Origin of the sequence: Duganella sp. CF458, assembly GCF_900113115.1 — a bacterium.
GTDB lineage: Bacteria > Pseudomonadota > Gammaproteobacteria > Burkholderiales > Burkholderiaceae_D > Rugamonas.
Map to the genome: position 1 here is coordinate 114092 of NZ_FOOF01000010.1, position 57671 is coordinate 171762.

General features: G+C 62.3%; 49 protein-coding genes (1 of these 49 cut by a window edge). 14 read left to right on the forward strand and 35 right to left on the reverse strand.

Features of this window, described 5'->3' with window-relative positions:
- From BM269_RS16660 to BM269_RS16695, 8 genes are all read right to left on the reverse strand, one after another.
- On the reverse strand, positions 1–1481 hold the 5' portion of the coding sequence (locus BM269_RS16660) for a motility hub landmark protein FimV (protein ID WP_090439046.1). Its footprint begins 1456 nt before the window's first position; the window shows 1481 of its 2937 coding nt (coding positions 1–1481); it begins with the start codon at positions 1479–1481; the stop codon falls past the left edge of the window.
- 250 nt (positions 1482–1731) lie between these two features.
- Positions 1732–2859: an aspartate-semialdehyde dehydrogenase gene (gene asd / locus BM269_RS16665; protein ID WP_090439049.1), complete on the reverse strand. Its 1128-nt coding sequence runs from the start codon at positions 2857–2859 to the stop codon at positions 1732–1734.
- 26 nt (positions 2860–2885) lie between these two features.
- On the reverse strand, positions 2886–3953 hold the full coding sequence (leuB, locus tag BM269_RS16670) for a 3-isopropylmalate dehydrogenase (RefSeq protein WP_090439052.1): 1068 nt from the start codon (positions 3951–3953) through the stop codon (positions 2886–2888).
- Between the two features lie 15 nt (positions 3954–3968).
- The gene (leuD, locus tag BM269_RS16675; RefSeq protein ID WP_090439056.1) at positions 3969–4616 is read right to left on the reverse strand and encodes a 3-isopropylmalate dehydratase small subunit; all 648 of its coding nucleotides are present in this window, start codon (positions 4614–4616) and stop codon (positions 3969–3971) included.
- Positions 4617–4666: 50 nt separating this feature from the next.
- Positions 4667–4795 (reverse strand): entericidin A/B family lipoprotein, encoded by a 129-nt coding sequence (locus tag BM269_RS16680; protein WP_090439059.1) that lies wholly within the window; start codon positions 4793–4795, stop codon positions 4667–4669.
- Positions 4796–4818: 23 nt separating this feature from the next.
- A complete protein-coding gene (leuC, locus tag BM269_RS16685; protein ID WP_090439508.1) occupies positions 4819–6222 on the reverse strand; it encodes a 3-isopropylmalate dehydratase large subunit in 1404 nt (467 codons plus the stop codon).
- Positions 6223–6402: 180 nt separating this feature from the next.
- The gene (locus BM269_RS16690) at positions 6403–8271 is read right to left on the reverse strand and encodes a chemotaxis protein CheA (protein WP_090439062.1); all 1869 of its coding nucleotides are present in this window, start codon (positions 8269–8271) and stop codon (positions 6403–6405) included.
- On the reverse strand, positions 8271–9101 hold the full coding sequence (locus BM269_RS16695) for a protein phosphatase CheZ (RefSeq protein WP_090439065.1): 831 nt from the start codon (positions 9099–9101) through the stop codon (positions 8271–8273). The genes BM269_RS16690 and BM269_RS16695 overlap by 1 nt, the downstream gene beginning before the upstream one ends.
- A gap of 333 nt (positions 9102–9434) precedes the next feature.
- On the opposite strand from BM269_RS16695, the gene BM269_RS16700 reads away from it, so the two are divergent.
- The 6 genes from BM269_RS16700 to BM269_RS16725 all read left to right on the forward strand — a co-directional run bounded on the left by BM269_RS16700 (position 9435) and on the right by BM269_RS16725 (position 13553).
- Positions 9435–9902, forward strand: coding sequence for a universal stress protein (locus BM269_RS16700; protein WP_090439068.1), 468 nt, complete (start codon positions 9435–9437; stop codon positions 9900–9902).
- 77 nt (positions 9903–9979) lie between these two features.
- Positions 9980–10624 (forward strand): response regulator, encoded by a 645-nt coding sequence (locus BM269_RS16705; RefSeq protein WP_057259666.1) that lies wholly within the window; start codon positions 9980–9982, stop codon positions 10622–10624.
- Between the two features lie 136 nt (positions 10625–10760).
- Positions 10761–11573 carry a Crp/Fnr family transcriptional regulator gene (locus tag BM269_RS16710; protein WP_090439071.1) on the forward strand — a complete coding sequence of 271 codons (813 nt, stop codon included), beginning with the start codon at positions 10761–10763 and terminating at the stop codon, positions 11571–11573.
- Between the two features lie 129 nt (positions 11574–11702).
- Entirely contained in the window at positions 11703–11906 is a 204-nt protein-coding gene (gene hemP, locus BM269_RS29470; RefSeq protein ID WP_170860400.1) for a hemin uptake protein HemP, read from the forward strand.
- A 73-nt stretch (positions 11907–11979) separates the two neighbouring features.
- Positions 11980–12309: a hypothetical protein gene (locus BM269_RS16720; protein ID WP_090439073.1), complete on the forward strand. Its 330-nt coding sequence runs from the start codon at positions 11980–11982 to the stop codon at positions 12307–12309.
- An 8-nt stretch (positions 12310–12317) separates the two neighbouring features.
- The gene (locus tag BM269_RS16725) at positions 12318–13553 is read left to right on the forward strand and encodes a DUF2325 domain-containing protein (RefSeq protein ID WP_090439076.1); all 1236 of its coding nucleotides are present in this window, start codon (positions 12318–12320) and stop codon (positions 13551–13553) included.
- Positions 13554–13684: 131 nt separating this feature from the next.
- On the opposite strand, the gene BM269_RS16730 is transcribed toward BM269_RS16725, so the two are convergent.
- From BM269_RS16730 to BM269_RS16755, 6 genes are all read right to left on the reverse strand, one after another.
- Positions 13685–16453 (reverse strand): TonB-dependent receptor, encoded by a 2769-nt coding sequence (locus BM269_RS16730; RefSeq protein ID WP_090439079.1) that lies wholly within the window; start codon positions 16451–16453, stop codon positions 13685–13687.
- A 340-nt stretch (positions 16454–16793) separates the two neighbouring features.
- The gene (locus BM269_RS16735) at positions 16794–18161 is read right to left on the reverse strand and encodes a sulfite reductase subunit alpha (protein WP_090439082.1); all 1368 of its coding nucleotides are present in this window, start codon (positions 18159–18161) and stop codon (positions 16794–16796) included.
- The gene (locus BM269_RS16740) at positions 18158–19198 is read right to left on the reverse strand and encodes an FAD:protein FMN transferase (protein WP_090439085.1); all 1041 of its coding nucleotides are present in this window, start codon (positions 19196–19198) and stop codon (positions 18158–18160) included. The genes BM269_RS16735 and BM269_RS16740 overlap by 4 nt, the downstream gene beginning before the upstream one ends.
- Positions 19199–19202: 4 nt before the next feature.
- Positions 19203–20030 (reverse strand): DUF4198 domain-containing protein, encoded by an 828-nt coding sequence (locus BM269_RS16745; protein WP_090439088.1) that lies wholly within the window; start codon positions 20028–20030, stop codon positions 19203–19205.
- A 9-nt stretch (positions 20031–20039) separates the two neighbouring features.
- Entirely contained in the window at positions 20040–20555 is a 516-nt protein-coding gene (locus BM269_RS16750; RefSeq protein WP_090439091.1) for a DUF2271 domain-containing protein, read from the reverse strand.
- 10 nt (positions 20556–20565) lie between these two features.
- Complete coding sequence (locus BM269_RS16755; RefSeq protein ID WP_090439093.1) at positions 20566–21213, reverse strand: PepSY-associated TM helix domain-containing protein; 648 nt, start codon at positions 21211–21213, stop codon at positions 20566–20568.
- 172 nt (positions 21214–21385) lie between these two features.
- On the opposite strand from BM269_RS16755, the gene BM269_RS16760 reads away from it, so the two are divergent.
- Complete coding sequence (locus tag BM269_RS16760; RefSeq protein WP_229204683.1) at positions 21386–23632, forward strand: catecholate siderophore receptor Fiu; 2247 nt, start codon at positions 21386–21388, stop codon at positions 23630–23632.
- An 81-nt stretch (positions 23633–23713) separates the two neighbouring features.
- Here BM269_RS16760 and BM269_RS16765 read toward each other — a convergent pair whose 3' ends face one another.
- From BM269_RS16765 to BM269_RS16815, 10 genes are all read right to left on the reverse strand, one after another.
- On the reverse strand, positions 23714–24340 hold the full coding sequence (locus BM269_RS16765) for a hypothetical protein (protein WP_090439095.1): 627 nt from the start codon (positions 24338–24340) through the stop codon (positions 23714–23716).
- Positions 24341–24349: 9 nt separating this feature from the next.
- Positions 24350–26596 (reverse strand): RHS repeat-associated core domain-containing protein, encoded by a 2247-nt coding sequence (locus BM269_RS16770; RefSeq protein ID WP_090439098.1) that lies wholly within the window; start codon positions 26594–26596, stop codon positions 24350–24352.
- A gap of 21 nt (positions 26597–26617) precedes the next feature.
- Entirely contained in the window at positions 26618–30382 is a 3765-nt protein-coding gene (locus BM269_RS29675) for an RHS repeat domain-containing protein (protein WP_211482710.1), read from the reverse strand.
- 268 nt (positions 30383–30650) lie between these two features.
- Positions 30651–30887, reverse strand: coding sequence for a hypothetical protein (locus BM269_RS16785; protein WP_090439103.1), 237 nt, complete (start codon positions 30885–30887; stop codon positions 30651–30653).
- Between the two features lie 25 nt (positions 30888–30912).
- Positions 30913–31257: a KGG domain-containing protein gene (locus tag BM269_RS16790; RefSeq protein WP_090439106.1), complete on the reverse strand. Its 345-nt coding sequence runs from the start codon at positions 31255–31257 to the stop codon at positions 30913–30915.
- Positions 31258–31388: 131 nt separating this feature from the next.
- A complete protein-coding gene (gene pdeM / locus BM269_RS16795; protein WP_090439108.1) occupies positions 31389–32045 on the reverse strand; it encodes a ligase-associated DNA damage response endonuclease PdeM in 657 nt (218 codons plus the stop codon).
- Positions 32042–34582: a ligase-associated DNA damage response DEXH box helicase gene (locus BM269_RS16800; RefSeq protein WP_090439111.1), complete on the reverse strand. Its 2541-nt coding sequence runs from the start codon at positions 34580–34582 to the stop codon at positions 32042–32044. Before BM269_RS16800 ends, pdeM begins: the two co-directional genes overlap by 4 nt.
- Positions 34579–36210, reverse strand: coding sequence for an ATP-dependent DNA ligase (locus BM269_RS16805; RefSeq protein ID WP_090439114.1), 1632 nt, complete (start codon positions 36208–36210; stop codon positions 34579–34581). The genes BM269_RS16800 and BM269_RS16805 overlap by 4 nt, the downstream gene beginning before the upstream one ends.
- Positions 36203–37216, reverse strand: a complete 1014-nt coding sequence (locus tag BM269_RS16810; RefSeq protein WP_090439117.1) for a ligase-associated DNA damage response exonuclease — start codon at positions 37214–37216, stop codon at positions 36203–36205. Before BM269_RS16810 ends, BM269_RS16805 begins: the two co-directional genes overlap by 8 nt.
- Positions 37217–37218: 2 nt before the next feature.
- Positions 37219–38643 carry a RecQ family ATP-dependent DNA helicase gene (locus BM269_RS16815; protein ID WP_090439120.1) on the reverse strand — a complete coding sequence of 475 codons (1425 nt, stop codon included), beginning with the start codon at positions 38641–38643 and terminating at the stop codon, positions 37219–37221.
- Between the two features lie 64 nt (positions 38644–38707).
- On the opposite strand from BM269_RS16815, the gene BM269_RS16820 reads away from it, so the two are divergent.
- Positions 38708–39217 carry a GAF domain-containing protein gene (locus BM269_RS16820; protein WP_090439123.1) on the forward strand — a complete coding sequence of 170 codons (510 nt, stop codon included), beginning with the start codon at positions 38708–38710 and terminating at the stop codon, positions 39215–39217.
- A 92-nt stretch (positions 39218–39309) separates the two neighbouring features.
- Here the strand turns inward: BM269_RS16820 and BM269_RS16825 are convergent, their stop codons facing one another.
- Positions 39310–40074 carry a sulfite exporter TauE/SafE family protein gene (locus BM269_RS16825; RefSeq protein ID WP_090439126.1) on the reverse strand — a complete coding sequence of 255 codons (765 nt, stop codon included), beginning with the start codon at positions 40072–40074 and terminating at the stop codon, positions 39310–39312.
- Positions 40075–40162: 88 nt separating this feature from the next.
- Between BM269_RS16825 and BM269_RS16830 the strand changes: the two genes are divergently transcribed.
- The gene (locus BM269_RS16830; RefSeq protein WP_090439129.1) at positions 40163–41062 is read left to right on the forward strand and encodes a LysR family transcriptional regulator; all 900 of its coding nucleotides are present in this window, start codon (positions 40163–40165) and stop codon (positions 41060–41062) included.
- Here BM269_RS16830 and BM269_RS16835 read toward each other — a convergent pair.
- Both BM269_RS16835 and BM269_RS16840 read right to left on the reverse strand, forming a co-directional pair.
- Positions 41051–41887: an HDOD domain-containing protein gene (locus tag BM269_RS16835; protein WP_090439132.1), complete on the reverse strand. Its 837-nt coding sequence runs from the start codon at positions 41885–41887 to the stop codon at positions 41051–41053. The two genes, BM269_RS16830 and BM269_RS16835, sit on opposite strands and share 12 nt — an antisense overlap.
- Positions 41888–41895: 8 nt before the next feature.
- The gene (locus BM269_RS16840) at positions 41896–43917 is read right to left on the reverse strand and encodes a methyl-accepting chemotaxis protein (protein ID WP_090439135.1); all 2022 of its coding nucleotides are present in this window, start codon (positions 43915–43917) and stop codon (positions 41896–41898) included.
- Between the two features lie 222 nt (positions 43918–44139).
- On the opposite strand from BM269_RS16840, the gene BM269_RS16845 reads away from it, so the two are divergent.
- Positions 44140–44877 carry a substrate-binding periplasmic protein gene (locus BM269_RS16845; protein ID WP_090439141.1) on the forward strand — a complete coding sequence of 246 codons (738 nt, stop codon included), beginning with the start codon at positions 44140–44142 and terminating at the stop codon, positions 44875–44877.
- Here the strand turns inward: BM269_RS16845 and BM269_RS16850 are convergent.
- The gene (locus tag BM269_RS16850; RefSeq protein ID WP_090439144.1) at positions 44871–47078 is read right to left on the reverse strand and encodes a TonB-dependent receptor; all 2208 of its coding nucleotides are present in this window, start codon (positions 47076–47078) and stop codon (positions 44871–44873) included. The two genes, BM269_RS16845 and BM269_RS16850, sit on opposite strands and share 7 nt — an antisense overlap.
- Positions 47079–47334: 256 nt before the next feature.
- On the opposite strand from BM269_RS16850, the gene BM269_RS16855 reads away from it, so the two are divergent.
- Positions 47335–47751, forward strand: a complete 417-nt coding sequence (locus tag BM269_RS16855) for an ester cyclase (RefSeq protein WP_170860401.1) — start codon at positions 47335–47337, stop codon at positions 47749–47751.
- 8 nt (positions 47752–47759) lie between these two features.
- Positions 47760–48344, forward strand: a complete 585-nt coding sequence (locus BM269_RS16860) for a Crp/Fnr family transcriptional regulator (protein ID WP_090439150.1) — start codon at positions 47760–47762, stop codon at positions 48342–48344.
- A 12-nt stretch (positions 48345–48356) separates the two neighbouring features.
- Here BM269_RS16860 and BM269_RS16865 read toward each other — a convergent pair whose 3' ends face one another.
- The 7 genes from BM269_RS16865 to BM269_RS16895 are packed head-to-tail and all read right to left on the reverse strand — an operon-like array spanning position 48357 to position 55786.
- Positions 48357–48935, reverse strand: coding sequence for an energy transducer TonB (locus BM269_RS16865; RefSeq protein WP_090439153.1), 579 nt, complete (start codon positions 48933–48935; stop codon positions 48357–48359).
- Position 48936: 1 nt separating this feature from the next.
- Positions 48937–52611 (reverse strand): pilus assembly protein, encoded by a 3675-nt coding sequence (locus tag BM269_RS16870; RefSeq protein WP_170860402.1) that lies wholly within the window; start codon positions 52609–52611, stop codon positions 48937–48939.
- A gap of 17 nt (positions 52612–52628) precedes the next feature.
- Positions 52629–53258: a pilus assembly PilX family protein gene (locus BM269_RS16875; RefSeq protein ID WP_139232763.1), complete on the reverse strand. Its 630-nt coding sequence runs from the start codon at positions 53256–53258 to the stop codon at positions 52629–52631.
- The gene (locus BM269_RS16880; RefSeq protein ID WP_090439162.1) at positions 53255–54361 is read right to left on the reverse strand and encodes a PilW family protein; all 1107 of its coding nucleotides are present in this window, start codon (positions 54359–54361) and stop codon (positions 53255–53257) included. The genes BM269_RS16875 and BM269_RS16880 overlap by 4 nt, the downstream gene beginning before the upstream one ends.
- A gap of 8 nt (positions 54362–54369) precedes the next feature.
- Complete coding sequence (locus BM269_RS16885) at positions 54370–54738, reverse strand: type IV pilus modification PilV family protein (protein WP_090439164.1); 369 nt, start codon at positions 54736–54738, stop codon at positions 54370–54372.
- Between the two features lie 11 nt (positions 54739–54749).
- Positions 54750–55340, reverse strand: a complete 591-nt coding sequence (locus tag BM269_RS16890) for a GspH/FimT family pseudopilin (protein ID WP_090439167.1) — start codon at positions 55338–55340, stop codon at positions 54750–54752.
- On the reverse strand, positions 55340–55786 hold the full coding sequence (locus BM269_RS16895) for a type IV pilin protein (protein WP_304443170.1): 447 nt from the start codon (positions 55784–55786) through the stop codon (positions 55340–55342). Before BM269_RS16895 ends, BM269_RS16890 begins: the two co-directional genes overlap by 1 nt.
- Positions 55787–56190: 404 nt before the next feature.
- Here BM269_RS16895 and BM269_RS30165 point away from each other — a divergent pair, with 404 nt between their 5' ends.
- Together BM269_RS30165 and BM269_RS29095 are read left to right on the forward strand one after the other, a co-directional pair.
- Complete coding sequence (locus BM269_RS30165) at positions 56191–56241, forward strand: hypothetical protein (RefSeq protein ID WP_373994398.1); 51 nt, start codon at positions 56191–56193, stop codon at positions 56239–56241.
- On the forward strand, positions 56238–56987 hold the full coding sequence (locus BM269_RS29095) for a trypsin-like peptidase domain-containing protein (RefSeq protein ID WP_373994399.1): 750 nt from the start codon (positions 56238–56240) through the stop codon (positions 56985–56987). Before BM269_RS30165 ends, BM269_RS29095 begins: the two co-directional genes overlap by 4 nt.
- Positions 56988–57671: the final 684 nt, after the last annotated feature.

Here is a 57671-nt window from a genome sequence, read left to right on the forward strand (position 1 = left end):
ATGATCATGTCGACCAGGCCCGGCTCGACTTTCGGCGGCGGCGTCACCACGGTGCGCTTTGGCTTGCTTGGCTTTTCCGGCGCAGCTTCCACTGGTGCCGCGGCGTCCGGCGCCACCGGCGCTGGCGCGGCGACCACCGGCTCGGTCGCGGCAGGCGCTGCAACCGGTGCGGCGGCCGGTGCCGGCGCTGCTGCCGGCGCCGGCGCAGCCGCCGGCTCGGACAGCTTGACGACCGGGCTGGCGGCCGGTGCCGCCGCAGCTGCAGCAGGGGCCGAAGCGCCAGCCTTGGCTTGCGCCGAGGCGCCGGCCTTGTTCTTCACTTCCATCAGCTTTTCAAGGCTGTTGACGTTCTTTTCCAGCTCCTTGACCCGGTTGCTGGCGTCGGCCATCTGGCGATCCTTGGCGATCTTGTCTTCCACGGTGCCGGTCTTGCCTGGCTTGCTGGAAGCTTCGCCTGCCTTGGACAGTTTCAGCTGGTCTTTCGATTCGGTGACCGCAGTCGGGCGTTCCTTGACTTGGGCGGTGATCTTGCCGGTCTGGCTTTGCTGGGATTCGGCTTCCTTGGACGGGGTCGCCGCAGCCACCTGGCCTGCCAGCTTGGAACGGTAGGCGTTGAAGTCGGCAGCATGGGCCACCACCACGCCATGGGCTTCGCCCTGGCCGGTGCCCTTGACGGTGCCGGCATCCGGCACGGTCAGGATGGTGCCGGACTTCAGGCGGTTCATGTTGGCGCCGTTGAACGCGTCCGGATTGGCGCGGTACAGGGCCACCAGCATCATGTCCAGCGACACGTCGGCCGGCTTCAGGCGGCCGGCGATGCGGCCCAGCGTATCGCCCTTCTTGACTTGATAGCTGTCGGCGCCGTCATGCGCGCCAGCAGCGGCGCGCGGTGCGGCTTGCGCCGCCGGTGCACGCGACGGCTCGGCAGGTGCCGATGGTGCCGCGGCAGGCGCGGCAGCCGGCGCCGCAGCGGCAGGAGCGGCAGCCGGCGTCGACGTGGCGGCAGGACGCGTATTGCGCGACGCGGCTACTTTCGCCGAATTGGTGGTGCGCAGGTCGGCCGGATCGAGCAGGAAGGTGTACTCGCGTACCAGGCGTCCATTGGTCCAGGTCAATTCCAGCAGCATGTCAACGAAAGGCTCGTTGATCGGCTGGGACGAAGTAATGCGGATAAATTGGCGCGAGCCACGGGCTTCGACCTCGAAACGCAGGCTGAGCAATGCCGAATTGAAGTCGATATTGGCGGCACGGAAGGCATCCGGCGAGGCCAGTTTGGCCACCAGTTCGGATGCTTCTTCAGGGGTTACGGCAGTCAATTCGATTTCGGCGCGCAGCGGCTGTCCCAGCGAGGAGAGCACAGTGAGCTTGCCAAGGCCTGCTGCGTTGACGGAAATAGGTGCGAGCACGGCACCGCTGAACAGGGCAGCGGTCAGTGTCTTCAACGCGAACGAAGCGACCTTGGAAGGTTTTTGTACGGGCATAGTGAGCGGCGAAAAATGGTTAACGTGGAAAGAAAGTTACTTTTCCAGAGGTCTCAACATAACATCATGCTTAGAAGCATGCAAGCATTCTCCCACTAATCGCCCCCTTCGCGCCAGTATTCTGTTTCGTTCATGCCGAAAATATTCTTTGATTCAAAGAAAAAAGCCGAATTCCCTTTGAAATCCGGCTTTTAGAAAATACTTCTTAACTTGTTTATTATTCAGCAGTCATTATCTGATCAATAACAATTTATTTATCCAGCACGATGCGCAGCATGCGGCGCAGCGGCTCGGCCGCGCCCCACAGCAGCTGGTCGCCCACGGTGAAGGCCGACAGGTAGTCGCCGCCCATCGCCATCTTGCGCACGCGGCCGACCGGGATCGCCAGGCTGCCGGTGACCGCGGCCGGGGTCAGTTCCTTGACCGACGCTTCGCGCGTGTTCGGCACGAACTTCACCCACTGGTTGTCCTTGGCGATGATGTCGTTGATCTCATCCAGCGGCACGTCCTTGCGCAGCTTGATGGTCAGCGCCTGGCTGTGGCAGCGCATGGCGCCGATGCGCACGCACAGGCCGTCGACGTGGATCGGCGACAGCTCGAAACCTGCGCCGCGGCCCAGGATCTTGTTGGTCTCGGCGCCGCCCTTCCACTCTTCCTTCGACTGGCCGTTGCCCAGGTCCTTGTCGATCCAGGGAATCAGGTTGCCGCCCAGCGGCACGCCGAACTGCTTGGTCTCCTCCGGCGCCAGGCCGTGCTGGGTGGCCAGCACCTGCTTGTCGATTTCCAGGATGGCGGACGCTGGGTTGTCCAGCAGGTGCTTGACCGAGGCGTTGATGGTGCCGTACTGGGTCAGCAGCTCGCGCATGTGCTGCGCGCCGCCGCCCGACGCCGCCTGGTAGGTCATGGACGTCATCCACTCCACCAGGTCTTGCTTGAACAGGCCGCCCAGCCCCATCAGCATGCAGGACACGGTGCAGTTACCGCCGATGAAGTTTTTCACGCCCTTGGACATGGCGTCCTTGATCACGTTCAGGTTGACCGGATCGAGCACGATCACCGCGTCCTTGTCCATGCGCAGGGTCGACGCGGCGTCGATCCAGTAGCCGTTCCAGCCGGCGGCGCGCAGCTTCGGGAACACATCGGTGGTGTAGTCGCCGCCCTGGCAGGAGATGATGATCTCGCAGCGTTTCAGTTCGTCGATGTTGGTGGCGTCTTTCAGGGTGGTCTCGTTCTTCGCCATCTTCGGCGCAGCGCCGCCGGTGTTCGAAGTGGAGAAGAATACCGGCTCGATATGGGCGAAATCGCCCTCTTCCTGCATGCGCTGCATCAGGACCGAACCGACCATGCCGCGCCAACCAACAAGACCTACGAGTTTCATTTTGCTTTCCTTTGGGAGTGAATTCTTTAAAGTGCCGCGACGACTGCGTCGCCCATCTGGGCGGTGCCCACCTTGGTGGTGCCTTCCTGGTAGATGTCCGGCGTGCGCAGGCCCTGTGCCAGGACCTTCTTGACCGCGCTTTCGATACGGTCGGCCTGCTCCGCGCGGTTCAGCGAATAGCGCAGCATCATGGCGGCCGACAGGATCGTGGCCAGCGGATTGGCAATGCCCTTGCCCGCGATGTCCGGAGCCGAGCCGTGCGAGGGTTCGTACAAGCCCTTGTTGTTGGCATCCAGCGAAGCGGAAGGCAGCATGCCGATCGAGCCGGTCAGCATGGCCGCGGCGTCGGACAGGATGTCGCCGAACATATTGCCGGTCACGATCACGTCGAACTTCTTGGGGGCGCGCACCAGTTGCATGGCGGCGTTGTCGACGTACATATGGTCCAGCGCCACGTCCGGGTATTCCCGGTGTACGTCGGTCACGATGTCCTTCCAGAACTGGAAGGTTTCCAGCACGTTGGCCTTGTCGACGGAAGTCAGGCGCTTGCCGCGCTTTTGCGCCGCCTGGAATGCTACGTGGGCGATGCGGCGGATCTCGCCTTCCGCATAGCGCATGGTGTCGAAGCCTTCGCGCTGGCCCTTGAACGGACCATCGGGGCATTCGCGCACGCCGCGCGGCTGGCCGAAGTAGATGTCGCCGGTCAGTTCGCGCACGATCAGGATGTCCAGGCCCGATACCACTTCCGGCTTCAGCGTCGAGGCGCCGGCCAGTTCGGGGTACAGGATGGCCGGACGCAGGTTGCCGAACAGGCCCAGGTTCTTGCGCAGGCCGAGGATGGCCTGCTCCGGGCGCAGCGGACGCTCCAGCGTGTCGTACTTCCAGTCGCCCACTGCGCCGAACAGCACGGCGTCGGCCGCCTTGGCCAGCGCCAGGGTTTCTTCCGGCAGCGGATGGCCCTTGGCCTCGTATCCGGCGCCGCCGACCGGCGCGGTTTCCATCTCAAATGTTTCGCCGAGCGCGTTCAGGACCTTGACGGCCTGGCTGACGATTTCCGGGCCGATGCCATCGCCCGGCAGGATTGCAATTTTCATTATTCGATCTATCTGTTAAATGACGTTGGCCAGCCATGGCTGGTTGGCGAGGCGGCGCTCTTCGAACGCTTTGATCTGGTCGGCATGGCGCAGGGTCAAGCCGATATCGTCGAGACCATTCATCAGGCAGTATTTGCGGAAGGCGTCGATCTCGAAGGGATAGGAGACGGAGCCGTTGCTGGTGCCGACGCGCTGCTGTTCAAGGTCCACCACCAGGCGGTAACCCGGGAAGGCCTTGACTTCGTTGAACAGATGATCGATCTGCGCTTCAGTGAGGACGACCGGCAGCAGGCCGTTCTTGAAGCAGTTGTTGAAGAAGATGTCCGCAAAGCTTGGCGCCAGCACGGCGCGGAAGCCGTACTGGTCGAGCGCCCACGGCGCGTGTTCGCGCGACGAGCCGCAGCCGAAATTCTTGCGCGTCAGCAGAATCGAGGCGCCCTGGTAGCGCGGCTGGTTCAGCACGAAGTCCGGATTCAGCGGGCGCTGGCTGTTGTCCATGCCCGGTTCGCCGTGGTCCAGGTAGCGCCACTCGTCAAACAGGTTGGGGCCGAAGCCGGTACGGTGGATGGACTTCAGGAATTGTTTCGGAATGATCGCGTCGGTATCGACGTTGGCGCGGTCAAGCGGTGCGACTAAACCTTCATAGACGGTAAATTTTTCCATGATTCTCAACGGGTGGCGACGGCGGACCGTCGCGGTCCGCCGGTCAGCGGTTATTTACTGCCGGCGCCTTCCATTTTCTGGCCGACTTTCTGGACATCCTTGCCGAAGCCTGCGACGGTATTGCAACCGGTCAGGGCAAATGCGGCGATAGCGATGGCGATGGCAAATAGCTTTTTCATGATGTGTCTCTGGCAGATAGTGGTTAGCGGATGGATCGAACATCCACAAAATGGCCGGCGATACCGGCTGCCGCCGCCATGGCGGGAGACACCAGGTGGGTGCGTCCGCCCTGGCCTTGACGGCCTTCGAAATTACGGTTGGAAGTCGAGGCGCAGCGCTCGCCCGGATCGAGGCGGTCGGCGTTCATGGCCAGGCACATCGAGCAGCCCGGCTCGCGCCACTCAAAACCGGCGGCCTTGAAGATCGCATCCAATCCCTCGCGCTCGGCCTGCTCTTTCACCAGGCCGGAACCCGGCACCACCATTGCCAGCTTCACGTTCGAAGCGCGCTGCTTGCCGCGCACCACGGCAGCGGCGGCGCGCAAGTCTTCGATGCGCGAGTTGGTGCAGGAACCGATGAACACCTTGTCGATGCGGATGTCCTCGATGCGGGTGTTCGGCGCCAGGTTCATGTACACCAGGGCTTTTTCCATGGCGTCGCGCTTGACCGGGTCTTTCTCCTGGTCCGGGTCGGGTACGCGGCCGTCGATCGAAGTGACCTGCTCGGGCGAAGTGCCCCAGGTGACTTGGGGCTGGATCTGCGCCGCGTCCAGCGTGACGACGAAGTCGAACCTGGCGCCCGGATCGGAATGCAGGGTGCGCCAATAGCCCACGGCCTGCTCCCACTGCGGGCCCGCCGGCGAATACGGGCGGCCCTTGACGTAGTTGATGGTGGTGTCGTCCACCGCGATCATGCCGGCGCGGGCGCCCGCTTCGATCGCCATATTGCAGACCGTCATGCGCCCTTCCATCGACAGCGAGCGGATCGCCGAACCGGCGAACTCGATCGCGTAGCCGGTGCCGCCGGCGGTGCCGATCCTGCCGATCACGGCCAGCACGATGTCCTTGGCGGTCACGCCGGCCGGCAGCACGCCGTCCACCTGCACCAGCATGGCCTTGGATTTCTTGGCCAACAGGGTCTGGGTCGCCAGCACGTGCTCCACTTCCGAGGTGCCGATGCCGTGCGCCAGCGCGCCGAACGCGCCGTGGGTTGACGTATGCGAGTCGCCGCACACCACGGTCATGCCGGGCAGGGTCGCGCCCTGCTCCGGGCCGATCACGTGCACGATGCCCTGGCGCTTGTCGTTCATGTTGAAGTAGGTCATGCCGACCGACTTGGTGTTCTGGTCCAGGGTTTCCACCTGCAGACGCGAAGTCGGGTCCGCGATGCCGTGCGAACGGTCCGTGGTCGGAACGTTATGGTCGGCCACGGCCAGGTTGGCCGACAGGCGCCATGGCTGGCGGCCGGCGCTGCGCAGGCCGTCGAATGCCTGCGGGCTGGTCACTTCGTGTACCAGGTGGCGGTCGATGTACAGGAGGGCGGTGCCGTCTTCCTCGGTGCGTACTACGTGGGATTCCCAGAGTTTGTCGTAAAGCGTTTTCATGATGCTGCCTGATGTCGTGATCCGTTTGATTATGCCATATTTTGTGCAATGCAAAACCTAGCCGTTTTCCGCCTCGTGAGCAATTTCGCGTAGTTTTTGGCGTATGGCGCCGAATAAAAAAAGCCTGCAGCCCCTTTGTGGGAGGCTGCAGGCTGGTGTTTTCTGTATTTTTTGGAGGAGGCTTTAAGCCGCCATCCTTACACTTCCCCTGCAACCGTCCATCAGGAACGATAGGCCGACTACTAGGACCAGGTCGCCCTCGGCGGAACGTGCGGTGCCGGTAATGCCGTCCACCGACAACGCGGTCATCGGCTTGATCACCAGGTCGGCCGTGCCGTCCACCGCCGAAACGGCCAGGATGTAAGGCTGCGGCGAGTTCACCACGATGCCCACGCGCTCCGAGCACGGCTCGTAACCCAGCGCATCGGCCAGCGAACGCACCGGCAGCGGACGGCCCTGGTCCTTCAGGACCGGCGCGCCGCCCACTTCCATGAACACTTCCGGCAACTCGACCACGCGCTCGACCACCGCCATCGGCAGCGCCAGCAGCGCACCCGAGGTGGACACCAGCATGGTCGGCACGATCGACAGCTCGATCGGCAAGCGGATGGCGAACTTGGTGCCCTTGCCCAGTTGCGATTCGATGTGGATCGCACCGCGGTTCTTCTCCACGGCAGTCTTCACCACGTCCATGCCGACGCCGCGGCCGGACACGGAGGACGCCACTTCCTTGGTCGAGAAGCCCGGCAGGAACACCAGCTGGTAGCACTCGTCGTCGGTCAGGTTGGCGCTGGGCGAGATCAGGCCTTTCTCGCCCGCCTTGCGTTTCAGCGCCGCCGGGTCCATGCCCTTGCCGTCGTCCTGCAGCACGATCATGACGGAGTTGGCCTCCTGCCACGCCTTCAGGGAGATGTAGGCTTTCGGCGGCTTGCCGATCGCCATGCGCGCTTCCGGGCCTTCCACGCCGTGGTCCAACGCGTTGCGCAGCATGTGCACCAGCGGGTCGTACAGGCTGTCCACCACCACGCGGTCGACTTCGGTTTCCGCGCCCTCGATGGTCAGTTCGACTTCCTTGCCCAGGTCTTTCGCCAGTTCGCGCACCAGGCGCGGGAACTTCTGGAACAGGCGGCCGACCGGCTGCATGCGCGTCGCCAGGGTGGCGCGCTGCAGCTCGGTGGAGTAACGCGAGGCGCGCTCCAGGGTTTCGGTCAGGGCCGACATCAGCGACGCGGCCTGGCCTTCGAACTTGAATTGCTGCAGGCGCTCCAGCAGCACGGCGGCCTGGTTGGCGGCCTGCACCGATTCGCCGGCCACCTCCAGCAGCGCATCGAGCTTGACGGCGTCGATACGGATCGATTCTTCCTTGGCCGGCGCGGAGGACGGCTTGGCTTCCGCGGCCGGACGCTCTTTCGCTTCGGGCGCGGGAGCATGCACCGCTGCCGGCGTGCCTTCTGCCGCCACATGGGCGGCAGCCACGCCTTCGGCGCGCGCATCCACGGCAGGGCGCGCATAGGTCCCAGGCGGCACCACGGCTTCGTACATGCCCTCCCAGTCCAGGCCAGCGGCCGACGGCGCGGCGCTGGATGGCGCAGGCGCAGCAGCGGCCGGTGCCGCAGCGGGCGCCGGCGCGGCAGGCGCCGGCTTGGCGGCCGGCTTGCTGGAGGTGGTCTTGCCTTCGATGGCTTCCTTCAGGATGGCTTCCAGGTCGGCCGGCATCGGCGCCAGCGCGTCGGGCGCGGTGCCGTTATTCAATTCGGACAACTGGTCGGCCACGAAGCCGGACGCCTGCAGCGCCGCTTCGATCGACAGCGGGGTGACCGGCGCGGCGCCGGTGCGCAGGGCATCGAACAGGTTCTCGGTCAGGTGGCAGGCCGAGACCATGGCGCCCAGGTTCATGAAGCCCGCGCCACCCTTGATGGTGTGGAACGAGCGGAAAACTGCGTTCAGCGTTTCCTTGTTGTCGGGGTCACGTTCGAGGCGCAGCAAGTGCTCTTCGACGTTGACGGCCAAATCCATGGCCTCGACAACGAACTCCTTGAGCATATCGTCCATTAGAACCCCAGGTCGGCAAGCAGGTCATCGACGCTGTCCTGATTCAGGGCTTCCGATGGAACGGACGGACCCGACATCAGCGACACCTCTTTTTGCGCAATCTTCTCGCGCACCTCAGCCGGCGCATTGTCTTTCAACAGTTGCGCCAATTCGGTTTCGACCTTCTTGGTGATGGCCACCACCTTCTTGATCAGCTGGCCGGTGATGTCCTGGAAGTCCTGGGCCATCATGATTTCCAGCAGGCGGGCTTTTTCCGCTTCCGTTGCTTGCGCTACCTTGGTGGCGAAGGCGCGCGAGTCGCCCGCCAGGGCCTTGAAATCGTCAATGCTGAGCTTGCCTGCGAACAGGTCCGCCCAGCGCTCTTCCATGTCCTTGGCTTGCTTGGACAACACTTCCTGCGCCGGCATGCCGTCGTCCAGGGTATTCAAGACCTTGTTGGCAGCCTGCTCGGTCAGCGACGCGACGTATTCGAGGCGGTCTTGCGCATCCACGATCTGGGTCGACGCTTCGGTCAGCGCCTTGTCGTAACCCAGCTCGCGCAGCGAGTCGTGCAGCAGGCGCACAATCCCGCCCAGGCGCTCGAACATGCCCTCGGCATGCTCGCCGCCCTCGGCAGGCGCGTCGCCCGGGGCCGTGGCCGGGGCCGGGGCTGGGGCTGGGGCCGGCGCCTGGCTCGACGCGGCTACCGACTCGAACAGACTCTCCAGGTCATCGGAATCGCCGGACTCGGATGCCGCAGCGGCCGGCGCTGGAGCAGGTGCAGGCGCATTCGCCCGTTGCGCAGATACTTCCTCAAATAATGCATCGAAATCATCAGCGGCGTCGGTCATAATTCCTGCTTCTCCATAATTTTCAAGCTGCCAAAAAGTGTCAAATTTGACGCTCGGCAATAAACAAGGCACTCACGCGAGTGTAACAGGGGCACCCCACTCAGTTCAATCTCTTAGGTGAAGCCGAATCGCCCCCCAAGTGTACTGTTGTATTTGCGGATCGTGTGAAATACGCACTGCAAGCCCCTGAAATGACGGGAATTTGCGCCATCTGCGATGCCCGCGTGACAGTTTCTTGATAATTATCAACTCTTTACAGCAGAACAATACTGATAAACAGGGCTACAATGAAGGCAGGAACTGGCTCTTTTAATAGTTAAAGGAGGCTGAGATATGTATCGGAAAATCCTGATTACGACGGACGGCTCGGCCGTTTCCAGCAAGACCGCCTGCGCCGGGGTCGATTTCGCCCAGCAGCTTGGCGCGGAAGTGCTGGCCCTGTTCGTGGCGCCGGACTACCAGTACCCGATTTACGTGGAGATCATCCCGCCCAGCTATCCCAGCGAGGAAGAGTACCGGGCGGCAATGCAGCGCGCCGGCAACGAGCATGTTCAGTCTATCCTTGCGTCCTGCGCGCAAAAAGGCGTGCGGGCCGAAGGCATGACCGCCTTCGCCGAGAGCGCGGCACTGAAGATCGTCGACGTCGCCAGCCAATACGGCTGCGACCTGATCTTCATCGGTTCGCATGGCCGCAGCGGCTGGGGTCACCTGCTGCTGGGCAGCGTGACCAACAAAGTGCTGTCGCATACCAAGATCCCGGTGCTGGTGCACCGCCTGATCAAAGACCCGCGCCCGGCCTGAATAGCCTGGCGTTACCACGCGCTCCGGCCTGCCGGGCCGGAGTGTGAAGAGAAGTATTGCTAACTTTTTGAGGAACTATGATTCGTATTGTCATTGCCGACGACCACACCATCATGCGCGAAGGGCTCAAGCGCATTCTTGACGGGGCTCCCGACATCGACATCGTAGGCGAAGCCATCGACGGCTTCGAAGTCCTCAACCACATCCGCCAGGGCGGCTTCGACCTGTTGCTGCTCGATCTGTCCATGCCGGGGCGCAGCGGCGTCGACCTGATCCGCCAGATCCGCAGCGAATCGCCCAAGCTCGCCATCCTGATCCTCACCATGCACGAGGAAGAGCAGTACGCGGTGCGCGCCATCCGCGCCGGCGCCCAGGGCTACCTGACCAAGGAAAGCGCCGGCACCCAGCTGGTGGGCGCGATCCGCAAGGTCGCCTCCGGCCGCCCCTATATCTCCACCGAAGTGGCCGAGCAACTGGCCTTGAATATCATGCAGCCAGCCGAAACGCTGTTGCACAAACAGCTCTCGGACCGCGAATTCGAGGTGTTTTCGCTGCTGGTGTCGGGAAAATCCATCACCGAAATCGCCAACGGGCTGCATTTGAGCGTGAAAACCGTCAGCACCCACAAGACCCGCATCATGCAAAAGATGGGCATGGCGTCGCTCTCGGAAATGGTCCAGTACGCAGTGGCGCACAAGCTGCTGACGCCATTCAAGGCCTGATCGACAAGGTTGATTTTAGGATAATTCCTACATTGCCCGTCTACCCTCCTACGGGCATATTCAGCAACGACTGATATTTTTCCCCCATTCACGTTGGCATACTGAAACCATTCCGTTTGGGAACCAGGAGATCAGCATGCTCTCAACGCAACCCGTGTCCCATGAGGCCGGCCGCCAGCGGCAAGGCCGTTTGTGGTCCAACCTGAAAGAAGTGTGCGAACTGCTGCACTTGCCGCCGGTATCGCTCAGTTCCGAAGAGCTGCTGTTCCAGCATGTGCAGTTCAAGACCGGCCAGCGGGTGCATACGATTGGCCAGCCGTTCGACATGCTGTATGTGGTGAACTCCGGTTTCATGAAAACGGTGTTGATTGACGAGTTCGGCAACGAGCAGGTGCTGGCCTTCCCGATGAAGGGCGACCTGATGGGCGTGGACGGCATCCACAGCAAGAGCTACGCCTCGGAGGCGGTGGCGCTGTCGGACTGCGACCTGATCCTGTTGCCGTTCAAGAAGTTGACCACGCTGGGCCGTACCCACGTGGAGTTGGAGAACCTGATGTACGGCGTGATGAGCCGCGAACTGGTGCGCGAACAAGCCATGATCGGCATGCTCGGTGCCCTGAGCGCGGAGGCGCGGGTGGCGCGCTTCCTGGTCACGCTGTCGGAAAAGTTTGCGCAGATGGGCTATTCGAGCAAGCTGTTCAACTTGCGCATGACGCGCCACGAGATCGGCAGCTACCTCGGATTGACGCTGGAAACGGTCAGCCGCACCCTGTCAGCCTTCAATGAGATCGGGCTGATCAGCGTGGACCAGCGCACCATCGGCATCAAAGACGTCGACGCATTGAAATCGCTGCGTCGCCTGCCGCCATCGCGCACGCGCAGCAAGCTGCCGTCGCGCGCCAAAGCCGCCGCCAGCGAAGCTGCCGTGCCGCTCCTGGCGACTTTGTAAAGAGTACTACTCACCCAGCTTTGGCCCGCTTCGGCGGGCCTCTTTTTTTCTTCGATAATTTATTTGACAAGCATTCGCGAGCTGCGCATAATGCAAATGCGAATCATTCTTATCTAAGGAAAAACAACAATGCAAACTTCCGCCGCCATCGACGCCCCCAAACCCAAGGCTGCTGCCGCCCCGGCCACGCAGCAGCCGACCCCGCCCCAAGCGCTGCGCCGCTATACCACCAGTGGCCTGATGGAAGACCAGCGCGAAATCGAGATTGAACATGCCGGCCGCATTTACCGTCTTCGCATCACGCAGTTGAACAAGCTGATCCTGACTGCCTGAGGCTTACCCGCCCCAATCGCCAGCCAGCCGTCACACACGGCAGCCAGCCACCCCTGAACTTTTGGAGTGAATCATGGCTATCGACCGCAACGACCCGATCTTCACGCACAGCGCCGCTGCCCGCCAGCCGGAACTGATGCTGTCCGCCGTGCTGCACCTGATGTCGCACTACACCGCCAATGCCGCCGACAACGGCGGCTGCGTCAAGCTGGCATCGGTCATCGAACGCCACCTGAAAGCGCTGTCGGTACTGCCGGACCTGTCGCCCGTGCTGCGCGCGACCTGCCAACAACTGTGCGAACAGTGGGGCACCGTCGTCGAGCAAGCCCGTCCTCCGCAGGAACGCGCCAGCTTCCTGGCGCGCCTGATCGGCCGTCCCCGCCCTGCCCCGCTGGCAGCCTGAGGCCGGCCATGTGCGACAAGCACGATCGCCCTGCCAGCCCACCCGCGCCTGCCGAACCGGCGCGCCGCCGCCGCATCTGGGACCTGCCCCACACCTGCCACTGCCCCCTGGTCGGGGTCGGCCTGCCGCTTGGCGTGCTGCGCAAGATCGTCACCAAGGCGGTGGGCGGCAAGGTGCTGGCCGACGATTATGAAGTGCACGTCGGCGCCGTCAGCGAATGCGGCAGCCGCAACCGCCTGTCGGAAGCGGTGCAAAAGGAGCTGGAACGCCGCTACGCCGTGGTGATCCAGCGCTTCCGCCCCGCCCGCGACGCCACGGCACTGCAAGCGCTGTGGCAAGCCGCCGTCGCCAGCGGCGACGTGCCAGGACCCTTCTGGGCCGGCCTGAGCCACCCGCACTGCACGCTCGAACTGCAGGAGCGCATGTGCCGCGACCTGCACATGATCCAGCACCAGGCCGGTGCCGCCACGCGCGCCGACATCGGCCGCCTGCAGGCACTCGAGCAAGCCAACGCCACGCTGGAACGCGAACTGGCGCGCCAGCAGCAGCGCAGCGCCGCCTGGCAAACCGAACGCCACGCCGAACAGGAAGCCCATGCCGCCGCGCTGATGCAGTTGCGCGCGCAACTGGTGGGACGCGACAGCGTGCTCGCCTCGCAGCGCCAGCAGCTGGAAGAATTACACGCCACCATCCCCGGCCTCGCCACGCGCGAACGCCTGGCACGCCAGTTGGCCGACAGCGAGCGGCGCGTGCACCAGCTGCGCAGCGAAGCCGCCGCCGCCCGCGCCGAAGCCAGCGCGCTGGAGCGCCAGCTCAGCGACGCCCGCGCCGCCCTGGCCGCAGCCACGGCGCAACCATCGCCCGCCATGCCGGCAGCCGCCACCGCCGCAACGGGCGGGCCGGCTGCCCGTGCGGGCACCATGGCGCAACGCATCACGCTGCACGGCCTGCTGGCCGAACGCGTGCTGTGCGTGGGCGGGCGCGCCGGCAACGTCGCCGGCTACCGCAGCGTGATCGAAGAAGCCGGTGCCGAATTCCTGCACCACGACGGCGGCCTGGAAGACAACGTCGCCCGCCTCGAAACCAGCATGGCCGCAGCCGACCTGGTGATCTGCCAGACCGCCTGCATCAGCCACAGCGCCTACTGGCGCGTGAAAGACTTCTGCAAGCGCCACCAGAAACGCTGCATCTTCGTCGACAACCCCAGCGTCACCACCCTGCAACGCGCGTTGGAACCACAATAAAAGTCGGGGTCAGCTCTGGCAACAGGACATTTTGCTAGCAAAATGTCCTGTTGCCAGAGCTGACCCCGACTTTCAAAAAGAAACGCCCCGGCGCTTGCGCGCTTGGGGCGTTTTGCCATGACGGTGCTAGCTTAGAAAGCGTAGGCGCCGGTCAGGTAGAAGGTGCGGCCCATCGGGTCAGCGTAGCGTGGGTCGAAGCCAACTTGGTGGCCCGAGGAGTTACGCAGGGACAGTGGTGGGTTGCGGTCGGCCAGGTTCTTGATACCGGCGCGCAGGTTCAGCTGCTTGTTGACAGCCCACTTGCCTTGCCAGTCGAAGGTCAGGTGCGACGGCACGTGAATGCGTACGTCTTCGGAGGCGTTGCTACCCAGGTTCCACACGGTGGTCTTGGCATCGGTGTAGCCGTTGCGATAGTTGGCGATGATCGAGTTGCTGAACGCGCCGGTTTCCAGGGTGTTGGTCCAACGTACAACGTTGCGGAACGACACGGCATTATTGATGCCGAAGAAGTTCATGCTGTTGGTCCACTGGTCGTCGGTGCCTGGCTTGGTGTAGTCAGACTTGATCAGGTAGGTGCCAGCCAGCGTCGACGAGAAGCGGCCGAAGCTGAAGTTGTGGCGACCGGTCATGTCCCAGTCGATACCTTGGTTGTGGGTCTTGCCGATGTTGATCGACAGGCGCTGGAAGGCGTAGAACGTCTTGCCGCTGCCAGGTTCGGTGAAGGTGGTGAACAGCTGCGGGTAGTCGTTGCCACCGTTGGCAAATGCCAGTTGCTCGGAAACCGACGAAACCGCGTCGCGAATCTTCACGTCCCACAGGTCGGCACCAGCGGAGAACCAGTTAGCTGGTTCGACACGGAAACCGATGGTGAACTGCTTCGATTTCTCTGGTTTCAGGTTCACGTTGCCACCCGACATAACCGGGTATTGCTCCAGCGCACCCGGCTTGCACAGGGCGCTGTTGCCTTGCACGTTCGGGCAAGCATACTTGGAAGCGGTCACGCCGGCTGGTACCAGCGGCTGGCCGATGTTCAGCATATCAGGTGCCTTGAAGCCGGTACCGTAAGAGGCGCGCACCACCGTGATGGAGTTTGGCTGCCAACGGGTGCTCAGCTTGTAGGTAACAGCCGATTCCTTCTTGCCCATCTCGGCACCGGTGACGCCATTGTCGATGGCGGTGTACGCGTCGTAACGGACGGCGCCGGTTACTTCAAAGGACTTCACCACTGGTACCAGCAACTCGGTGAACAGGCCGTAAGTCTTGCGCGTCATGTCGTAAGTCGCAGGGCTGCTCAGGTTGTAGACCATGCCATTCTTGGCAGCGTCGCTCGGGGTCTGCTCGTAGTGGTAGCGACGGAGGTCACCACCCAGTGCGATCGAGGTGGCACCGCCGCCCAGGCCCAGGTCGAACAGCTCGCGCGATGCGCGGCCATCAATACCGGTCATGGTGGTCGATGCATTGCGGATTGCGCCGCGGAAGGTCGAGCCATCGATCAACTGACGGGTTGCAGGGCTTACCGCGCCCAGTGGTGCGAACGGATCGAACGAACCGTTGGCAATCATGCTGCGGAACTCTTTGTTCAGCTGGTAGCCACCAACATAGCGCTCTTCGTACTTGTTGCGCGACCAGGTCAGGCCGCTGCTGAAGTTCCACGCGCCGACGTCGCCTTCCAGACCGGTCACGAAGTGCTGGGTGTCGGTCACGGTCTGGCTGTCGCGGGTGCCCCAGTCGAAGCTGCGGTAGGTCGCGTTCACTGGCGAGACGCCTGGCTTGGTCACCGCCAGGTTGGCTTGCTGGGCTGGGGTCAGGTATGGCTGAACGTAGTTGGTGTAGAACGCCGAATTGACTGGCACCGAAATCGGCATGGCGTTCGGCGCGATACGTGCGGTCAGGTCGAAGCGGCCAATCACGGTTTCAGCGAACAGGTTGACGTTGTCGGTCAGCTTGAAGGTGGCGTTACCGAAGAAGGTGTCGCGCTTGCTTTGCGGGACGATTTCAACGGTCGAGCCGGAGTCGAAGCCGCAAGTCTGCTGGTTGGTTGGCACCACCACGTTCATTGGCGCGCACTTGCCATTCTTCAGCAGATATGGGTTGAAGGTGGTGTTGGTCTTGTCGTTGAAGTCAACGGTGACGTTGCCCGGCACGGCGGAAGTGCTGGTGCGATCCATGACGTAGTTGTTGCCGTTGAAGCTGAACGGAACGAACGAAGTCTTGGCGAAGTCACGCTCGGTGGCGCGCAGCTGGGTACGCTCGTCGTGGCGGTAGGTACCCATCAGGGCCAGGCGGCCGCCCAGCAGGTCGTTGTTGCCGAAGGTGATCGACGCATCGGTCTGGCGGCCGGAGCTGCTATCGAACGGCTGGGAGAAGTTGGCTTCCAGGTTCACGCCATTGAAGTTCTTCTTCATGATGAAGTTGATCACGCCGGCGATCGCGTCGGAACCGTACAGTGCGGATGCGCCGTCGGTCAGGATCTCAACGCGCTCGATCGCGCTCATCGGGATGGCGTTCAGGTTGACGGTCGAGCCGTCGTTTTGCGGGGCAATGCGGCGGCCGTTCAGCAGCACCAGGGTGTAGCTTTCACCGATGTCGTGGATGGAAGCGGATACGCGGCCACCAGAGTTGGAGCCGGCAGCGGTGGCTTCGACGGTGAAGCCTTGCATTGCTGGCAGGGCCTGGATCAGTTCGGCAACGGTGTTGGCACCGGTTTTCTTGATCGTCTCGGCGGACAGGCGCTGCACCGGCAGTGCGCCTTCGACGGCGATACGCTTGATCGCGGAACCGGTGATTTCAACGCGCTGCATTGGCGCTTCTTGCGCGGCTGCGTTGCCTGCGGCGATCAGGGCCAGGGCGGACATCGCCAGGCGCACGGAACGCGCACCGATCTTTTCTTGGAATGCCATTTCTTTACTCCTTCGGGTTTCTGAAAACGTTCGAATGAGCAAAGTTTCTTTTTTGCATTTTGCTCACCGACCGCGGATTATGGGGGGAGCAAACAAGCAATTTAATGCCCTGCTATTACATTTCTGAAAGTTACATGGAAAATTCGCAAGATGGTGAAAGAATCGGAATTAAATTTGCCAAAAAACTGAGCATTTGTCGTTTTTGAGCAACATTGCAACAGACTTATTCATTACACATCTGTTTATACCGACCAGAACTTGCTAATCACATCAAAGATATGCTTGTAATAAATTGTATTCAGTCTTGATGGAAGTGTATCAATACTTGACTGTAGGAAAATCAATAGACATCACGCCGATACCGGCCCGAACCCGACAGTTCCGCCATTTCCTCTTGAGTGAAGAGTTCTCTCAGTGTCCGGTCGACACCGGCCGCCATGCCTTCCAGGCTACCGCACACATAGATGGCCGCACCCTCGCCTAGCCACGCGCGCAGGGTTTCAGCGTGGCGCAACAGCAGATCCTGCACATATTGCTTGCCATCCGGGCCGCGCGACCATGCCAGGTCCAGGCGCGGCAGCATGCCTGCGCGCTGCCAGGCTTCCAGTTCGTCGCGGTAGAACGCGTCATGTGCCGGATCGCGTTCGCCGAACAGCAGCCAGTTGCGCGGCTGGCCGGCGGCGGCGCGCGCCTTCAGGTGGCCGCGCAGGCCGGCGATGCCGCTGCCGTTGCCGATCAGGATCAGGGGGCGCGCGGCATTTTCCTCCAGGCGGAAGCGGCGGTGTGCGCGCAGGCGCAGGCGCAGCACCGCGCCCTCGGCGGCCTGCTGCGTGAGCCAACCGGAGGCCAGGCCGTGGCTGCCGTCGCCGTGGCGGTGCAGGCGTACCAGCAGGTGCACCCGCCCATCGGCCGGGATCGAGGCGATCGAATACTCGCGCGGCCGCTCCGGATCGGCCGGGGCCGCCACCTGCACCAGGTCGCCCGATTGCCAGTCCGGCAGGGCCATGCCAGCCATCGGCTCCAGCTCGAGGTGGTAGATCGGCGCCCCGGCGCTGCCGGGATTGAGCTGGCGCCGCGCGGCCAGGCGCCACTCGGCGAACGCCGGCGCGTCCCAGTCCGGCGCGTCGCTGGTGCCGGCCAGGTGGCTCAGTTGCCGGCGCCAGGCCGCGATGGCTGGCGGCGCGCTGCGGTCGACTTCAACGCGCGGAAACAGCGCTTGCGCGCCGCGCGCCGCCAGCCAGGCATCAAGGGTGCGGCCGAAGCCGCAAAAGCTGGCGTAGGCGCTGTCGCCCAGCGCCAGCACGGCGTAATGCAAACGGTCCAGCGCCAGGTCGCTGCGCGCCATCAGGCGCTGCGCAAAACGCGCTGCCGCATCGGGCGGGTCGCCTTCGCCGTAAGTCGAAGCCAGGAACAGGACGCGTTCGGCCGCTTGCAGCGTGGCTGCATCAAGTTGGTCAAACTCGCACAGGTGGTTGGCGATGCCGGCCACACGCAGCGTTTCGCTGGTCTGGCGCGCAAGCAGTTCGGCATTGCCGGTCTGGCTGGCGTAGGCCACCAGCCAGGGCGAATCGCCGGCCGCGGCGCGCGCGGCCTGCGCCGCGGCACGGGCACGCCTTGCACGCAGCCAGGGCAGCAGGCATACCACGCCATAGCCGGCGATCATGGCGGCCGTCAGGCCAAGGCGGGTCGGGTCATTCGTGAGGATCATTCTTCTTCAAGCATTTTCTGAAAACGGCTGCTAAGGATTTCGCGCAGTCCATTCCCTTCGCGCCGCAGGAAGCGCGCGGCCAGGCGCTTGCGTTCGGCCAGCGCCAGCCCCTGCTCCGGACCCAGCACCGTCAGCGCGGTCGACCAGGCGTCGGCCGCCATGGCGCGTTCGTGCACCACCGTGACCGATGCCAGCGCGTTAGCGACCGGCATGCCGCTGCGAGGATCGATGGTGTGCGGGCGCCGCGTGGCGTCCTGCATGAAATATTTGCGGTAGTCGCCGGAGGTGGCGACAGCCAGCCCGTGCAGCGCGACCGCGATTTCGCCCGTGCCGGCAGCGGCTGGCGCCAGCGGTTCTTCCAGCGCCACCCACCAGGGTTGGCCATCGGGCTTGAAGCCCGCGCCGCGCAGCTCGCCTCCGACTTCGACCAGGTAATGCCGGCAACCCTGCCCTTCCAGGTATTGCGCCAGCTTGTCCACGCTGAAGCCCTTGGCCACGGCCGACAGGTCGAGCTGTACGCCGCCGGGCTGGAAGGCGCGCCGGCGTGGGATATCCAGTGCCACCACGCGCCCCGCCATGCCGGCGCGCACGGTCGCCACATCGCGCGCGGCAGGCGCCACAAAGCCGGCTTCATCATGCCGGCCGGTCGGGCCGAAGCCCCACAGGTTGACCAGCACGCCGGCACAGGGATCGCAGGCGCCGCCCGTCTCGCGCGCCACCTCGAGCGCGTAATGCAGGACCTCGAAAAAATCGGCCGGCAAGGCATGCCAGGTACAGGCGCCGGCGCGGTTGAAGCGGCCCAGGTCCGAGGCCGGCTCCCAATGGCTCATCTGCGCCACCACCCGGTCCAGCTGCTCCTGCAAGCCGGCCTGCAGGCTGGCCGCCCGCAGCGGCGCGCCGGCGGCCATCGCACCGGGCGCCAACGCGACGCGTGCCGACCATGTGGTGCCCATGCTGGCGCCGCCGAAATCGACGATGCCGGCCCCCGCCGGCGCTGGCTCGGCGGAGATGGTTGGCGGCAGCAGTACCCGGCGCACCTGCTTACTGCGGCAGTACTTCCACCGTCGCCGCGTACGTCACGCGGCGTGGCGGCATCTGGCGTGGGCCCGGCGGCTGGCCCGCTTGCGGCGCGGCGGCCGCCGGCCAGCTGCTGGAGACCAGGTACATGCCCGCCTCGGGAATCTTGAAGCTGATCTCGCCCTTGGCATCGGTCGACATGCGGATCTCGCCCAGCGTGCCGCGATAGCGCACGCCGCCCGGAATCAGGCTGAAGGCCTGGTTGGCGGCCGGTTTGCCGTCCAGCAGGAACTTCCACTTCGCGTCCTCGCCAGCACGCATATCGTTCGGGTGCGTCAGCGGCACCAGTTCCAGGCCAACGCCGGTCGGCTTGAACACCGCTTCGTCGGTCTTGTTGGCGCTGACGAAGGTCTCCAGGCGGCTGGCGGTGCGCGACACGTTCAGTTCTTCCGCATTGGCCGGCACGTTGGCCGCCAGCTCCGCCTCGGAACCGCGCCAGCGCTTCGCCTCGCCATTGACCTTCCAGCTTGCCATCACCGACTGGCTCACCAGCGCGATCTTGTAGGTGCCCGGCTTGGCCATCTTCACATCGAAGGTCGAACGCAGGCGGCCCGTCAGGGCGTTCAGCATGTCGACCTTGGCGCCATCCGGGCCGGTGATGGCAATCGCATCGAGCTTCAGCGGCTGGTGGTCGATATCGAACAGGCCTTCCGAAATGGCCGCGTCCACGGTCACCCAAGGCTCCTTGGCATCGACCAGCGAAGACGAAGGCAGCAGCCACGGCTTGTGCGCCTGGGCGCTGAAGGCAGCGCCGGCCAGTGCCAGCGCGATCAGGGTTTTGCTCAACTTCATGGCAGATCCTTATGGTTTGACTTGCACGGTCACGTCGCCCAGTTCTTCCTTGCCCTTGGCAGAGAAGGACTGCGCCGATTTCGGTGGCCATGCCACCGGCACTTTCACCAGCTCGCGGCCGCCCGCTTCGCGCGCCGCTTCCAGCACCAGCTGGTAATTGCCGGCCGGCAGCTTGTTCAAGGCTTCTTTGGCGACCGGGAAGCTCAGCGAAACTTCGCCCGGGGCGCGGGTGGCGCCGCTCACGCCATCCATCGGCATCGCCACGTCGCGGCCGGCCTTGCGCCACCACTGGCGCATGTCCTTCAGCCATTTGGTACCGGCGTTGTCCTTCTTCTTCACGTCGTACAGCACCGCCAGGTTGGTCACCACCTTCTGGTCCGCATTCTCCAGCCAGGCCGCCACGTAGGGGCGATGGTATTCGGCCACGTTCAGTTGCGGGATGTCGAATTTCAGCGTCAGGTCGGCCGCCATCGCGGACGCGCTCACCAGCGGCAAGCCGACGGCGATGGAATAACGAAGTTTCATACAAAAGTCCTTAATGAATGTAGAGCAAAGCGATAACACATGGAATAACGACACCCAAGCCCACCATCGGCCAGGTGAACGGCCGCTTGGCCGCGTGGAATTTCAGGATCAGCAAACCGGTGATGCAGAACACCAGGCAGGCTGCCGCAAAAATATCGATGAACCAATTCCAGGCCGCGCCGGTATTGCGGCCCTTGTGCACGTCATTCAGCCAGGAGATCCAGCCGCGGTCGGTGTTCTCGAATTCCGCCGCGCCGTCTTCCAGGCCGATGCGCACCCAGGCGTCACCGCCGGCCTTGGGCAGCGGCAGGTAGACCTCGTCGACCGACCACTCGGCGTCGCGCCCGCCGGCCTTGACCGACCAGGTCTCGCGCAGCCAGCGCTCGCCCGCTTCCGGCAGCGGCGCTTTTTCGCCATCGTGCTGTTCGGCGAAGGCGTGCAATTCGCCCACCAGGGCCGCCGGCGCCCTGGCCTGCTGGCGCACCACGGACGGCTTGGCCTCGATCTGGCCGGCGTGGTTCAGGGTGATGCCGGTAATCGCGAACAGGAACATGCCGAGCAGGCACATGGCCGAACTGACCCAATGCCATTCGTGCAGGAGCTTCAGCCAAACGGCGCGTTCCGCCTGGCGCTTTGCCTCAATTTCGGGACTGCTCAAGTGATTGCTCTCGATAAGTGAATTTCATGATGATAATGCAGAGGGCTTGCTAATGCAATTGAGAATCGTTATCATTTACATTGCTTTACATACCCGCACCAGCCAGCGATCTCCAGTTTGACGGATGTAGCCAGCCATAAAAACACCGAACCGCATCAATCTGGAGAGAATTTTGACCATCCGTAGCCGTAAGCACACGCTGGCCGCCCAGCCGCTGCTGAACCAATCCCTGCTCGCCATGGCCGCCATCGGCCTGCCACTGTCTGTCCAGGCGCAAGCCCAGGAAAAGACCATGACCGAGGTCAAGGTCGAAGCAGCCGCCGAATCGTACAAGGCCGACCGCGCTTCCTCGCCGAAGCTGACCGCCCCACTACTCGATACCCCGCAGACCATCACCGTCATCAAGAAGGAACTGCTGCAGGAACAGGGCGCCACCTCCGTCATGGAAGCGTTGCAGAACACCCCGGGCATCACCCTGCAACTGGGCGAAAACGGCAACACCAGCGCTGGCGACACCTTCCAGATGCGCGGCTTCTCGGCCCAGTCCTCGGTCTTCATCGACGGCATCCGCGACCTGGGCGCCGTGACCCGCGACGCGTTCAACCTGGAGCAAGTGGAAGTGGTGAAGGGCCCGGCGGGCGCCGACATCGGCCGCGGCGCAGCTGCCGGCTATATCAACCTGGTCACCAAGCTGCCGACCCGCGAAAATGCCACCGGCGGTTCGCTGGCCTACACCCAGGGCGGCGTCAAGCGCCTGACGGCCGACGTGCAGCGTGCCTTTGGCAGCAGCGGCGCCTTCCGCCTGAATGCACTGGCTTCGGATGGTTCCATCAAAGGCAGCCGCGCGCTGGACCGCGAAAGCCGCGGCATCGCCCCGTCCGTCGCCTGGGGCCTGGGCACGCCTACCCGCCTGTACCTGTTCTCGCAGCATATTCGCCAGGACAACGTGCCGGACGGCGCCATCCCTAGCGTGGGCGAGAAGGGCTTCTACAACGCGACTTACGCGCACTTGGCCAACGCCCCGCGCGTCGACCGCAACAACTGGTACGGCCTGAACGGCGACTACGAAAAAGTCGACGCCGACATGGTGACCGCCAAGATCGAACACGAGCTGGCGCCGAAAACCACCTTGACCAACACCACCCGCTACGGCAAGTCGAAGATGGACCGCATCCTGACCGGTGTGAATGCCGTTACCGCTGCCAACGCCAGCAATCCAGCCAGCTGGACCGTTGCCCGCACGCGCCAAAGCGTGTTGCAGGAAAATACCATCCTGGCCAACACCACCAACATCGTGTCCGAGTTCGAGGCCTTCGGCCTGCAGCACACCATCTCGACCGGCCTGGAACTGCTGAACGAAGAACAGTTCACCCCAACCCGTACCGGCCTCGGTACCGTAGCGGCGGCCAACCTGTACCACCCGAACCCGAACGATGCGCTGACCGGCTTCAACCCGGTGCGCAACGGCGCCTTCACCAAAGGCCAGACCACCACGATCGGCGCATACCTGTTCGACACCATCAAGCTGAACGAGCAATGGCAGGTGAACGGCGGCCTGCGCTACGAGCGTTACGACACAGAAACCAATAGTGCAACCGTGACCGCGCCAAGCACGGTGCCAGTCGGCAGCCATGTCGAGAAGTCCGGCAACCTGACCAGCTTCAAGACCGGCGTGGTGTACAAGCCGACCGCCGACGGCAGCATTTACCTGGCATACGCCAATTCCAAGACCCCGCCGGGCAGCGCCAACCACTCGCTGGCAGCGCAGACCGCGAACAACGCCAACAATCCATCGCTCAAGCCGCAGAAAACCACCAATGTGGAATTCGGCACCAAGTGGGACGTGATCCAGAAGCAGCTGGCCCTGACCGCCGCCCTGTACCGCACCACCAACAAGGATGAAATCCCGCAGCTGATCGATGCCGTGACCAATACCTGGTCGCAGTTGGGCGAACGCCAGGTGCAAGGCGTGGAACTGGGTGCGGTGGGCCAGATCACCAAGGCCTGGAGCGTGACTGCCGGCGTGGCGACGATGGACACCGAGATCAAGGAAGGCACCACCGGCAACAACGCCGCCGGTGCCGCCACCCGCTGGTCGCCGAAAGTGACTGCTACCCTGTGGACCAACTACAAGCTGAACGACAAGTTCAGCTTCGGCGGCGGCGCGCGCTACATCGGTACGCAGAAGCGCCTGGTTGATCCGGCCGGCAATGCAGCGACCACCAACATGCCGTCGATGCCTTCCTACACCGTGGTCGATGCCATGGCGGCCTACCAGCTGTCGAAGAACGTAGCACTGCAACTGAACGTCTACAACCTGTTCGACAAATACTACCTGAGCACGCTGAACAACGGCGGCTCCCGCCTGGTACTGGGCGCACCGCGCTACGCCAAGGTGACCGCAAACTTCCAGTTCTAAGCTGGACTGAAGCTCAATAAAAATGGCGGGCTGCATAGCCCGCCTTTTTTTGCTCCGACGTGCAACTACCGGTGCCGGGAACTACTTGGACTGCAGAGCGTTTCGAACGCAGGGTTCAGCTTGCCGCTCGAAATTGGTCCACTCGGCAGCTTCCTCGGTGTCGCCATTGGACTGGTACAACGCCAACTGTTTCGCCGAAAATTCGTGGAACTCCCTGATTTTCCCGCTTACCAATAGGGTTAGGGCATATTTTTCTGGATAGCCGCCCAATTGTCCGACGCTTCGGAAGAGCGCCTGCTCCAATACAGTCAAGTCCGCAAGGCGCCGCATATAGACTTCGCCATCGCCCTCGATATACGAGATCATCCTGCGAATTTCCGCATTCATCTCCGAGGGCTCCGTTATGACGATTTGTCGTTCCTCAGGCAAGATGGTCCCGAGGGGGACGCTATACGTCGCCAAACGTCCGATCTGATATTTCCGTCCCCTTATCTCGTCAAGACAACGCATGACAGGGGTACAGTGAATCCCGATATTGGGATTCACTCGCACAAACTCACTGTGCTTGGACACGTTAAACCCAACCCATCCATGTGTCATTTCGTCGATGCGCATGAACGCTACGGAGCCGGCAGTCTTATAGCCGGCTTTCTTGAGTTCGTTGGCACAACACTGTTCCACTTCTTTGACGCTGATTTCTGCAAGCATATATCGCCCTTACCTACTGTACCGATCAACCTTGAACGACTCAATCTTCACTTTTTCGCCGGGAGTCAAGCCGGCAGCTTCCGCCTTCTTGCCTACCGGCGTTACCGCTCGCCCGGCTTTAATATCGGCTTTCAATTGCGCTTGACCAGGACTGAGCGCCGCATTGCCCGCTTTACTTTCCACGATACCAAGCTTGTCATCGATTTTTGTCAGAAAATCAGGCTTGGCACGTTGGCCCGTGCTCGTGATGAAAGTGACCTGCTCGCCGATGATATTGTCGCCCAGTTTCCCGCGGGTCGCGGCTTCGCCGGCTTTCCCCGCAACCTTGTTCGCGGCCAAAATATCCTTGGCCTTGTCGATCCCTTTTGCAGCTTGCGCCCCGTACTCCAAGGCTCGGTGCGCCTTCATCGCCTGACCAACGCCAGGAACCGGACTGAGAACGCCAACGCTGCTCATGGCCACATCCGCCACTGCGGCCCCGACGCCCACGCCAGTATACATCGCCATACCAAGCTTGCCTAAGTCCCAGGCAAGGAACACCACGTCGACCGGGCTGTGGCCGTCGGGGTCGACGAACTTATACGGATTGTTATTGGCATATGCGTAGCGGTTAATGCTATGCACATTCTCGGGATCGGGAGACTTCGGATCGATACCCGTGAAGCGACCGAGCAGAGGATCGTAGTAACGCGCGCCCATATACGACAAACCGGTGTTGTCGTCGAATGGTTTGCCATGGAAGCCAATCTTGTTGGTGGCCGAGGCTGCTTGGCGATGGACCTTGTCGCCGTATGGCTGATAGGTCTCCTTCCATAACAAGTTGCCGCTTGCATCGGTAGCGGCCATCGGGCTGCCGGATACATCGTTGTGATAATAGGTGACAACGTCGGTGGCCTGCGCCACCGTACTCATGGTTTCCGTCACGGACTTGCTGCCGCCAGCACCAGTCGCAGTCCAGGTGCAGGTAGATGGATAGCCAACCCAGGCAGTACTTGCCGTTTCATTGACCGAGCCACTGACAGCACGGTTCACGGTGCCGGCATAGCCGGTGCCCGACGCAGTGCAGCTCATCGAAACGGCCGTTGCGTTCGTGCTGCTCCAGCTGAGCGTATAGGCCTTGCCTGCCACCATTGGGCTAGGGTTCCGGCTGACGCTGATGGTAGGCGCACTGGCCGGCTGCGCCACAGTGGTGACGGTTTCGACCACCGACTTGCTACCACCGGCACCGGTGGCGGTCCAGGTACAGGTAGATGGATAGCCAACCCATGCCGCGCTGGCGGTTTCAGTGACCGAGCCATTGACGGGACGGTTGACCGTGGCCGTATAACCCGTTCCCGCAGCCGTGCATTGCATCGACAACGAGGTCGCGTTCGTGCTGTTCCAGCTTAAGGTATAGGACTGCCCAGCCGTCAGTTGGCTAGGGTTGCGGCTGACCGTCAAGGTGGGAGCGCCAGCTGCCTGCGTCACGGTTACGACAACATTGGTCGACGTGGCCCCGAACCAGGTGACGAATTCGCGCACCATGCGCCACTGGAAATTGTAGGTCCCAGCGGTGGCCGGCGCTTTGACAGGCACGTTGAAAATATAGGAGTCGCCCGGTGGCACGTTGGAGCCGACAATTACCCGGCTCAGTCCCCAAGTACTGCTGTCTTGCGGGTTTTGGCTGCCCAACAGGTAATCGGTTCCGGCAAGCCAAGTGGTGTTGCCGGTATTTTTCATTACCACCTTGGCCGAATAGGTCTGCCCGGTGGTCAGGGAACTTGGCATCAGCTGGGAGACAAACGCCGCATCGTTGCGCGGGGTGACCGGCACCACAGAGACCGCAACGTTGGGCGCAGTGGCACCGAACCATTCGACACCTTCGCGCAGCATGCGCCACTGGAAGTTGTAAGTTCCAACGGACGCCGGTGCCTTGACCGTGAAGTTGAACGTATGCTGCTGCCCGGGCGCCACAGCAACCGTCGGCGCCACCCGCCCAAAGCCCCATTGCGCGTTGTCCTGAGGATTTTGGGAGCCGAGGTTATAACCTGCGGCGGCGGTCCAGGAACTCGTGCCGTTGTTCTGCATGGTGACCGATACCGCGTAACTCTGTCCCGCCTCCATGACCGTCGGAACCGCTTGCGCGAGATACTGCGCATTATTGGTCTGAGCGGAGGCCTGGGCCAGCAAACCCCAGCCGAACAGCATTATCAACAACGCGTGCAGCCAGCCACGAAGGCGCGCCGCTTGGAAGAAAATTGAAGCCATCTGTTTCATTGGAATCCTATCGAGCGACTGTTATTGTTGCGACGCACGCTGTGCGACACGCTTGCCACCAAGGTAGAAATACTCGACCAGCGAGTTCGATTTCGATGGTGTGAACTCAATGAGTTGAAGTCCGTTGGTACCGTACATTTCGTAGGACTTGGCTCCGCCTTTGAAGACCGACGAACGGTTATTTCCGGCGTCGTAGGTGTACTCCACCTTCAGGCTGGCATTGGTGCAGTTCACGCAGCGCAGGTTCGGCACGCCGTCATAGGTGTAGGCATTGCCGGAACCTGTGGCCACGTTGCCATTGGCATCGTAGGTGTACGAGGTGGCGCGGCCACCCGAGATACTGGATAGGCGGTTGCTCGCATAGTTGTAATACAGACTCCAGGCGCCCAGGACCTGACTCTTGATGTTGCCCGCACCGTCATAGGCGATCGTGCCGTTGCCCCATGGTCCGTTGGCGCCGCTCAATCGGTTCAAATCGTCATAGCTCAAGGTGCGGCTGAAGCTGCTATCGACGGTGTCGCTGATGGCGGTCAGATTGCCCACGCCATCGTACCCATAGCTGCTGTTGACGTAGGTGCTGGCGCCGTTCTTGGCGGTCGTGAACTGGCTCGGCCACAGGCGCTCGTTCTGCCCGTAGGTGGAGCTGGTGCCATTGGCATAGCTGATTTGTCGCACCTGGCCGGACGGCCAATAGCTAACACTATTCACGTAGCCGCTGACGGTGGTGGGCCGCCCCAGCGCATCCGGTGCGAAACTGACGACGCGGTTTGAGCGTGGGTAGGTAATACTGCTCAACTGGTCGTTCGCATTGTAACCGTAGCCTGCCGTGAAACTGTGGCCATCGATGGCCAAGGTCTCACTCGTCAGGTTGCCATTGGCGTCGTACGTGTAGCTGCGGTTGCCCCCGCTCGAGGTGCTGGTCAACAATTTGTTCAGCTTGTTGTACGTGTTGGTGACCGATGGCGTCGACCCGGGATACGTCGCGTTGATCAAACGGTTTTGGCCATCATAGGTGAAGGTGCTTGCCTCCGCCGCGCCTACTTTGCGCGAAGTCATGTTCCCTGCGGCGTCACGGCCAAATGTCGTTGTCCCCGTCTCGGGGTCCGTCATGCTGGTCAGGAAATTATTGGCGTTGTAACCATAACCGCGCGTCACGCCACCTTGGCTCAACGAAGTGAGCATATCGCCTTCGTTACGCTCGATGGTGATGTTGGCGGCCGCATCATGAGCGGCAACGCTCATCAGATGTAGTTCCTTCGGGTCGCCATAGGAACGATAGGTATACAACGTTGTCTTGCCACGCTCGTCGGTGACGGCTTTACTTGCCGCGCCATATGCGACCGATTGCACGCTGCCATCGCTATTCAGCACCCGGACGGTCCGCCCCAGAATGTCGTAATCGAAACTCGTGCCGGTACTGGATCCAGGGTTCGATTCAAAGGTCTTGAGGCCCCTGTGATCATGGTTCATGCTTGTCGCGATACCACCAAGCGTGATGGAAGAGGGGCGACCGAAACCGTCGTACTGCGTCGCCTCGACCAGTCCACCTCGGGTCGCCGTCTTGCTGCTTGGCGTGTAACTGATACGCTTCGGATCTCCCTGCGGGTATGTAATCGAGGCGATCCGGTTGAGGGCGTCGTATGTAAAGCTGGTCGTCTTACCCTCGCCATTCGTCTCAGAGGAGACGTTGCCATTGTCGTCGACCACGCGTGCGATGGTTACGCCTTCTGGTTGAGACTCATTCTGGGCAATACCGCGCTTGTAGTTGGAATAGTGATGGACCAGGTTTCGTGGCAGCGTCTTGCTCGCCACGTTCCCTTGGCTGTCATACGTAAAGGACGTGACAACACCATCGTCCGTATGCGTCAGGACGTTACCCCTCGCATCGTAGGTATAGTTGATGATGTTGCGCGGCCCCGCGATCGTCTTTGGCAAGCCGATCAGCCACTTGCTCGTATCGTGATGGTAGTGCAAGGTGGTAGTTCGGCTACTTCCATTTGGGCCACTTTCCGTTGTCGAATTCGGCATCCCGAAAGAGTCGAAATTGAAGTACGTCTGCACATGCGTAGCGCCGTCTTGCACAATCGTTCGCTTTGCCAGCACCGGCATCCGCGTTTCGTGCGGATCCGCTACCAATACCTGCGACGTATATACAGAAGGCCAGAAGCTACTTAACTGAACTGAACTCCACTCGTTCGTCTCGCTGTATGCGTTGCCGATCGTCTTCTCAACCAGGAGTCCAGCTTTCCACGCGCCACGATTCGTGAAGCTCCAATCAGTGTTGGCGTACTGTTGCTGCCAATCGTTGCCAGCGAAATACCATGGACCGATATGCTTATACGTCTCGATGCCATCCGGCGTGGTCACCGTCGTCTTATCGAGTTGTCCGATATCCTTTGCCGGCTCGTAGCTGTAGGTCCACTCCTCGCCAGACGATAGGCTGCGCCGCTTGATTCTGGCACTTTGTCCTTTATGAGCGCCCCAGTAATCCGAAGAGTTCATCATCTCATTGAGGATGACGTAGTCGTAATAGTATTCCCAAAGCCATGGGGAATTTTCGACTACCGGCGAATACTCATACTCGTAGCTTACCGTTCCACCAGTCGGAAACTTCATCGACTTCATCAGGGTCGCACCGGGGTCCACAAAATCCCGGCGCCAGTAGTCATATTCCCATTTGGACCCGTCAGGCAGCACCACCTCTTTTAAATCAAAGACGTAGGTGTCGTAGTTGGTATGTTGATTGCCTGCGGTCGGGGAAGTCGGTTCTTCGCTTGGTTGAATGACGTATTGCCAAGTCCTGCCGCCGTTGTCTTTTATCTCCCGCAGATGTCGTGCCCCTCCAGGTCCCTGGGCATATGCATTGCCACTAGGAGTGGAATAGGCAAAATCAAGGAAGTGGCTTCCATCTCCGGCAACGACTTTGCTTGGGAAATACGTATCTGCATACTCGATCCTGGCGAAGTTGTTGTTCTTATCGATTATTTTGGTAGTCTGGGCCAGGCGAGCTAACGAACCCCAGGAATAATCCCCGCCGTCAGAGGAGGGAATCCATGGGCTGACCTGCCCTAGTTCATACTTGGTTCCGTTGGGACCGTTCAGCACATACATTTGGTTTTGGCAGGTCAACTTCCATCCGCTGGCGCTGCGCGCTTCGCCTTGCGCCGTGGGGACGAGTGGTTCGAGCTGCCCATCAATATGCTCGATGGTGTAGCTCGTTACGCTGTACTTGTAATCGGGAGGAGGAGGAGCGTAAAAAGGGCCGTATGGACTGCCATTTACGGCCTGCCCGTCAGGACGCCAATTGACACGCAGGCCATAGCGAAACCAGTCGCTGCCGGTGCAAAGCTTTTCTTCGACCCGCTCGCCACCATACGGAATGTTGGAAGACATATTGACCTTCGGGGCCACCGAAAACGACCATCCGCCCGCCATGCCCATTTCGGCATAAGGATGAGGCTTAGACCCCATGAGCCCGTACGCCACGTGATCGACCAAGCCCCTGAACGACATCACCGGGCTATAGTTGCGCATCACTACCAGATCCAGACCGCCGTTACCTCGCAGGCGTACATCTTCGACGCTCATTTTGAGCGAGCCCGAGAAAGTATCGATTCGATCCAGGCCTAAGGCATTCCGATGGAGCTCTGGACGGAACTCATCCTTCGTAACGGAATATGATTGGCCCGTGCTGGTGGTGAAAGCAAACGCATTGCCGGCGATTAGGCACAATACGGCTAATGACAGCTGGGTTCGCTTGAACCTGCCGCTTTTCAAAGATGACATTCGAGTGACCTCATGAATGGTTGGGAATCCCAATTCGAGGTCGGCGGCTGAAGCTACTCAATAATTGGCGGTATGACGATTGCGTGATGAATGCCGAGGCAAGAAGCGCTGAGGCGGGCAACCTTGCAATAATTGTAACTGCTTCTCATTTCGAAAAGCAACTAACTTATTAGAAATGACATACGGTAGCGAGCAGGAAGAATGGCGCGCGCAAAAAAATACCACGGGCGAACCCGTGGTATTTTTTTGCGCACTTGGCGCAGGTCTTTCAAACGCCGGAACTTGCATCCGGCCCTGGCGCACCGCCTTCGGTGCCCAAACCGCTACCGCCCTGCCGCGAACCGCTTTCCGTAGCGCTTTGCCGGTTGCCCGGCAAAGGTCGGTCGGCGCGGCGGATCTGGCCTTCCGGAACCGCAGTGTTCGCGATCTCCGGATGCTCTGTATCGACCAGCACAAAGTTTTGCTGGTTCTCCGTATCCTTACTGGGTTTGTCAGGCCTTCCCATGCGGGCCTCCTTGCTTCATTGAGACTTAGTACTTGTCACCACCTTGCTTGTTGCCCTGGTAGTCTTGCTGGTAGTCCTTGCCAAACTCTGGCTGGTCCTGGCTGGGTTGCTGCTCGGTACGGCTGGCATTGCCGCGCGAACCGCTCTGGCGGTTGCCATCGTTCTTGTGGCTCATGCTGCCGGCACGGCGCGCTTCCTCGGAAGTGAATTCGTGCGCAGTGCCCTTCTGGTGGGCAGCGCGTCCGCCTTCGGAAGCTATTTCCCGCTGGCGCTGTGGGTCCATGGAGGCAAAGCCACGTGCACTTTGCTTGCTGCCGGCGGGACTATCCTGCCGGTTGCCGCGTTTGTCGCCTGGATTATTCGAAGCCATGATTCGTCCCCCTGCTCGGTTCGGTGGAAAAGACCCCCGCCCCCTTTAGCGTAGGCGCGGGAGAACTCATGTTAGTGCAAGCACTGTACAGGTAATATAGGACGTTCAGCGCGACAAATGTAGGATATTGCCTACCTTTTTTCAATCAGGAAAACTGATTCGTCCGCCACCACGTAGACCTTGTCGCTGGCTTGTGGAACTAAAGAGTGCCCGCCAGTAAAGGCTCCAAAAGCCGGCAGGATGGCACGGGTAGTCCCGAGCAGAAAGCAAGGCAGGCGCAGCGACTCACGCGCAGTGCGGAGGTGAAACACGGGATGGACGTGGCCGGCGATCACATAGCCTTGGCAAGCCACGTCCGGATGGTGGCACAAGGCGAAAGGGCCGCAGGCAAAGGGCTCGTCGGCCATCGCCACGTGCAATAGCTCCGACGGGTCGCCGGCATGCCGGTCATGGTTGCCGCGTACCAGCACCAGCTCTAGCCCAGGATGCCGGCTGCGCCAGTCCAGCATGGCTTGCAACGTGGCCGGCGCCTGCGCCGCTTTCGCATGCAGGAAGTCGCCGAGGAACACGATGCGCTGCGTGTCACGGGTCGATAACAACATTTCGAGCGCAGCAAGGTTTTCGCTGGTGGTCCCGCGTGGCACCGGCACGCCCAGCGCACGGAAGCTGGCGGCTTTGCCGAAGTGGATGTCGGCCACCATCAGGGTCTTGGCCGCCGGCCAGTACAAGGCCTTTTGCGGTAAAAGCAGCACGCGCTCGCCCGCCAGTTCTGTGGCGATCGCGCTCACGGCCCTGCCGCTTTCTCAAGCTCGTGCAACATGCGGGCGACCCTGTCCGACAGCCTTTCGGTCGTCAGCTTTTCGCGGAAACGTTCGACCATCAGCGCGAAGCCGAACGGCGTGGCGCGGCGCACTTCGTGAAAGCTGGCCTGCCGCCGCTGCAAGTCGTTCAGCGTGCTGCGCAAACGCCCCAGTTCAAGCTCCTGCTCCAGCACCTCGCGCTGGGCTTGCGTCAACAGCAGGTTGCCGGCATCGTGCTTGCGGAAGACTTCAAAAAACAATGAAGAAGATGCCTGCAGCTGGCGATTGCTTTTCGGCTGACCCGGATAGCCCTGGAAGATCAGGCCCGCGATGCGCGCGATCTCGCGAAAACGGCGTTGCGACAGTTCGCCGGCATTCAGGCTGGCCAACACGTCGTCCAGCAAATGCGCGGTGCTGAAAGCCCCGCCATCGCCCAGGGCTTCGCGCCAGGGCATCGCCTCCGGCGCCAGCAATTCGAAACCGTAGTCGTTGACGGCAATCGAAAACGTAGTGGGCCGCGCGCGCGCAATCCGGTAGGCCAGCAGCGACGCCAGTCCAATGTGCACCGCACGCCCGGCAAAAGGGTAGACGAACAAATGGTGCCCTTCCCTGCTTTCCATCGCTTCGATCACGGTGGTATCCGGCGTTGGCAGCGCAGACCAGCGCTGCTGAATTTCGAGCAGCGGCCGGATGGCCTGCATTTCCGGGCCGCCGTAGCTTCCTTCGGTGGCGCGCCGCAACTGCTCCAACGCGTCCTGCGCCAGCTCGGACGACAGCGGCATCTTGCCGCCCTGCCAGCGCGGCACCGCTCCCTTGGCGCCAGTGGCACGGCGCACAAAGGCTGTCATTTCATGCATGCGTACGAATTCGAGGATGCGGCCGCCGAACAGGAAGTGGTCGCCCTTGGCCAGCCGTGCGACAAAGCCTTCTTCCACGCTGCCAAGGGCTGCGCCGTTCATGTACTTCACCTGCACCGTCGCTTCCGAAACGATGGTGCCGATGCCCATGCGGTGGCGGCGCGCGATGGCGGCATCCGGCACGCGATAGACGCCTTGCTCGTCCGGCAGCACACGGCGGTACTCCGGATAGGCCGACAGGCTTTGCCCGCCGCGCGCGACGAAGTCCAGTGCCCACTGCCACTCTTCCTTGCTGAGCGCCCGGTACGACCAGGCCGTACGCACTTCGGCCAGCAGTTCCTCGCTGCGAAAGCCGCCGCCCAGCGCCATCGTGACCAGGTGCTGCACCAGCACGTCGAGCGGTTTTTCCGGCGGCAGCCGCGGTTCGATATGGCGTTCGCGCACGCCCTCGATGGCGCCAGCCGCTTCCAGCAGTTCCAGGCTATGGGTCGGCACCAGCGTGATGCGCGAGGTGCGACCGGGAGCGTGTCCCGAGCGGCCGGCACGTTGCAGCAGGCGCGCGATGCCTTTGGCGCTGCCGATCTGCAGCACCCGTTCGACCGGCAGGAAGTCGACGCCCAAGTCCAGGCTCGATGTGCACACCACCGCCTTCAGCTTGCCCTGCTTAATGCCTTGCTCGACCCATTCGCGCACCTCCTTGTCGAGCGAGCCATGGTGCAAGGCGATCAGGCCGGCCCATTCCGGCCGCGCGCCAAGCAGGTTCTGGTACCACAGTTCGGCCTGGGAGCGCGTGTTGCAGAACACCAGGGTGCTGGCGTGCTGCGCTATCTCGTTCGCCACCGGTTCCAGCATCTGGATGCCGAGGTGGCCGGCCCAGGGAAAGCGGGATGGGTGCGCGGGAATCAAGGTGTCGACCTGCAGCGCCTTGCGCAGCTGGCCTTCGACGATGATTCCCTGCGGCGCCAGCACATCGCGCGCCTGCTGCAGGTTGCCGAGCGTGGCGGACAAGCCCCACACGACCAGGCCCGGCTGCCAATTGCGCAGCCGGGCCAGCGCGAGCTGGGTTTGCACGCCACGCTTATTGCCCATCAGCTCATGCCATTCGTCGACCACCAGCATGTCCAGTTGCGCGAACAGCTCCTTCGCTTCCGGGCGGCTTAGCAGGACCGTGAGGCTTTCCGGCGTGGTCACCAGCGCATGCGGCAGGATGCGTGCCTGCCGGGCCCGCGTTGCGCTGTCGGTGTCGCCGGTGCGTGCTTCGATTTGCCACGCGGGCAGCAGCTCGGCTGCGGAGTACTGCAAGGCGCGCAAGGTGTCGGCGGCCAGTGCCCGCATCGGTGTGATCCAGAGCACGCGCACGCCCGGTTTGCGGCTGGCCGTCGCGCGCTGCAACGTGGCGAGCCAGACAGCCAGCGTCTTGCCGGAGCCGGTGGTTGCGTGCAGCAGGCCGGACTCGCCGCGCCCGGCGGCATCCCAGACTTCGCGCTGAAAAGGGAAGATCGACCAGCCGCGTGCTGCGAACCAGGCTGCCACCGCTTCACGCGAAGGCCCTGCGGCCGAGCCGGCGGCAGGCGCCCGCACCGGAACCGGCTCCGGTGCCGGCGCAGGTACCGTTGCAGGCGGCCGGCGCGGCGGCAGCGGTCGTGGGCGGGGGAAGGCAGGACTCATGGCGGCGCCTGTGCCAGCAAGCCGCGCAATGTATCAAGCGTGTCGGCATCTTCCACCGCCTTGTCGTCGCGGCGCCGCAGGATGCGCGGAAAGCGCACGGCGATGCCGGACTTGTGGCGCGGCGACAGCGCTATGCCTTCAAAGCCGATCTCGAACACCATGGTCGGCTTCACGCTGCGCACCGGACCGAAACGCTCGACGGTGGTACGGCGCACCGCGTTATCCACCTGCGCGATTTCCGCATCCGTCAAGCCGGAATAGGCCTTGGCAAACGGCACCAGCTTGCGCTCGCCATCCGCGTCGTCCCACACTGCAAAGGTGTAGTCGGTGTACTGCGACGCCCGCCGTCCATGTCCTGCCTGCGCGTAGACCAGCACCGCATCGACGCTGAAGGGATCGATTTTCCACTTCCACCAAGTGCCGACGTCCTTGGTGCGCCCGACGCCGTATTGCGCCCCGCGCGCCTTGAGCATCATGCCCTCGACGCCGCGCGCGCGCGACTCTGTGCGGAACTGCGCCAGCTGGGCCCAGTCGCCCGCCAACACCAGCGGCGACAGGCGCAATTGCGGTTGCCCCGCCTGCGCCACCAACTGTTCCAGCAAGGCACGCCGTTCATGCTGCGGCAATTGGCGCAGATCGACGCCATCGAGCTCCAGCAAGTCATACGCGACCAGTACCGCCGGCAGCTCGGCCAGCAATTTCGCACTCAGCAGCTTGCGGCCAATGCGCTTTTGCAGGGCCGCGAACGGTGCGGGGGTGTCGCCTTGTGGCCAGACCAGGATCTCGCCATCGATCACCGTTCCCTCCGGCAGGCGGATGGCGGCCAGTTCGGGAAATCGTTCGGTAATCAGATCCTCGCCGCGCGACCACAGGAAACTCAGTCCGCCCCGCGCGACCAGCTGCGCACGCATGCCATCGTATTTCCACTCGACCTGCCATTCGGCCAAATCGCCCAAGCTGGCGGGATCGGCCTGCAAGGCATGCGCCAGGAAGAATGGATATGGTTGCCCGCCGCGCTCCGCATGCTCGGTTGCCGACGGCGCCGCAATCAATTGCAGGAAGCCTTGCGCCGTTGGCTGGACCCTGCCATCCGTCCAGCCCATCAGCCGCTGCGCAACGAGCTTGCTGTCCACCGCTGCAATTGCGCTGAGTGCGCGCGTGACCAGCAGGCGCGATACGCCAACGCGAAAACCGCCGCCAATCAGCTTCACCAGCAGGAAGCGTTCGCGCGTCTCCAATTCGTCCCAATAGCGCAACAAGGCCGCCCGCACCGCGTCGGGTTCGACACCACGCAAGGGGGCGATGCGCTGTTCGATCCACTCCGCCAAGCCAACGTCGCTCTGCTGCTTCGGCGCCGGCAGGATGTGGGCTATGGTTTCGGCCAGGTCGCCGACCGCGTTGTAGCATTCGTCGAACAGCCATTCATCCAGTGCCGCGTATTCCGTCGCGTACTGGCGCAGCAGCTTGACCGGCACGGCTTGCCGCGGCTTGCCCCCGGCGAGGAAATACACGGCCCATGCCGCATTTTCCGGCGCGGCCTTGCTGAAATAGGCTTGCAGCGCATCCAGCTTGCGCTTGGTGGACGTGGTTTCGTCCAGTTCGGCGTACAGCCGGGCAAACTCACGCATCGGCCACCTCCCCAGCCTCCCCAGCTTCCTCATCGCCATATTCCGTGTCGAAGCCCCTGGCGTCGTAGCCGTTCTGGCACAGCCAGCGCACCATGACGGGAATCGAGCCGTGCGTCACGATCACGCGCTGGGCCCCGGTCGCGCAAATGGCTTGCATCAGGCCGGGCCAGTCGGCATGGTCGGACAGGACGAAGCCACGGTCCACGGCGCGCCGCCGGCGCGCCCCGCGCAACTGCATCCAGCCGCTGGCAAAGGCGTCGCTGAACTCGCCGAAGCGGCGTATCCATGGCGAACCTGCAGCCGACGGCGGCGCCAGTACCAGCGCCTGGCGCAACGCCGCCTTGTCGACCTCGCCCACCATCACGGTCGGCGGCAACGCAACGCCGGCCTCGCGGTAGATCCGGTTCAGCGGCTCCACCGCGCCGTGGCAGACGATGGGGCCGAGCGACGCATCGAGCCCGCTCAGGATTCGTTGCGCTTTGCCGAAGGCGTAGCACAGCATGACGCTGCAACGCCCCTGCTGCGCATTGCGCCGCCACCAGGCATTCATGTCGTCGAAAATGCTTTGCTGCGCCTGCCAGCGGTAGATCGGCAAGCCGAACGTGGACTCGGTAATAAAGCAATGGCAGCGCACAGGCTCGAATGGCGTGCAGGTTGCATCGGGCTCCACCTTGTAATCGCCGGAAGCCACCCACACCTCGCCCTGGTATTCCATGCGCACCTGCGCCGAGCCCAGGACATGCCCGGCGGGGTGCAGTGAAATGCGCACGCCATGGTGTTCCAGCGTCTCGCCGTATGCCAGGCCCTGCAGATTGATGTCGCCCAGGCGGGTGCGCAGGATGCCCATGCCTGGCGTGGCGCAAAGGTAGTGCGCGTGGCCCGGCCGTGCATGGTCTGCGTGGCCGTGCGTGATCACGGCGCGGTCCACCGGCCGCCAGGGATCGATGTAAAAGCCGCCTGGGACGCAGTACAGCCCCTCCTTGCGCACGACTACCATGTCCGCCATCGTCACTCTCCTGCATTGATTGTCGGCGGCGACCTGCAGTTGTCGCAAGTACCGCAGCGTTCGATGCCGGCGGACCGGTCGCCGAAGTAGTCGAGCAGGAGCTTCCAGCGGCAATACCCGCTCTGGGCATACGACACCATGTGCGCCAATGCCTCGCGGTCATGCTCCTGCTTTTCGCGATAGCGTTCCGCCAGGCGTTCGAGGTCGATCGGACGTGGCGCATCGCCGGCCAGGCGGTATTGCAGCTTACGGTCCTGCTTCAGCCAACCGCCCTCCTTCAACAGCTTGAGCGCGACCTGGCTGCGATTGTCGCGTGGCCGCTCGCCGCCGGCCGCCGCATCATAGGCGGCGCGCAGCAAGGCCGCGTCGGGATAGCTGCGCGCCAGGAAGAACTGCTGCACGCGCTTATCCTGGTGGAAGTACAACAGTGTGCAATCCGCTGCATCGCTGTCGCGCCCCGCCCGTCCCGCCTCCTGGTAGTAGGCTTCCAGGCTGGCCGGCACCTGCAAATGGATCACGAAGCGGATATCGGGCTTGTCGATGCCCATGCCGAAGGCATTGGTCGCCACCATGACGCGACGCGCGCCGGCCATGAACATCTCCTGGTTCTGGTGGCGCTCGCCGGCGTGAAGTTTGCCATGGTAGAGCGCCACGCTTTCGCCGGCCTCTTCGAGCGCCGCCAGCATGTCCTGCGCGGCCTTGACGGTCGCCGTGTAGACGATGCCGCTGCCGCTTGCTTCCCGCACCAGCCGCAGCGCTTCAGCCGCCCGCTCATCGGCATTGGTCACCTGGCGCACGGCCAGGTGCAGGTTGTGACGGTAGATGCCGGTGTTCACCACCCGCATCGTCGGCGCGCCGAGCTGGCGGCGGATATCGTCCACCACTTCATCGGTGGCGGTGGCAGTCAACGCCAATACCGGTGGTCGGCCCAGCGCATCGAGCGCCGCGCCGATATCGAGGTATGCCGGACGGAAGTCGTGTCCCCAGCGCGAGATGCAATGGGCTTCGTCCACCACCACCAGCCCGATGTCAGCCTTGTGCAGCAAGGACATGAACTCCGGCGTGGCCAGCCGCTCCGGCGTGCAGAACACGATGCGGCCTTGATTATTTCGCAAGCCTTGCAGCGCCTCATGCTGCTGTTCGGCCGGCACTTTGCTGTTGAGCTGCGCTGCGTCGATACCAATATCGTCGAGCTTCTCGGCCTGGTCCTTCATCAGCGAGATCAGGGGCGACACCACCACCGTGCTGCCCTTCAGGATCGAGGCCGGAATCTGGTAGCACAGCGACTTGCCGCTGCCGGTTGGCATGATGGCAAGCGTGTCGTGTCCCGCCAGCACGCTGTCGATCACTTGTTGCTGGCCCGCGCGCAGGCGCTCGACGCCGAACACGTCGCGCAGCAGCCGATGGATTTGAGGATGAGTAGCCATGGCCGCAAGTTAGCGCGATTGCTGGTAACATGTCGGCGTCCTAAGTAACATACCGAGCGGCAAAATGTCTTTCTGTCTCAGCGAAACCACCTACAGCACCGATACTCCCGAAGCCAAGCGCGCCATGTATGAAGACTTGCGCTTGCAACTGGGCGGACTGGTGCACGGCGAACATGATTGGATCGCCAACACGGCCAATGCCAGCGCGCTGGTCTTCAACAGCATGCCGGGCCTGAACTGGGCCGGCTTTTATTTCATGCAAGGCCCGGATGAACTGGTGCTCGGCCCCTTCCAGGGTAAGCCGGCCTGCATCCGCATCAAGAAGGGCCGCGGCGTCTGCGGCAGCACGGTTGAAAAGCGCGCGACCAGCGTGGTGGAAGACGTGCATGCCTTCCCTGGCCACATCGCTTGCGATGCAGCCTCGCGCTCGGAACTGGTGGTGCCGGTCTTCGATAAGGATGGCGCAGTCATCGGCGTGTTCGACCTCGACAGCCCACTGCCCGGCCGCTTCGATGCGGTCGACGCCGAAGGCATCGAATCGCTGGTCCGCATCCTCGAACAATCCCGCCGCTGATCTCTGGCCTCTACCGGGCACGCAAAGCGACGCCGAGCTTCACGGCGATACTGATAAGGATACCGAGCGTTCCTATTGTTTCCAGCAATGCGCTAAGCATGATTGCCTCCAAGATAAGTCTTCCAGAAAAACACCAGCGTGATGCAAAACGTCGCGACTAGTGTGATGGCGCGGATCGCGTTGGGCGGTACGCGGCGGCCAACCCTGGCGCCACCGTAGCCGCCCAGCACGGCGCCAGCCAGCATGGCCAGCGTTACCGGCCAGTGCACCGCATCAGCCGCCACAAATGCCAGCACCGCCACCGCATTGGCCGCACTGACCAGCAAAGTGCGCGGCGCATTCAGGTCCTTCAGGTCGCGCTTATCGATCAAGCCCCACATCGCCATCATCATGATCCCGACCGCACCGCCGAAGTAGCCGCCGTATACGCCCAGTGCGAACTGCACCAGCAGCACGGCAGGCGCACGCACCTGCCAGCGCGCACGCAAGGCCTGGCCCAGGCGCCGTCCGAAGGCGAGCGCGATCGATGCCACCAGCAGCAACCATGGCAGCACGAAGGCAAACGCCGCCGAGGACGTCCGCAGCAAGAGCAAGGCGCCCGCCAGGCCGCCGCACAAGGTGACCAACAGCAAAGCACGCAACGCTAGCCCGCCCACCGGCCGCAAGCCGTCGCGGTAAGCCCAGGCACTTGCCAGGCCGCCCGGAAACAGCGCCACCGTACTGGAAGCATTCGCCTGAACCGGTGGCACGCCGACCGCAATCATCGCCGGCAGGCTCACGAAGGAACCGCCGCCCGCCAGCGCATTCATCGTGCCGGCCAGTATCCCCGCAGAGAAAGTCAGAATCATCGAGTCCATGCCAGCGATGTTAGTCGGCAAGCGGTTGCCCCGCAATCTGGCAATTCCGGTGCTACACTTCGGAAATTCCGAATGCTGGAGACTTCACATGCGCTTCGACCTGACTGATATGCGGCTGTTCCTGACCGTGGTGGAATGCGGCAGCCTGACCCAGGGCGCGCGCACCATGCACCTGGCGCTGGCCTCGGTCAGCGAACGCATCGCCGGCATGGAGGCGGCACTCGGCGCCCCCCTGCTCGAGCGCAACCGGCGCGGCGTGCGCACGACGGCGGCCGGCGAAGCCCTGCTCCGCCATGCGCGCGCGATCCTGGGCCAGGTCGAACAGATGCGCGGTGAATTGCGCACCTACGCCACGGGCCTGAAGGGCCGCATCCGCCTGCTGTCCAATTCCGCCGCGCTGGCGGCCTTCCTGCCGCCGCAGCTGTGCCGCTTCCTCGCCGCCTATCGCGACCTGTCGGTGGACTTGCTGGAACGGCCCAGCGCGGAAATCGTGCAGTCCATGGTGGACCGGCGCGCCGACCTGGGCATCGTGGCGGACATCACGGACTTCGGCCCGCTGCAGACGCACCTGATCGCCAGCGACCAGCTGGTGGTGGTCGCCAGCCATGCGCACCGCCTGGCGGGGAAAAACGCCGTGACGTTTGCCGATATCCTGGGCGAGCCTATTGTCGGCATCGCCGATACCGCACTCGAAGCGCACCTCGGGGAACGCGCCTCGCGCCTGGGCCACCAACTCGACTACCGGATCCTGCTGCGCAACATCGACCATGTGGCAATGCACGTCGAGGCTGGCATCGGCATCTCGATCATGTCCGGCGCGGTGGCGCGGCAACTGCGCCGCGACCTGGCTATCGTGCCGCTGTCGGAAACCTGGGCGACGCGCCGGCTCTACCTCTGCGCGCGCGACTTTTCGGCGTTGACGCCGCATGCCAGCCTGCTTGCAACACAATTGCTGGAAGATGCCCCACCTGCAGCTTCAGGCCAGTAGCGCAGCCCCCATCGAACGCGCTTCCGCGGCAGCGATGTCAAGCAGTTCTGCCAGGTCGGGGAAATTTTCCAGGCATTGCACGATGTCGCTACGCCGCACCAGGTACTCGTCCTGTGGCACCGGCAACGGCGACAACACGGGAGACAGGTGGCGCGCCAGCAGCAGGGTATCGCGCAAGCCGGATGGCGGCAGGCTGATGGCGCTATCGCGCAAGGTAATGATGGCGGCGCCAACCGCCTCCGGCACCTCGAGCTTGCGCAGCACCTCGCGCGCCACGATTTCCTGCACCGGCCCCAGGCGCGAGCCCATCTCATCAAGCAAGCCGGGCACCTGGTCGGCCTGCGACAGCAGGAAGAAATTGCCGGCCTCGTGCACGATGCCGGCAAACAGCGCCGTATCGGGATCGGTGCGGGTGATATGGCGCGCCACCTGGTAAGCAATGGCCGCCACGTGGGCGCAATACTTCCACAATTGCTCGGCGCGCTCGCGCAGCCCGGCGTCGCGGATGCGGGCGCCGAACTGGCGCACCACCATGGCGGCGGCCAGCGAATACAGGTTGCGGTAGCCAAGCCGCATCACGGCAGCGCGTGCACTGGTGATCGGCGGCGCACCATGACGCCGGAACACGGCGGCATTGGCCAGGGCGACCGCGCGCGCCGCCAGCACCGGTTCGCCCAGCACCTTGCGCGCGATTTCGTCATCGTGGCATTCAGGGTCAGCCAAGGCAAGCTGCAATGCCAGCGCGGCATTGACGCTGGTGGGGAACACCAATTCCCCACGCTGCACTTCCGAAATGATGGTGGCTAAGTCCCTGAGCTTTTCCATGCAAGAAATTATACCGAGGCCGCCCGCAAGGCGCGCACATTGCCTGGCACGCGCCGCGTAGCAGGCGCTTTGCGTACGGCTGGCGCAGCGCTGCCTTCATTTCCCAGCGTGAAGATGCTGATCGATTTCACCAGCGTCTGCGCCTGGTCCTGCAGGCTGGCCGAGGCGGCCGCGGTCTGCTCCACCAGCGCCGCGTTCTGCTGCGTGGTGTCGTCCATCTGCGTCACGGCCATATTGATCTGCTCGATGCCGTTGCCCTGCTCGGCCGACGCGGTGGCGATTTCCTGCATGATGGCGGTGATGCTCTGCACGCTCTTCAGTACTTCCTGCATCGCCAGGCCCGCTTCGCCGGCCAGCCGGTTGCCGGTCTCGACCCGGTCCACGCTGTGGTTGATCAAGTCCTTGATCTCCTTGGCCGCCGAGGCCGAACGCTGCGCCAGGTTGCGCACTTCGGACGCCACCACCGCAAAGCCGCGCCCCTGCTCGCCGGCGCGCGCGGCTTCCACCGCGGCATTCAGCGCCAGGATATTGGTCTGGAAGGCGATGCCATCGATCACGCCGATGATGTCGACGATCTTGCGCGAACTGTCGTTGATTTCGCCCATGGTCTGCACCACCTGCGAGACCACTTCGCCGCCCTTGCTGGCCACGCTGGACGCGGTATGCACCAGCTGGTTGGCCTGGCGCGCATTGTCGGCATTCTGCTTGACGGTGGACGTCAGCTCTTCCATCGACGAAGCGGTTTCTTCCAGGTTGGAGGCTTGCGATTCCAGGCGCGACGACACGTCGGCATTGCCGGTCGCGATATCGCGGCTGGCCGCGTTGATCTGGTCCACGCTGGCGCGCACCTCGGACACGATGCCGCGCAAGCTCTCGCTCATGGACTTGAGGGAACGCAGCAGCTGCCCGACTTCATTGGGCGGGCCGACGTCGAAGTCGTTATCGAGTTTTCCCTGCGCCACCTCGTCCGCCACGGAAATGGCATGTTGCAGCGGTACCGTCACCGAGCGGGCGATCAGCACGCAGATCCAGGCCGCCAGGCCAAACAGCGCCACCATCGAGACCACCATGATCCAGCGCTGCTCGGTAAAGCCGGCGATCTTTTCCTTCAGCATTTCATCGATCACCTTGGCGGCTGCTTCGTTCACGGCAAACTGCATATCGATGGCCGCCGTGGTTTTTGCCACCCACTCTTCACCGGAGTAAGTCAGCGGATCGGCTTTCACGATCTGCTCGGTGCCCAGCTCGACGATCTTGCGCGCGCTATCGCCCGCGTCACGCAATTGCGCGCCCAGCTTGGCATCGATGACAGGATTGGCGGCGGCAGCCTTGCCGAATGCCGTCAGGGTCTGGTCCAGGCGGTCCGTCACGCGCGACATGATGGCCGCTTGCTGCATGCGGTCTTCCGGCGTGGCCTCCTTCTTTGCCAGCAGGCCGGCGCCTTTGGCGCGCGTCTTGCCGGTCTCCTCGGTCAGCCATGGCAGCTGGTAGAACATCGACTGGATGAGCTGGTAGGTGTCCTTGTCGGGATCGAGGCTCAGGCCATACGCATCGCCGATCAGCTCATTCACCTTGAGCAGCTTGGGCACCAGGCCGGTGTGTCCGGCATAGCTTTGCGGCACAGTGATCTTGCCTTCCGCCACGTTGCTGCGCAGCGTTTCCCATTCCTGCTTGGCGGCGGCGAAGGCATCGATGATGGCCTTGTCGCCCAGCGCGGCCGCCGCCTTCTCCAGCCGGCCGTACGCCGCGTCGGCCTCGGCCTGCTTGGCGCGGCGCTTTTCCGCCACGGTCGTGACACCGCCCAGCACCAGCGCCGACAGGCCGCGATGCTGCTGCGTGGTTTGCACCACCTTCAAGCCGTCCACCACGATGGGCAAGCCTTCATGCTCGCCTTGGTAGGCGGCCAGCACCTTGCCCGCTTCGCTCATGTAGAGGAAAGCGGGGATGATCGCAAGCAACGCCGCGATCAGGCCGAGGATCATGAACTTATGGGCCAGCTTGAGTTGACCGAGAACGGAGGTAAGTTTCATGGCAGTTTCCCAAAGAGAAGATTGGTAAAAAGTGCGTTGCGGCACCGCGATACCTCTTGCTTTGATCATATGCCGATTTATCGTCGGGCGTTACAATCCGTGAGAATTAACCACACAAATCTCTTTCTGCATCGCCATTTGTGTTGCAGCCGCGCGAAACAATTGCCAACGAAGAATTTAACTTTCATGATGCAAGCACAAGCGCTTTGCTATAGTGCGTCTATGAAATTTCTCATGCCGATGCTGACGCTGTTTGTGTCGCTGCTGTTGCCTGCCGCAAAGGCAGAAACAGTCACGGTGTACACCAGTGCCAACTTCGCCCCCCTGGTGATCGACGGCACCCGCGGTATCTATTACGAAGCAATCGACTACTTGAACCGGCAGGCCACCGACGGCACCAGTTTCCGGCTGGCTTACCTGCCGCGCAAGCGCCTGCAGATGCGGCTGGAAGACGGCACGCTGGATGGCATCGTTATCGGCATGATGCCGCAATGGTTCGATGACGTCGCACAGAAGAAATACCTGTGGACCACGGCGTTCGCCGTCGATCACTTCGTCCTGGTGTCGCGCAGCGAACGGCCGATCCTGCCGGACGCGCAAGGCGGGCTGGCCGGCAAATCGATCGGCCTGACCCTGGGCTATGTCTACCCCGGCATCGATGAATGGATCCAGCGCCACGGCCTGCTGCGCCAGGATGCAGCGAGCGAGGAGCTCAACCTGGAGAAGCTGCGCCGCGGCCGCATCGATTGCGTCGCGGTGTCGGAATCGGCGGCCCGCTATTTCGTGCGCCAGCATGGATTGCACGCCAGCCTGACGCTGGTGGACATGCCGGGGCGCGCCACGGAGCGCCGCTTCCTGGTGCCGATGGGACGCAATGACCTGTTCGACAAGGTTGCCCCCATCGTCAAGCGCATGCGCGAAGATCCGCAGTGGCTGCGCATGACTTCGAAATATCAGTAATTGAATTTCAGCTGCAGTCCATAGGTGCGCGGCTCGTTGACCACGCCCGTGAAGTTGTTGAAGTCGATGGCCGCCACGGCCACCACCTTGTTCGTCATATTGCGCACGAAGGCCGCCACCTCGAAGCGTTCGCGCCCATCCTTGTAGCCAAGCCGCAGGCCGCCCTCCAGCAAGGGCCGCGCCTGGTATTCCACCGCCTCGTACAGGAAGAAGTTGTATTGGCCGCGATAGGCCCAGTCGGTATGCGCAAACAGCTCGCCGCTGCGCCAGGGCTGGCTGTAGCGCAGCGTGGCATTGGCGATCCAGCGCGGTGCGCGCGGCAGCGGATTGCCGTCGATGAAGACGTTATTGGGCGCCGTGCCGCGCGGGTCGAGCACCGTGCAGCCATTGCCGCAGGGAAGCACGAACAAGCCGGCATCGCGCATCCTGGTCGCGTTATAGCTGCCGCCCAGGCTGGCCGTCCATTCGCTGTTGGGATGCACCAGCCACTCCACTTCGACACCCTGCCCGCGCACCTTGGCGGCGTTGACCAGGCGGTTCTGGTTGACGACGCCGCTGCCGGCGGTGAGCTGCATTTCGTCCACCGTGTAGCGGAACAGCGCCACGCCAAATCGCGCACGGCGCTGCATGAAGTCGCGCTTCCAGCCGGCTTCCCAGCTCAGGGCCTGCTCGGCACGGGCCACGGAAATGCTGTTGCCGAACACGATGCGGCCCTGCACCGACGGCGCGCGGTAGCCGGTCGCGACGCGCGCATACACATGGCTGTCCGGCGCCAGCGCCTGCGTCGCGCCAAGGTCCCAACTGAAGTCATTGCCGCGCGGTGCCACCGCCAGCCCGGCAATCGCTTGCGCCCCCGGCGCCGGCTGCGGGCGGGCGGCCAGGAAGTCTTTGCGGTCCTTGGTGTAGCGCAGGCCGGCGCGCAGCAGCAGGCCGGGACCGGCGCGCCACGCCATGGCGCCGAAGACAGCCAGCGAGCGGCTGTCCTGCGCCTGCCAGGCATAGGCGTTCTGCCGGTTGCCATTGAAACTGTCGAAGCTGAAGCTGTCGATCTTGATCTCTTCCTTGAAGCCGTACAGGCCGGCCAGCCAGCTCCACGCCTGCGCCGGGTCCGATTCCAGCCGGACCTCCTGCGTCAATTGCCGATGGCTTGGCAGCGCATCGGCGGTCTCGGACGGGAAAGGAATGCGGCCCGGCCCCATCGGCAGGTGCGACAGCGCGCCGTAGCCGGCGTCCACGTCGGCACGGCTGTAAAAGCGCGCCCGCTCCCACCCGGAAATCGCATGCAGGCTGAGGCCATCGAACTGCCAGCGCAGGCGCAGGCTGGCGCCCTTGGTCCGCAAGGACTGGTGATTGATGCCGTCGGTCGGCAGGCTGGCGTAATCAAAGCCCGGCAGCAGCGCATTGCTGCCCTTCTGAAGGATGTTGGCGCGGAACAAGGTAGCGCGTCCGCCCATATGGCGCCCATGCCCGTTCAACAGCGCGCTGAAGGCGGCACTGGGTTGATACAGCAGTTGCAGCCGCGCGGCGTTGTCGTGGTAACCCTCGAACTCCGTGGTGGCGGCGTTCGGGCGGTCGTTGAAGACGCGGTTGGCGCGGTGCTGGCTCAGCAGCGAGACCCGCAACGCCAGCGTTTCGCCGAGCGGCAGATTGAACGCCCCGTCCGCATTGCGCATGCGGTCCTTGCCGATGCCGGTGTTCAGGTACCCCTCGCGCCGGAACGCCGGGCGCACCGAATCGAACTTCACCACCCCGGCCGGCGCATTGCGCCCGAACAGGCTTCCCTGCGGTCCGCGCAGCACTTCCACCTGCTGCAGGTCGAACAAGGGGAAGGACTTGAGCAGCGGGCTTTCCTGCACCACCTCGTCATACACCACGCCGACCGGTTGCGCTGCGTTCAGGTCGAAATCGGTATTGCCCAGGCCACGCAGGTAAAAACGCGGGAAGGACCGGCCGAAGTCCGACTCGATATGCAGGCTGGGCATGCGCGACGCCAGGTAGCGCAAATCGCGGCCGCTGGCGGCCAGCAGGTCGAGCGCCTCGCCGCGCAAGACCGAAACGTTGAACGGCACATCCTGCACCGGTTCCGCGCGCCGCTGGGCCGTGACGTAGACGCTGGGCAGTGCACTTTCTTGCGCCTGCTGCGCCCCCGCCAGCGGCCATGCCGCCAGCCACACCACACCGATCGTCCACCATGCGCGCATGCTGCCTCCCGTGTGGTTTCATGCTAGCAGAGATAACTGAGCGTGGCATAATGATAGTTTCAATTTAACATTCCCCGGCAATGCATTCGCTGCTGCGCTCCTCTCTGTTCGCCTGCCTGCTCGCCGCGGGCGCTTTGGCATCGGCGCAACAAAGGCCGGGGGAGTGTCGTTCCCGCGTGTCGTCAACTGGCATTAACCCGGGTTAATTACACGCCGCCCTTGCCGCGCTACGCTGCCTTCTTTTATGGAGGAAGACATGTCATTGCAAGCGAACGCACAGCTGATCGAGCGCTATTTCGAGGAAGTCTGGAACCAGGGTAGAGTCGACGTGCTCGACGAGCTGTTGACCAGCGATTACCGCAACCACAGTCCTGGACTGGCCGATCCGCCACCCGGCCCGGAAGGCTTGAAGCCCATCGTGCTGATGATGCGCGAAGCGATTCCCGACCTGCACTACACCATCGAAGACCTGGTGCTGGCACCGGACCGCGTGGCAGCCTACGTGCGCATGACCGGCACCCAAACCGGCAGCTTTTTCGGCATCGCGCCGAGCAGCAAGGCCATCGACGTGCGGCAGATGCAGATCGAATGGATCCGCGATGGCAAGATCAGCCAGCATTGGCGCATCACCGAGGATTTGAAGCTGATGCGCCAGCTCGGTGTCATCCTATAATCCGCTGCATGGAACATCTGACGCTGGTGCGCGCCTTGCGCCGCCTCGAACAAGCCGCCGGCCTGCAATTGCCGGAGGTTGACCGGCTTGCGGCCGCGGTACAGCTGGTGCAATTGCCCGAGCGCGCCTTCGCCTTTCACGAAGGGGAAGTGTGTCCGCGCCTGTACGGCGTGCGCTCCGGCTTGCTCAAGCAGTTCTACACCACGCCCGATGGCAAGGAGTGGATCAAGAGCTTCACGATCGAGGATGAACTGTTTGCCTGCCCGATCGCGTTCCAGCCGGGTGCCCGCACCAGCTTTGGCGCCGCTGCGCTCGAACCGAGCGTGGTGGAGGCGCTCGACTGGCGCCTGGTCGACGCTTTGGGTGAGCGCCACCTGGCGTGGCAGAAGGCAATCCGCTTCGCCTTCCAGCAACTGACCCAATTGAAGATGGCGCGCGAGCGCGACCTGCTGATGTACACACCGGAACAGATGTATCGGCACTTGCGCGAGCGCCGGGCGGACTTGGTGCAGCGCGTGCCGCAAAAAGAGCTGGCAGCCTACCTGGGTGTTACGCCGGTCGGCCTGAACCGGATCGCACGCCGGCTCGCCTGAGCCGCGGCGCCGTCAGAGGCCCGCGTTGCGGACCACCCGCAATTCCATCTGCAATTCGCTGTGCACGGCCATTTGGCCGATGCGGGCCGGCAGGAAACGCACATGGCGCAAGGCCGCCAGCAGCTTTTCCTCCTCGTCTTCGTTGCCATCGACCTCGACCACCTGGGCGCGCACGACTTCGCCCAGCGCGTTGATCCAGAATCGCGCGGTGATATAGCCGCCGCTGGTGCCAGGCAGCTCAAGCAGCTCGCCGCGTGCCAGGCCATCCGCCACCGTGGGTGGGCTGGTCAATTCGTGCAAGGGAAAAAATTGCGGGGGGGGCTGGTCTTGCTCCGCCACCATTGGCGGCTCGGGAGCGGGGGCTGGCGCCGCAGCCAGTACTACCGCAGGCTCGGCGGCCTTGACTGGTGCCAAGGGCTTGCTGGGCGCCACTGCCGGCTGCGGCAGCAGCGACACCATCAATGCAACGGGCGCCGGCGGTGGCAGCGCTTTGACGGCGCCGCCATGCTGGCCGGCGCCAAGCAGGAAAGCCAGGTGGGCCAGCACCGTCAGGGCCAAGGCACCGGCCTTGCCCCACGGTGCACGCCGCATCTTACTTGCCCAATTCACGCCACTGCAGGCGCCTGGTCTGGACCTCGCCACCATTGCCGCCATCACCCGGTTTTGGCTTGGTCAGGCCAACGGTTTTAGGGCGCTTGCCATCAGCGGTGACGATGACAATCACAGGTTTGCCGCTTGGCAGCTTGCTCACCGTCATACCTACGATCGGCGAAGTCATCCTGGTGCCCAACGGGGCCTTGTCGTTGATTGCGCCGCCGCTGCCATTGAATTGGTACAGCCAGCTATAGCCGCCGGGCTGGCAATCCGATGCCGATGGCACCACGGTTGGCACCAGCAGGGTACCTTCGAACAGTTGCAGATCGACGGCAACGCGCTCGCCGGCACTTGGCAGTTCGATATACCAACCCGGATCGCTCGACCAGTTGACCTTCTGGGCATCGACGATGTTGCGGGTGACGTCGGACGACGTCATGCGCTGCTTCACGAATGCGTTCAACGACAGGTTCTTCGTATTTTCCAGGTCATCCTTGAGACCAACCACAATTTGCGGAGTTACCGAAGCGCTCTCTTTCGGCACGACCAGGTCGCTGGTGCCCAGGAAGCGGCCGGTACCAAAGTACACGATCACCGATTTGTCAGGGCCTTCGGTCAGGTCCGGCGCCGCCATGATAGGACGGTTCTCACCCACGTTGATCAACTGGGTCACCGTGCCGGCTTTCAAATCGAAGCGCCACATATTGCCCAGCAAGTCGCCGCCATAGGCCGCAACTGCCGTGTTGTCGTCATTGAATTTGAAGGCAGCGATGTTCAGGCGGGCCAGTCCGCTTGGATTTGTTTTCGAACCGGCGCTGGTTGCAATATCCCGCACATTGGCCTTCATCTTCGGGTCCGACAGGTCCAGCACGAATACGTGGCCCTTGCCGTCGCCGTCGTATTTGCCGCCTTCCGCGACGTTGTTATAGCCGGACGTCAGGACGGCTACCCATTTTTCATTGACCTTGGTGATATGCGCCGGGCCAAAGCTATAGCCGAGATTTGGATTGTCGTCGGCACTATACGTCCACAGTACCTTCGGCGTTGCAGGGTCGGTGATATCCAGCGCATAGAAGCCGCGGCCGCCCTTGCCCATGGCGCCGATCAGCATGGTGCGCCATTCCGTACCGATCTTGACGTCGGAGACGGTCAGGGCGCCGTCCAGGTAATAGCGGTGGCGGTCGGCATAATCGTTGTTGGCCAGTTGCCACAGGTCGGGCAGCACCATCGGCGGAATGTAAGCCCAGCGCTCTTCACCCGAATCCGCGTCGAAAGCGTGCAGCATGCCATCGTTGGCGGCGGCGTAAACGATACCGGCGCGATCAGCATGCTTGGCAACAAATTCCGCGTAGCCCGGGTCCTTGAAGCCGAACGGTGGATCGCGCACGAATACCGGCTGCGAGTGCACGAAGTCGCCCAGCACCTTGTCGCGCTCACGGTACAGGCGCTTGCTTTCTTTGTCGACCATGACCTGCGGATCCTGCCCGCGCAGGAATTTCACCAGCGTATCGGCATTGGCCGCCTTGACCTGGTCTGCGGTCCAGGTCTTGTACTGGCTCAGCGACTTCTGGACAGTCTCGTTGAAGTAGGCCTTCTGGTCATTCGCCATACTGCCCGTGTTGAACGGCACCAGGTTATTGTTGGCGTCCGAAGTCCAGATCGTGCGCGAGTCGCCATCGGCAGTGATCTTGGTACGCAACTTCGCTGCGGCCTGCCATTTCGGGTCGCCCATGACCTCACCGGTGGTGGTGTCCATGGCATAGGCGCTCAATTCGCCATCCCATGCGCCGGTGCGATAGTTGGCGATATAGATGCTGTTATCGCCTTCGGTCGGCTGCAGGTTACTGGTGGCCGCCGCCGCGCCGCTACCGTCGGACTGGCCGATGCTGCTCATGGCCTGGTGCAGGCTGTCTTGCAGTGCCGCCGGGTCCTTGGCGCTGAAATAGGTGCCACGGCCGCTCACTGCGGCATGCCACAAGTCGTCGATTGTTTCGGGCGTGTTTTCCGTTGGCGCCGGCCAGTTCTGCGGGCCCTGCATGATCTTATAGTATTCGCCCGCCTTGGCCGTCTTGTAATCGCTTCGATATGGCAACGTGCCATCGACCCCCAGGCCCAGGGTGAACGTCGTCATGTGCTGGTGGTTGGCGACGTCGCCGACGTTCGCCGCACCGCCCGCGCTCGGGACGATGTTCTCCATGTTCGGACGCAGGTCGTTGTTGTAGTAATAGAAGGCGACGTCGGCCAGCGTAATCTGGTCGGCGGCCACGCCGCGCGAGCCAGCCTTGTACGGGGCATACGATGGGCGCGGGGCCTTGCCGATGTCGCCGTCCTGGTCCGTCATCAGCACAGAACGTCCATCATCGGTGTGCAAGGCTGCATTGCCGTTCCAGTAACCGTCGGTTGCCAGGATCGCGAAGTTGCGCTGGCAGGCTGCCTGGATTGGATCCGGTCCATCCGGGAATGCTTCGTTCTTGCCGAACTTATACAGCCGGCCCACTTCGTTCAACGCGGCACGCAACGGTGTGCTGGTGTCCGGGTTCAGCTTGTACAGCTCGGAATAGAACGACTCCTTGTGCTTGCCCTCGAAGGCGGAGATCGGGACCGCGATCGTGGAGTTATCGATGGTCATCAAGCCCATGCGGGCATGGAAATAGTTGGCGTCCGTCTTGTCTTCCGTGACCTGCTTCGGCGTACCGCGCACGTCCTTGAATGCCAGGCCGATGGCCGACTTCGCCATTTGCGATCGCGTGCGGTACCAAGCGTACCAGCTCGCGAAATTGCTGATCTCTTCATCGAAGTTGCAGCTGTTCGCTGCGCTGCAATCGGTGCGGCTGGCCGCTTTCGGATAGCTGTTGCGCGTAGAAACGATATCGACGCGTTCCCAACCGCTGAAATCGACTGTCGTGTGGGTGTTATCACGCGTCGCCTGGCAATTATTGCCGTTGCTGTCGCACCATTTCACGATCACGTTGTAGTAGTAAGGTGCGCCTGTCACCACCTTGGCGACATAGTTCCACCCGTTCGGATAAGCGTAGGTCGAACCATTCAGTGCGTTGACGCAATTGTTGCCGTTTCCATCACACCATACGCGGTCAGGAAAGTTGGCCTTCTCGCTACCAATCGTGGCCAGGTTGATGGTGTCGGTCACCTTCAGCTTGGGACAGGCAGTACTAGGGCCGCAAGGGTAGCCCAGGTCCGTCTGGCCATAGGTCCATTCAACGCGCTGCTTGCCATAGCCATCGCTCGGGATCCCTGCCCATGGGGATTGGTAGGCAGTTCTTGCCGCCTTGGTCGCATCCGCGCGACGCGAGCCGTCGTGGTTGACCGGCCAATCGTAGCGCACGGCAGGGTTATAGTAGATCTTGTTGAAAGCACTGGCAGCAAATGGCGGGTCGCCATCATTGCAGACGGCCGACATCCGGCCATCGGTGTTGCGGCAATACTTCTCGAAGCTGTTGCCCGACTTCATGCGGACATAGTCAGGCATGTAGTTCCACAGCATGCTGCCGGAATTATCCAGGTCAAGCATGATGTTCGGCAGCAGCACTGCTGTGGTGGAGTTGGCCAGCGGCTTGTCCGCCAGGTCCGTGCTGGCAGCGCGCGACAAGGCGGCGCCCAGCACGCTACCGGCAAACAGTGCCGCCAGCATGATTTGTTTGAAGAGTGGCCTCATCGATAGGTCTCGCATACTCATTGTGAAATAACCGCCTGTACGAAACTGACATTGGAACGCGGGCCAACCACCCGCACCGTGATACGGTAAAGGGCGACCGTGGAGCCGGCCAGGGAGTTGCCGTTCAGCGGCTGGTAAGTCAGCATGGGCTTCAAAATGCCGATACTGTTGTCGCCAATAGGCGCCGCCCCCGACGGCGCGGTAGAACACTTGGCGGGATCGAATTCGCCTGCCACATCGCACATGCGGTGGATGACGTAAGACACCTGGTTGCCAGCCGTATCAACCGGAAGCTGGGCCACCACGCCCTTGTCGCTCCAGTCCAGGTCATCGTTGGCTTCCGCGGTGTCGTTGCCGGTCAGGTCAAGCGCCGCCTGGCTGCTGGCCGAATAGCCATTGCCGCCAGCGTCAGCATCGAGCCCGCCCGGGTTTCCATGCACCCACGCGATCGCAGCTTCCACGCCGGCGTCGGCGCTGATGGCGGCACTTTGCTTGAACGCCAGGTTGCCCGCGATCAGGGACGACGTGTCGACCGAACGCATCATGGCCAAGCCGGCCAAGGTCATGGCCACCAGCACAATCAGCGCCATTACCAGTGCCACACCCTGCTGCCGGCGGCGCTCCCCTACTTTGACTACCGATTTCATATGCGCCCCCAGATTACGTTACGCAGGGGGATGACGGTCTCATACACCTGGTAGCGATAGCAGCCCCAATCGCTTGGGTAGTTGTCAGTTTTGATTGCAGCCCAGCTGGACTTCAGCGAGGTGGTCGCCTTGCAACTCTCGCCAGCCGGCGGCTTTTCATACTGGCTGGAACGGGTGACCAGCGCCACGCGAATGGCCTTGATGCGCGACCAGCTTGCCGGCGTCGGATTGTCCCAGCCGGCATCCGCAGCGCTGACCCAAGCGTTGATGGTCTGGCTGTCTACCGGCGCTACGCCGTATTGGGCCTGCAAGTCAATCACTTCGGACATGACGAGCTCGTTGACGACTGCAGGATTCAGCGAGTTGTCGCTACGTTCGAGGTCATGCGTTGCCGAATTGACGGAATAAACCTTGCGGAAAACCGGGCCGTTGCTGGCCGGCTTGAAACACGTGACGTTGGCGCCTGGCTGGTATTTCGGCCAATCGGCAGCAGTGCCCGCCGGCGGGTTGTATTCGCCATGCACGCCTGCGTTGTGCTGCAGCCTCGACGCCTTGTCCTGGACTTCGGTGATTTTCATCACGGTGCAGTTGCCGGCCTGCGATACCAGGGCCAGGTCGCCTTCCGAACAGGCCGCCGGATTGGCGACGTCCAGCTCGGACGACGGCAGCGGCATTTTCTTGCGCACGGTGGTCGAGCCGGACGGCAAGGCCGAGGACAGGTTGGGGTCGGCGAAATACTGGATGGTCAAGGTGTCGGGCTTGCTGCCGCCATCCTTGATCAGCAGCGGCGCGAAGTTGACGTCGGCCAGCGGCCCTTCCACGCCGCCGCAGGAGGCGCTCTTGTCGCAGTAGGCATAAGTCTTGATGCAGCCGGAATAGGAATTCGGGCCGGCAGCCATGCCCCAGCCTGCCGCCTTGGTATCGCGCTCCAACATATACAGTGCGATAGCGCCGTTTGCCTGGGCGTCCGCGCTGCTGGTGGTAGCGCGCTTGCGCGCTTCGTTATTGGTAAATGCCTGCGCCACGATCAGTGTGCCAAGCATGCCGATGACCAGGCCTACCATCACCTCGATCAGCGTAAAGCCTTTTTGTGAGCTGTGCATATATTTCCTCAACCGTTGATCAGGGCTACTGCTTCGTAGCGATGAGCCTTGGTCTCGCCTGGCAGCTGCCAATTGATGGTGACCGTGACTTGGTTGCCGTTGACCACCACCGTGCGCTTGCCGTTCGGCAGGCCAGGGACGGCCTCGTTTTTGGTGGCATAGGTGCTCAGATTATTGGGGTGTACCCACATGTCGCCCAGCAGCTGGTTGGCCGCAAAGCTGGCCTCCAGGCGATATTTGGAATCGGTGACCTGGCGCGTGGCCGAGGCTTGCATCCACAAAAAGGCCAGGATGCCAAACGAGAAAATCAGGATGGCCGCCAGCGCTTCAAGCAATACGACGCCATCCTGGCTGCCAGGTTTTAAATTGCGAATCATGGGAATACTCCTTAAGTACAGCCCTGGGGCGTGCCGTTAAGTTTGCTATTGGGGTCGCACATGCGCACCTGCCCGCCTGCACCGACGGTCACCACGTAACGGCGTGCGTCGGTGGTCTTGGCGTTGGTGACGTCGACGCGGTTGACTTCAGTGCCGGCGGCCGCGGAAACCCGTCCAAAGCTGTCGAACGTGACAACGCCCGGTTCATCCAGGCCGGCGCCGGCTGCCAGCGCGCTGGCAAACGTGTCCGCCTTCAGCGGCTTGGGCAGGGCCACCTTGCTGACGCCGAGCCGGGCATTGCCGCCGCCTTCTTCCGGCGTGCGCTCCTGGATCGAGGCTGAGCAGATATTGGGGTTCACACAACCAACCGTCCAGGCCACCTTGCCTTCCTTGTCGGTCAGGCTGAAGCGCACTGGCGTATTGCGGCGCAAGGCTTCGGTCCGCGCCAGCTGCAGGCCGTTCAGGACGGACTCTGCGGCAGTCCGGTTCTGTGCATCCTGCACCATGCGCGAGAAATTCGGCATGGCAAGCGCCAGCAGGATGCCCAGGACGCTGACGGCGATCATCAGCTCGATCAGGTTCACACCACGTTGCTTACGCATCAGCAGCGCCCACCCTTACCGGTGATCCAGCAGGTGTCGGACTTGGTCCAGCCGGCGGCGGTCGGCACGGCCGAGGTCTTTTTCACATTGCTTTCGTTCACCTCGTAGGTGAAACCTGCCATCGGGCCCTTGCCTTCGGCTTTCAGGCCATAGCTCATGCCATTGGCGGGGATATCGCAAGTGAAAGTGAAGTCGGGGTTGGCGGACGGTGCCACAGGCTGGCCCTTGTCGCAGGCGCCGGCATAAGTGCGGTTGTCCTGGAAGAACTGCTCCATTTTGATGCGCATGTCCGCCAGGCCGTTGGTGGCTTGGGGAATGTGGCCTCGGATGACATAGTCCTTATAGGATGGCAACGCCACCGACGCCAGGATGGCGATGATGGCGATGGTCACCATCAGTTCAATCAAGGTAAAACCACTGCTGCGACGTTCGAATATTTGTTTCACAAGTGTTCCTTTACCAGCAATATTAGTATTGCCGAAAAATAATTTGCCGGAAGTTTAACTGCATTTGGGAAAGAAGTCTCGCACAATTCGTTGCCAGGAAGCATCATTAGAGCGCTTTATCTATGAGAAGGCACGGTCGCCGCATAGCCGCCCCCTGGGGTAAAATGCAACGTTTCCCCGCGCCCGGCGCAACGCCCGAACGAAATTCCGACAAATGACCACCCTCCCCTCCGAAATCAATCCAGACGCCGTGAAGAACAGCCCGGCCGAAAAAGTGACGCCGATGATGCAGCAGAGTGTTTTCCCTATGTAGCGATGCCAAATGAATCGCCAAGTTACGCCAAAAGTTACGCCGAAAGCTTTATTCTTGACAGCAGATTTAAGGGATCCAGTGCTCGCGATCAATGAACTTTCCTGCCAGGCGCTCTTGCTCGAAATGCGGTTTCGAGGGATGACGCTGTCAACGGGAACCGGCTTCGTTGTTGATACACCAGTCGGGCCAGCTCTGATGACTAACCGGCACAATGTGACCGGGCGAAATAACGACACTGGAGTGCTGCTGTCGCCGCAAACGGGCGCCGTGCCCGACGAATTACTGATCAGGCACAACAAGTTAGGGTCTATTGGACAAACGGTTCAGATAGTTGAACCGCTGTACAAGGACGACGTTCCGCTTTGGGTTGAGCATCCTCGCTTAGGGGGAAAGGCTGATTTTGTTGCCTTGCCTCTGACTGGAATAGTTGGTGTGGCCCTGATGCCGATCACAACAGGACGACCCGAACATGCACTTATGGCAAGACCCGCATCAAACGTTAGTGTCATAGGCTTCCCTTTTGGCTTGTCAGCCGGCTTTAACTTTGCGATATGGGCAACTGGTTTTATCGCTTCGGAACCTTGCGTAAATTACGATAACTTGCCCATCTTCCTGATTGATTGCAGAACTCGGCAAGGACAATCGGGATCTCCTGTTTTTATCGTCTCTTCTGGGGGTATGGCCGCATTGGAAAGTGGAGCTACAGCAGCATTTGATGGGCCGGTCGCTAGATTCATGGGCATTTACAGTGGTCGAATCAATGCGGAGTCCGATTTAGGCAAAGTCTGGAAGGCCGAAGCTGTGTTCGAATTAATCACAAGTCTGCGACGAGTCGGCGATCGCATCCAGGCCGCCAAACCAATCTTTGCATTTAAGCATTCCCTTTAATGGCTTCGCTTGCTGTGAATGTACGATCTACGATGCCGAGACTCACTGGCTCCCCGAGCTCAATGACCGCTGGCCGGCAATCACTTCTCGCGGCGGATACTCAGAGATGAACGTGATGAGCCACTCTTGGAAGTAAGTAGGCGCATTCCGGTGCTCGCGCTGATATCCAACCCAGCGCATAGCGTTCCCGTGGAGGTTGTGACACTTTACATCCCATAGATCCGGAAGCCTCCTATTGTTGGGCGAATGGTTTCCCCACTCCGTCACAATTAGACGGATAAAGCCATTGCTATGAACCAACTCCACCATCCCGAAGGTCCCCGGCCCTATGTCCGAGTCGCGCTCTAAGCGAACGCCGTTCCGTCGAAGTTGTTTGATATTACTGTACATGCATACAGTATATCGCAAAGCGGTTTGCCCGTCCCTTAATTGTTCATCTGCTGATAGACTGATTGACAACTGAAATGTGCGTTGCTACGGTTCGGAAAAGGAAATTATGACGATAGTCGTGTTGTGGTATGGCGAGAAGTCTGACGAGCTGCGGTGCGCTGCCGACACCAGGATCTCGCGTGGGGCAAGCACCGCCACAGACAATGGGCCGAAAATCCTGCCTGTCCCAGTCCTATGTCATGGACATGTACATGGGCAAGATTGGAGACCTTATAACAGCAATAGCTTTGGCTT

Bases quoted from the DNA above. Each gene is read 5' to 3' on its own strand.
- leuD (WP_090439056.1), bottom strand. From the start codon at position 4,616: ATGGAAAAATTTACCGTCTATGAAGGTTTAGTCGCACCGCTTGACCGC.
- BM269_RS16830 (WP_090439129.1), top strand. From the start codon at position 40,163: ATGCGCTTCGACCTGACTGATATGCGGCTGTTCCTGACCGTGGTGGAA.
- BM269_RS16805 (WP_090439114.1), bottom strand. From the start codon at position 36,210: ATGCGTGAGTTTGCCCGGCTGTACGCCGAACTGGACGAAACCACGTCC.
- BM269_RS16875 (WP_139232763.1), bottom strand. From the start codon at position 53,258: ATGAAATCGGTAGTCAAAGTAGGGGAGCGCCGCCGGCAGCAGGGTGTG.
- BM269_RS16855 (WP_170860401.1), top strand. From the start codon at position 47,335: ATGTCATTGCAAGCGAACGCACAGCTGATCGAGCGCTATTTCGAGGAA.
- BM269_RS29675 (WP_211482710.1), bottom strand. From the start codon at position 30,382: ATGTCATCTTTGAAAAGCGGCAGGTTCAAGCGAACCCAGCTGTCATTA.
- leuB (WP_090439052.1), bottom strand. From the start codon at position 3,953: ATGAAAATTGCAATCCTGCCGGGCGATGGCATCGGCCCGGAAATCGTC.
- BM269_RS16880 (WP_090439162.1), bottom strand. From the start codon at position 54,361: ATGCACAGCTCACAAAAAGGCTTTACGCTGATCGAGGTGATGGTAGGC.
- BM269_RS16800 (WP_090439111.1), bottom strand. From the start codon at position 34,582: ATGAGTCCTGCCTTCCCCCGCCCACGACCGCTGCCGCCGCGCCGGCCG.
- BM269_RS16770 (WP_090439098.1), bottom strand. From the start codon at position 26,596: ATGAAACAGATGGCTTCAATTTTCTTCCAAGCGGCGCGCCTTCGTGGC.
- BM269_RS16850 (WP_090439144.1), bottom strand. From the start codon at position 47,078: ATGCGCGCATGGTGGACGATCGGTGTGGTGTGGCTGGCGGCATGGCCG.
- BM269_RS16750 (WP_090439091.1), bottom strand. From the start codon at position 20,555: ATGAAACTTCGTTATTCCATCGCCGTCGGCTTGCCGCTGGTGAGCGCG.
- hemP (WP_170860400.1), top strand. From the start codon at position 11,703: ATGCAAACTTCCGCCGCCATCGACGCCCCCAAACCCAAGGCTGCTGCC.
- BM269_RS16700 (WP_090439068.1), top strand. From the start codon at position 9,435: ATGTATCGGAAAATCCTGATTACGACGGACGGCTCGGCCGTTTCCAGC.
- BM269_RS16840 (WP_090439135.1), bottom strand. From the start codon at position 43,917: ATGAAACTTACCTCCGTTCTCGGTCAACTCAAGCTGGCCCATAAGTTC.
- BM269_RS16865 (WP_090439153.1), bottom strand. From the start codon at position 48,935: ATGCGGCGTGCACCGTGGGGCAAGGCCGGTGCCTTGGCCCTGACGGTG.
- BM269_RS16885 (WP_090439164.1), bottom strand. From the start codon at position 54,738: ATGATTCGCAATTTAAAACCTGGCAGCCAGGATGGCGTCGTATTGCTT.
- BM269_RS16870 (WP_170860402.1), bottom strand. From the start codon at position 52,611: ATGAGGCCACTCTTCAAACAAATCATGCTGGCGGCACTGTTTGCCGGT.
- BM269_RS16815 (WP_090439120.1), bottom strand. From the start codon at position 38,643: ATGGCTACTCATCCTCAAATCCATCGGCTGCTGCGCGACGTGTTCGGC.
- BM269_RS16785 (WP_090439103.1), bottom strand. From the start codon at position 30,887: ATGGGAAGGCCTGACAAACCCAGTAAGGATACGGAGAACCAGCAAAAC.
- BM269_RS16690 (WP_090439062.1), bottom strand. From the start codon at position 8,271: ATGGACGATATGCTCAAGGAGTTCGTTGTCGAGGCCATGGATTTGGCC.
- BM269_RS16820 (WP_090439123.1), top strand. From the start codon at position 38,708: ATGTCTTTCTGTCTCAGCGAAACCACCTACAGCACCGATACTCCCGAA.
- BM269_RS16790 (WP_090439106.1), bottom strand. From the start codon at position 31,257: ATGGCTTCGAATAATCCAGGCGACAAACGCGGCAACCGGCAGGATAGT.
- BM269_RS16745 (WP_090439088.1), bottom strand. From the start codon at position 20,030: ATGAAGTTGAGCAAAACCCTGATCGCGCTGGCACTGGCCGGCGCTGCC.
- BM269_RS16680 (WP_090439059.1), bottom strand. From the start codon at position 4,795: ATGAAAAAGCTATTTGCCATCGCCATCGCTATCGCCGCATTTGCCCTG.
- BM269_RS16825 (WP_090439126.1), bottom strand. From the start codon at position 40,074: ATGGACTCGATGATTCTGACTTTCTCTGCGGGGATACTGGCCGGCACG.
- BM269_RS16810 (WP_090439117.1), bottom strand. From the start codon at position 37,216: ATGGCGGACATGGTAGTCGTGCGCAAGGAGGGGCTGTACTGCGTCCCA.
- BM269_RS16890 (WP_090439167.1), bottom strand. From the start codon at position 55,340: ATGCGTAAGCAACGTGGTGTGAACCTGATCGAGCTGATGATCGCCGTC.
- BM269_RS16835 (WP_090439132.1), bottom strand. From the start codon at position 41,887: ATGGAAAAGCTCAGGGACTTAGCCACCATCATTTCGGAAGTGCAGCGT.
- BM269_RS16860 (WP_090439150.1), top strand. From the start codon at position 47,760: ATGGAACATCTGACGCTGGTGCGCGCCTTGCGCCGCCTCGAACAAGCC.
- BM269_RS16710 (WP_090439071.1), top strand. From the start codon at position 10,761: ATGCTCTCAACGCAACCCGTGTCCCATGAGGCCGGCCGCCAGCGGCAA.
- BM269_RS16845 (WP_090439141.1), top strand. From the start codon at position 44,140: ATGAAATTTCTCATGCCGATGCTGACGCTGTTTGTGTCGCTGCTGTTG.
- BM269_RS16725 (WP_090439076.1), top strand. From the start codon at position 12,318: ATGTGCGACAAGCACGATCGCCCTGCCAGCCCACCCGCGCCTGCCGAA.
- BM269_RS16765 (WP_090439095.1), bottom strand. From the start codon at position 24,340: ATGCTTGCAGAAATCAGCGTCAAAGAAGTGGAACAGTGTTGTGCCAAC.
- BM269_RS16730 (WP_090439079.1), bottom strand. From the start codon at position 16,453: ATGGCATTCCAAGAAAAGATCGGTGCGCGTTCCGTGCGCCTGGCGATG.
- BM269_RS16695 (WP_090439065.1), bottom strand. From the start codon at position 9,101: ATGACCGACGCCGCTGATGATTTCGATGCATTATTTGAGGAAGTATCT.
- BM269_RS16705 (WP_057259666.1), top strand. From the start codon at position 9,980: ATGATTCGTATTGTCATTGCCGACGACCACACCATCATGCGCGAAGGG.
- BM269_RS16735 (WP_090439082.1), bottom strand. From the start codon at position 18,161: ATGATCCTCACGAATGACCCGACCCGCCTTGGCCTGACGGCCGCCATG.
- BM269_RS29095 (WP_373994399.1), top strand. From the start codon at position 56,238: ATGACGCTGTCAACGGGAACCGGCTTCGTTGTTGATACACCAGTCGGG.
- BM269_RS16720 (WP_090439073.1), top strand. From the start codon at position 11,980: ATGGCTATCGACCGCAACGACCCGATCTTCACGCACAGCGCCGCTGCC.
- asd (WP_090439049.1), bottom strand. From the start codon at position 2,859: ATGAAACTCGTAGGTCTTGTTGGTTGGCGCGGCATGGTCGGTTCGGTC.